This is a genomic window from Deltaproteobacteria bacterium (assembly GCA_016208165.1).
In the GTDB taxonomy this organism is placed as follows: Bacteria; Desulfobacterota; Desulfarculia; order JACQYL01; family JACQYL01; genus JACQYL01.
Window position 1 is genome coordinate 57,672 of the sequence record JACQYL010000053.1, and the last position, 43,826, is coordinate 101,497.

Sequence of the window (43,826 nt, forward strand, 5' to 3'; positions counted from 1 at the left end):
GGACGGCGTCTGGCTTATGGATCGTTGGCTGAAAAGGCCTCCGGTCTGGAAATACCCAAGTGGGTCGATCTGAAAAATCCGAAAGACTATCGACTCGTCGGTAAACCCCTACCCCGCCTCGACACACCGGAAAAGGTCAGGGGAGAGGCCATCTATTGTTGGGACCTAAAGGTTTCAGGCATGCTCGTCGCCACAGTAGCCCGGTGTCCCGTTCTGGGTGGTTGGGTCAAGGAGTTTGACGCTGAAGCAGTCGAAAAAATTGAGGGAGTGCGGTATGTAGTACCGCTTTTTAATTCTTCCAGTGCATCCCGCCGGCAGGCATGGGCCTACCTCCGTTCCGCCGATTTTAGCGATAGCAGTCCAGCCGAACCGAAGCACTCTTCCCAGGACGATAATGGACCATCGGACGCCGCGCATTCCCCGCGCCCCCAGGGGACCGACATCGTGGCCATAGCGGTGGTTGCCGAGAATTTCTGGTCTGCAAAACGCGGTCGGGACGCCTTACAGGTTGAATGGGAAAACGGACCGAACGCCACGAGAGACAGTGGGGAGATTGCCGGCATCTTCGACAGCTGGTCCAGGGAAGGCCCGGGCAAGACCATAGTAAACAGAGGCGACGTGCGCAAAGCCGAGGCCGGGTGTGCGAGCAAACTATCCGCCGTGTATCAAGCGCCCTACCTCGCTCACGCCACCCCGGAGCCCATGTGCTGCGTTGCCGACGTCAGAAGGGAAAGCGCCGAAGTTTGGGCGCCGACGCAGGATCCGTGGGAATCGCTGACGGCGGCGAGCCAGTGGGCGGGTCTGCCTTCGGATGCCGTTCAATTGCACAAGATACGGCTGGGTGGAGGGTTCGGACGCCGATTGGTAACGGACTTCGTTGCTGAAGCCGTCCAGATATCAAAATCCATCGGTACGCCCGTAAAGGTCTTGTGGTCTCGAGAGGACGATATACGCCACGACTATTATCGACCCGCTACAAGCCACAACATGAGCGCAGGAGTCGACGAATCCGGTCGGCCCACATTCTGGAGGCATCGAATCGCCGGACTGGGATCTCACGTGCAACTCCTGACGGGAGCGGATGAAATTCCCTACGCCATACCGGACAAAGTCGTCGAACTGGTTCAAGGGAAGATGCCGGAACCCGTAAAGACCGGTGCACATCGAGGTGTCGGACATGTGCAAAACGCGTTTGCCATCGAATGCTTCATGGACGAAATTGCCGCGTCGGGAAAGAACGATCCGTTTGAACTGAGACGCAAATTACTGGCCGGCTCGCCTCGACACAAGGCCGTGCTCGAATTGGCCGCATCGAAGGCGGATTGGGGCGGGCCTTTGCCGGAAGGCATACATCGGGGAATTGCCATGCAGGCACATGAAGTAGGCAGCATTGCGGCGCAGGTGGCCGAGGTATCCATTGAAAAAGAGAACCGGGTGCGCGTGCATCGCGTGGTATGCGCCGTTGACTGCGGCAGAGTGGTCAACCCCAGTATTGTGACATCGCAAATAACGGGAGGGATCCTGTTCGGATTGTCCGGCGCCCTCAAAGAGGAAATCACACTGCATAAGGGACGAGTGGTCCAGAGTAATTTCCACGATTATCCTTTGCTCGGGATGGATGAAATCCCGGAAATCATCGTCCACACGGTACCCAGCCGGGAACATCCCGTAGGAGTCGGGGAACTGGGCGTTCTGCCCGTGGCTGCAGCCGTAGCCAATGCCGTTTTTGCGGCCACGGGCAAGCCCGTGCGTCGGCTCCCAATACGCCTCGCGTGAATTCCTACGAGAAACGGTTGAACGGATATTCCCGATCCCTACCGGCTCGCTTCAAAGAAATCCGTTGAAGCCGCCAAAAAGCTGAGTTACGGTAGATAACGAATGGTGACGGAGTTCGCTGCCTTAAACTTCCCGACATCGACCTTTGGACTATGCATAATGAGGGAGCATGCAGCGGTTCTTTCTTAAATGGCTGGTGCTGAGGATTGTTTTATCCATCTGTAGTTTCAGCATATGCTGCATAGCGGCTGAAGAAGGAAACGTAGTTAATGACATTAGGATAGACGGCAAGCCTCATGATTCCTACTTTTTCCGCTACGAACCACCACCGGCCATTTCTTCCTCATCCGATATTACGATCAAAAACGCGGAAATCGTCTTTAATTCCCGTAGATGCGCTTCTGAAAATCTTGTCCTGCATGGACGCATTATAGCTAAACAGACTTGTACAGTCGACTCCGAACTTACCGGATTTCGAAATACGGTCAACGCCGGTGGATATCGGATCTATCCGGCGCTTATCAACGCCCACGATCACGGGTTTTCCAACTGGTCACCACCGATCAAAACACTCAAGTTCACCAATTATGTGGAATGGATCGATCACGTACATAAACACTCGGATCCAAGCATCGCAGAAAACAGGATCACCTCTTTCGCCGACCGGCTCGATTTGATGTTTTATAAACAGGTTTTCAACGGTGTGGGAACAGTGGAGCTTTTCACCGATAACACAAACAAATACTACGTGTACCAATATCCCATCCGCATTCTAGACATGTTCAGCCACAGCCATTCCATCCTCGTCGGAGAACGCAGAACGGCGCTGGATTACGCCAGGACCAAAGGCGTTCAGCCTTTCCTGATTCATTTGGGCGAAGGGAAAGATGAAGCCATGCGCAAGGAGCTCGGTTGTCTCGACCGACTGGGCGCGCTATCCTCGAATACGGTGCTGATCCATGGAATTGCCTTCAAAGAAGGTGACTGGAAAAGAATCGCCCGTACCGGTGCGGCTCTCGTATGGTGCCCTTCCTCCAACATGCATCTGTACGGAACCACGGCCGACATTCCCGGAGCATTGAAGGCCGGGGTCAGGGTCTGCATCGGCACGGACGGCGCGATTACGGGAGGCAAGGGTCTGCTGGAGGAACTGCGTGTGGCGCAGCGTATCTATCCCAACATATCTTCTCAAAAGCTGTTTGAAATGGTTACCGAAACCGCGGCCTCGATTCTCGCAATCGATGACCAGGTAGGCACGTTGGATCCCGGAAAGCGGGCGGACCTTCTAATCGTTCGTAAGAAATCGGACGATCCGTTCCGAGACCTGATCGAGCTACAGCCCGAGGATATTGGACTCTTGATGGTGGACGGTGTTCCGGTATTCGGAGACGTCTTCTTTCTGAACGAGTTTCGCCTGCCCGTGGAGCGCGTTAAACATATTCAGGTGGCCGGGAAGAAAAAATTCCTGGTTGGAGATCTGGAGGGGCTTCTGGCCTCCATCGCGCGTACCATCGGATATGCCAAGGGCTTCGATTTTCTTCCAACCATCGAATGGAGCCGCGACACGGCCGCTGAATAAACTTCCCATACTTCCATCCGGTGATACTCGAAGCGAAGCTCCGAACAGGACAGGTTCCACGCCGGACTCGCTGGAAGATATGAGGATATAGAACGGGTTTGCCGCCGTTAACGTACCTGAAGCGCGGTCGTCGACTTCCCTCTTCCGCTTCTTCCAAACCCGGTGCCCTGTTCATGCCGAACGGTCACATCTTCTTTAACACCATGGTGTATCCGTTTTTCACTGCCTTCTTTATGCCCAGTTTTAGTAGAAAGAATTTCCATGCCTGCATGGGGAAGTCTACGAACATCCGATCGGATCCCCAACCCTCGGTCAAATCAGGCATCGAATATCGGTACACAATCTCCGCCAAGGCATATCTGTCCGAGATCACTTGCCTGGATCGAGGGGCGACGCTCTTGCAGAGATAGTGGCTGAACACGTCCGGATTGTACGGCTTGACGTGGGATAGATCGTCATAAAATCGGGTCCAGAGCAAAGGAGTGCTGATGACGAGAGAACCGCCGGGGGACAAGACTCTGTCGATTTCCTTGACAAACGTGTAAAGTTCCAAGGGATCCAGGTGTTCCATCATATGACTGCAGTGTATGTAGTCCACGGCTTCGTCCTCGAACGGAAGCCTTTCGGGCGCCGTGTACGCCACCACGTTAGCATAGAGGCTGCTCAAATGCTTCACCGCTTCAGGATTGGAATCCAGAAGGAATACACGTTCGTATCTATCATCGAGCTTCAGATGACGAACAAAAAGCCCGTCGCCGGATCCGATATCAACAATCGTCGCAGTTCCATGGGACGGCAGAAATCTCCCAGCCACCTCGTAGAAAGGAACGCGTTCCATGGTGGAATACTGTTTTCTGCAGCGGTAAGATTCCATCCACCGGCGATAGCTCGCTTTGATGTTATCCGTGCGACCCATTGGATTGAACCTCTTGAAATGTCATTTCGGACCAGCTTGAGCCTGCCGAAGGGCCCGTGCCGCCTTGCCGGCAAGAAAATCAAGCTTCATGAATTTTCCGGGTTACCTGACCCCGCCCGCCACCGATCTTCGCTGCACAATTCGTTTGAACGGTTCCAGGATTCTTCCGAAGACCCTGTCAAGAACACTCGATCGCTTCGCAAGACCGCTTTATTTCCGCAACACGCGAGCGTTTTTCCTAAAGATGATCGGGCCGTCGGTTAGTAAACAAAAATCGACGCCCAGTCCGCGAATCGGGTCTGAAAAACGTCGCCTCGATTCACCACCGCCAACTCGAGCTTCTGAACGCCTCGCACATTCACCAGGATTTTGAGGGGCGGTTCTCCTGCCTTGATCCACGTTGTCTGGGCGAGTTGGCGCCTGTCTCCGAACACCGAAAAAACGACGATCTTGGTTTCCGACTCCGCAGCGTCGTCCAGCCCCACCACGGCCTCGAGGCCCTTGTAGCGACCGTCGAGCCGATACACCACGGAACTGCTGGAACGCATTCGAATGCCGTTGGCATATTGGACTCCTCTCAGGTTCAAATACCCGCCGCAAATCTCGGGAGCAAAGAAGTGCTCTATGATGCCTCTTACGGGTACAACGGGATGAAGGGCGGTAAGGTACCGCGGAGAACCGACACCCACCACACTGTTCGCCCACCGGATCGTAGAGGAGCCGGTCTCCTCATACGTGGGAGCACGAATGGACGAAGGGTTCCCGCAATAAAGGACCGCCGCGCAGGCGAGACCTTTTCGATACATCCGTACCATGTAGGCTCGCGACCATCCAGAGTCGGCGCCGGGATCGAAGGGCCTCCCCGGCTCCACGGCGTCCGTTACGACCACATACCCGGCGCCTGTCGGACCCCCAACTCCCGGCGAGAGGAGATAGAGGTTTTTCGTTGAACGATTTCCGAATAGGGACAGGTACGAGAAAGCGCCCGCGTCCGCCCATACGGGAATGTTCGGATTTTCGGAGATCAAAGAGGCCACTTCAGGAATGAATCGCGTTCGGGCGGTGTAGCGCTCTTGGTTTTCGGAAAGGGCCGGCCAGTCGTTCATAAACAGCAACACGCAACACACCAGGAAAACGGTTTTGAATGGGTATCTGACTTGGCCGATGGGTTTGTTCAACACATCGAAGGCTCCGGCAGCCGTCAAAGCGAGCGGCGCGGACAGGGCAGCCAAGTCCGCCGGATTACGCAAAAACGAGAACGCCCCCTGCCCCAAGGCTCCCATGGATAAGGACAGTCCCACGGGAAGCAGGAGCCAGTACATCACAAAACGATTTTTGGGCCTGCCCCAAGCCGCCAACATCAGACCTAAAACGATCGCCGCACACAGCGTCTTCGGCAAGCCATCGTAGGAATAGGCGTCGGGTATCGCATCCCATGCAGGTCCCGACCATTCCGCGCCAAATAAAGCCGCGGAGATCACGTAGACGACGAGTGAGGCCGCAAACCAGCTCGAGTAGAAATAGGCGGCTTCCTTCCAAGGCCGTTGACGGTTGGGACTCTCGTAGTACAGCAGCACGCATGAGAACGGAAACAACATCCATCCCCATGGCCCGCACCAGCAGGCCGCGCCGAAAAGGAGTCCCGAAAAAATCAGGCTTCCCTTTTTCTTGTTCCGATGTGTACGCTGTTTCAGCAGGATCCACGTAGCCAGGGAAACAAGCGTTCCTGCTGCAAGGGCTCCGCTCACCCGCGTGGCCGAAAAGATATCCGGAGCCCATATCGCGCAAAAGAACGCGGAAAGAACCCCTGCAAAACGATTCTCAAACAATCGACTACCCAGTAGGTACAGGAGTGCTATCTGGCCCAGGGATATCAGAACGGGCCATCTCCAGATTACGGATGACGATGGTCCTAAAACGGCAAGAAACGCTCGAACGGGTAACAGGACCGACCAGGGAGCGGTCAAGGAAGGTTCGATTTGATGTTGGAAAAACGTTTGATACAACAAGCGGGCGTCTTGTTCGCCGATGCCGGTAAAGAAGACGGCTCGGAGCAGCATGCCGAGGGCAAGAACCCCAAAAAATAAGGGGCAAGCGCGCCGCTCCGCCCACACGACCGCGCTCGGGAGGATGTTTCCCTGCTCCGGGGGCTCCTGGGATCTTAACTTTCCACCGGTATCCAATGTTTCCGCGGTAGACGTCTCAAGAAAAAAAAGGCGGCGCCCGAAAACAGTTCGGAGCACGCCGCCTGGATGACGAGTCACCGGTTAAAAACCACCATACCCCATATTCACGGTTGCGGAACCCGAGGTTACGGTTACATAGTTGACCCGTGTCTTGGTATTGGAACCGGCCGTGTTGGAGACCTGAAGCTTTACCGTATATATTCCCACCGCGGTGTAATTATGAACGGGATTCTGCAGTAGGCTCTGGACGAGATTCGGATCTCCGGCGTCTCCGAAATTCCACTGCCAGGAAGTGGGACTGCCCGTGGATTGGTCTTGAAAAGTCACGAATAAGGGCGAAGGTCCGGTCGTGACCGTCGTGGCAATAAAGTCGGCCGTCGGCATCACATCGGCGGCGCTGACGCTGATGTAGTTCACTCTGGTGGTCCCGTTGCTGCCAAACGCGTTGCTTGCTATGAGCGTTACCGTGTACACGCCCGGATTCGTAAAGTTATGGGATGGATTCTGGAGCGCACTCTGAACCACGCTCGGATCTCCCGCGTCTCCAAAGTTCCACATCCAGCTTGTGGGGCTGCCCAAGGACGTATCAATAAAACCGACGGCCAAAGGCGCCGGTCCGCTGGTGGGCATCCCTGAGAACTGAGCTAATGGGGGCGTACCCGTAGCTGCGACCGAGACATAGCCGTTCTGGGTCAGCAGGGTCGATCCGCTGATGTTGGACACAGACAGAGACACGTCATAGGTTCCGGGATTATTGTAGGTATGTTGCGGATTTTGAAGCGTACTGGCAGCCCCATCCCCAAAACTCCATCCGAAGGCATCTTTGAAGTTGTTGGCGAGGGGCGACAGCACCGTCGGCGCCATGGACGGCGTCACGCCGACGTTACCCGAGGATGCGTTGGAAAACACCGTCGTCATCTGCTCGGTACCGTCTCCCAAGTCCGTGGCGGTAAAGGTATTTCCTGACATAGTTGTCAAGAAGGCTTTGAAATCGACAGCGTCGAACGTATACACAATCACCGTGGAACCGACCGTATAATCCTGGACATACATGCTCAACACATTGCTGCCGTCTTTCCAGATGCCGGAACGATCCGTCAATTGCGCTTGAAACGTTTTCGTAATGTCGATGACGGTGTCCGTATTCGGCGTGACGGTCCTGTTCGTAATCGTTGCGGTACCGGCCGTGGGTGCTGCAAATGAGAGGTGTAGCCCGCGGTCTTGACTGGGATCCAGGGAAAGAGCCTCAAACGTATTTCCCGACATGGAGCCGAGAAATGCATAGAAGTTAATTGCATCCCGGGTATAGATGACCACCGTGGAATTACCCTGCAGATAGTGCTGGATATAGAAGTTATGAATCGGATTGCCGCTCGTATCCTTCCACAGCCCCTGATAGCCGGTAGGCTGTCCGAAAGACACACCTGGGACGAGCATCATCGCCACAAGACACGAAGAGACCAGCCACTGTTTAATTTTCATGCTTTCTTCCCTTCTTCTTGAAAGAACTCACGTCGTGTAACATTAGTTACAATTCTATTTAATTCTGCTTTGTGGAGTCAAGAGAATAGATGTCGAACTCTTCTTTCGACACGCTCAGAAAGTTCGCGGGCAGGGCATACAGACAAGACGATTACTAACTATATGTAAATGTTTTCAAAATTAGAAGAAGGCCTTAGAACCACCGTTCGTCCCGGCGCCGGTGACCATTACGGGAAGTCAAAGAGAAGCTTGCAATTTTGTCGCTTTTCCTGCAATGGTCACTTGGAATTGCCCGTTTATGTTTCACTGTACCTCTAACCGGTAGCCCGGTTCCTTTTTGAAATCATCATCTCACACGCAGCATACATGAAACGTATCCTGTTGATTTCTTATTGTGGGCCGCCCAACGCGGCGGTGCCCACAAAGAGAATTTCCTTTTTTGCCCGTCATCTCGATGCCCTTGGATGGACGCCCACCATTATTTCTGCCCATCCGCGCTACGCGGAAGTCCGCGACGATTTTTTTGTCCGCATACTTCCACCCGGATGCCGCATTTACCACACGCCGTCCTTCGAACCCTTTCGAAGCCGTTTCGTGCATTCCCATTCGCCGATTCCCCCCTCGGGACAGGAAGCGCCAACCCATAACCACACCCTTCAGCGGCGTCTGGATTGGGTTCTACTCACCCTACGCAGGCTATTGTCCTACGGATATCCCGTCCAGGAGCCCCAGTGGGGATGGAACCATTTCGTATTGCCCCGTGCTCGCGAACTGATTCGCACAGGCCGATTTTCCGTGGTTCTGGTTTCGCTTCCGCCGTTCTCGTCCATGCTCGCCGGGTATGCGCTCAAGAAGGAGTTCGGGATAAAGCTTGTGCTGGACTACCGGGATCCATTTCACCAGGTGCAAAATGGAGCCGTTGCTCCGTTCATGCGATCGAGAAAGTATTCTCTCCGGGCCCGCCGACACATCCTGCTCGAGAATCGAGTACTTTCGGCCGCAGACGGCATCCTGGCGGCCACTTCCAGGAGCACGCAGCAGTTCAGGGACCGCCTCGGGCCCGAATTCAACGCCAGAACAAAAACGATTACCAACGCCTTTGATGAAGATATTCTCGACACCATACCGGCCAAACACTTCGATCGCTTCACCATTATCCATGGTGGTTCCCTGCACGGTCCGCGCATCGAGGGACTGAAGCTGCTCGATGCCTTGGGCCGGCTGCTGAGGAGCGAGGCCGTGGCGCCGGATGCTTTCCAGGTGCTGCTCTTTCCCGGGACATTACCCGATTTTCATAAGGAACGAAGGCTTCGAACTCTATTGGATCGCTTCCCGGAACTGAACGCTGTGACGCGTTTCATGCCCTATTTGGGATACTACGACTACATAAGCTACGTAAAGGGCGCGGATCTGCTTTTCCTCGCATCCGGTCCCATGAAAGAGATGATTCTTGCCAAATTCTACGATTACCTGGGAACGGGCCGTCCCATACTTGCTCTGGCCGATCCGGACAGCGCAATGGCCGACATTATAAACCGGACCCGTTCGGGTGTCGTGATTCCCTACAACGAACTCTCCCTGCTGAAAATCACCATCCGGGACTTAATCAATCGGATCCGGCCTTCCGTCCGGACGAACTCTCGATACGCTTCCGGATTCACGGCATCGAGCACTGCAAGCGATCTTGCCGCATTCCTGGATCGCATCGTTGGTCTCAGCTGATGTCGCCTCCAAACGTTCAAGAGGGTAATTTTTCCGTCCGAGTCTTGGCCTATTTCGATAAGCTTTTCCCCCCCGGTTCGCTCCGTGGACCCACAATTAAAGGCGGCGTCTGGACCCTTGTCTCCCTATCCCTTACCGGCCTGTTGGGCGTGGGATCGGGAGTCGTTCTCGCCCGCCTGCTGACCCCGGAGATTTTCGGTCTGGTGGGTGTCGCCCTCGCTACGGTGGCCATATGGGACGGTCTGACAAACCCGGGCGTGTGGCAGGCCTTGATTCAGAGATCCGACAACGTCGAGCCTTATCTCGATACCGCCTGGACCCTGCAGGTCGGAAGGGGCGTTCTGCTCTGTTGTTTGACTTTTTTCGGCGCGCCCTGGTTGGCGGCTTTTTACAACAATAACGAGCTGATTCCTCTTCTCAGAGTCCTATCTGTAACCTTTCTGATGCGTGGGGCTTCGAACCTATCCATGGTCGAATTGAATCGCGACATGCGGTTTCGAAGACTGGCGCTGTATAATCAGATAACAGGGTTTGTCTCCATCTGTATTCAGGTCATTCTGGTCGTCCTGTTGAGAAACGCATGGGCTCTTGCGCTGGGGGCCGTTTCTTCAAGTTTGATACGATGTGTAGGATCATACGTTGTGATCCCAAGACTGAACCGTTTTGGGTGGGAATGGGCCAAGGCGCTCCCGCTGCTCCATTTCGGCAAGTACATCTGGGGTTCGAGCCTTGTGTTTTTCCTGCTCTCGTGGGGCGACCGTGTATTCATAGGCCGAATGGTGGGCGAAAAGGAGTTGGGATTCTACGTCTTCGCTCTTTCCCTGGCCTACATATTTTCTGGGCCTCGATGGCGATTCTACCCTATGCGGGACTGATGGCCGTTCTGGCGCCTGATGTGGTCGCGTACATATATGGGACCAAATGGATCCAAGCCGTGCCCATCCTCAGAATCATGCTCGTCATGGGAGTGGCTTCAGCCTTTTCCGCCATAACCTACCCCCTTTTCAGAGCTGTCTCCCATCCGCGTCTGGATTTCCGGATGAATGTCGTATTTCTGGTGGTGGCGGCCGTCCTGATAGTGCCTTTCACCATGAAATACGGAATAACGGGAGTGGCTTTGGTGATGAGCATAGGGGCCTTGATCCGAGCCTTGGTAGGCTTTTTTTATACGCGTTCCTTGATTGGGATCTCGTTTGCCGCCCTGTTCGGCCCACTGTCGGGTCTTCTCGCCGGGTCCATTCTCGCCGCGGCAGCGGCATGGCTGATCCGGTGGCGCCTGTTCGGAGATTCGGCGTGGTGGGCGCCGGCCGCCGCATTGGCCCTGGCCCTGGTGCTTTACTTGGCCGTGGCGTTCTGGTGGTTTCTCCACGTGAGATCGGCGGAAAAACATCGGGAGGCTGGAACGGTTTGAACATCACCGTCGGTCTGATAACCCGCAATCGGGCGCGCCCGCTCTAGAACTGCCTCGAAAGTCTATCGAGACAGCAGCTACTCCCGGAAGAAGTGATTGTCGTGGACAATGGGTCCGGCGACTCAACCGCCGATGTGGCGCGTTCCTTCGCCCGGAAGCTTCCGCTGCGTCTCTTCTCCGAAGCACGGCCCGGTATTCCCCGGTGTCGTAATCGTTGTCTGCGGGAAGCCCGAAACCGGGTATTGGCCTTCACGGACGATGATTGCAAGGTTCCTCCGGACTGGATCCAGAGGATCGCAACCTATCACGAGGCCTATCCGGGCGCTGCGGCCATCGGAGGCCCGGTAGTGAACGGCGCCCCGGGCCTTCTGGGTGAGACCAATCAACGGATGTGGGAAAGCTGGTTATGCGCCTATCGGGAGGCGCCAAAATCCGGAACGTCGGATATCCGTTTTCGGACACCGGCCAGGATTCCACATGTCTTGAAAAGGCCCGCTCAAGTGCGGAGTCTGTTCACAGCCAACTGCTCGTATAAAGTGGTTTCGATCAGGCGCATCGGCGGTTTCAATGAATCACTGCTGACCATGTCGGACGAAGAATTGAACTGGCGCCTCTGCAACTCCGGAGAACGGTTACTGTACATACCGGACATGCCCGTAGTTCATGCCCACCGTGGCGCTATTGCGTCCTTTATCGAGCAGCATTTCCGGTACGGCATCGGGTTTTACCAGACGCGCACGCTGCATCCCGGTATGCCGGGTATTCTGCCTCGATCCACACTCGTTTCGGTATGGATGTTTCCAATCCTCGCTCTGACACAAGCCTTGTTCAACGCAGGCGTCGCAAGGCTTTCGTGCAAAACGCTTCCCCTGGCGGTTTTGATGTGGATCGCAGAAACGGCGTTCCGTACCGGAGCCCTCTATGCCGGTACGGGGCATCGGAGGGCGGTCTTTTTACCGGCGCCCCAACCCGCTCCATCGAGGACGAGTGCGCCGTCCGCCCACTCCCACTCGATGGCGGCCTCTCCCAAAGGCGACACAGAGAAGACACTGTCCTGTATCGCGCCGGGTCCCACTTCGAGAGGCAAGCTGTAAAGCAGCCGGCACGGACCGAGGGCCGTCGCGCCCGGGACCGCCTTAGACCATCCCGGCCCGGGTTTATCGAAACGGATCCGAACGCCGCGCCCCGAACTTCCCCACACAATTTCATGGTCTCGATATTCCCAGTCCGGGAACAACCGCAGAATGACCGGGCGCCATGTCACGGGAATTCCCGAGCTGTTTGTCAGACGATCCCAGAACACAACGGTAAAGGGACTTGCCGAGACGATCATGGTCCGTTTCAGTATGGGTAGGGCAGGCCCCGAGATCCGCGCCGCACGGTAAAGAAAGGGACCTGATCCGAGCATTCGAACGAACTCTTCGACATGAGCTTTTCTGAAGCGCGGTCTCCTTAGATAACGGATAACGGTCCGTTGAAAGCGCCTCCAAGGGTTTTTGGTCTGGAATTCAGCCTCCCCCTGAAGGATCAAAGCACGATCATCCAATGCCCGGATTCGAATCCGCCTCCAGGTGTATGGATGATACTCCCGGCCCTCCGCGTTCAGGCTGGGAACGAAACCGGGACTCGCCAGGTTTTCGTCGTCCATTGGCTGGACCGGAGGTGGGGGGATGAGTTCTCGGCCGCGCGCCCGTAGAGAGATCAGATTCATTCCTGAAAAGCGGGGATCGAGTTCGAAATCGGGAAGGCTCTTTTGTCCCTGCAGGGACACGACGGCGCGACCGGCTCCGGAGTCTGAAAGCAATAGCCCGGCTCCTAAAGCGACGAAAGTTCGAGGGGGTGTCCCGGAAACGGATGGGGGTTCCGATCGAATGGATCCCGGCGCTCGAACCGACGGATCCAACAGCAACGCAGCGGCGAACGCATTGTATACCGTGTGATGCATGTAAAAGTCCCAGGAACTCTTGTCGCCACCGGTTGAACCCGGATTCAGAAGAACGCTCCCATCCGTAAGTTGAAGCTTCTTCAATTGATCCCCAACACGAAGCCCGGACCGCACCCATTCGCCGGTCCGTCCGGCAGCGCTCGGTTCACCGGATTCTTTCAGCTCTCGGGCCGCTCTCAGGAGTGTGTTCGCGGCAGTAGCAAGGCCAAACAGGCTGTGGTTGCTCCTTCCGTACGCAGCAATCTTTCCGTCTTCATCCACCAGGAACGCCAGGAGGTCAACGCCGCGCATCAAGGCTTGCCTGACCATAGGATCGTTCATGAACGGAAGGGCTTCCAGCAGAAAAAAGCAGCTAGCCGCATGATAGGTGAGGGGCGTCAGACGCTCCTGAAAACGGCGGCCGGGATTGCGGGGAAAATCGGCGAACAAGCCATCTGCATCCTGCCAACGCAATGTGTACCGTTGGATCAGTCGCCGTCCCCGGTGAGTGTATCTCTGGGATCCTCTGATGCGCCCCAGAAGAAGGTGGTCCACCGCTTTAAGGGTAACCCAGTTATTTCCGTGAACAGTGTAGCGTCCTGAATCAAATCGCGGCTGAATCAGCCGATTCAGACGCCTTTTGAACGAAGCGTCCGTTTCAGGTGATACTTCCGCTCCCCCGGGCCACTCCATCCATGACTTGAGAAATGCATATTGAACGAACTCCCGATGGCCTTTGCCGGCCTCGGGCAGCCGGACCAGATGATCCAGGACGCCGAGCAGGGAATGCAGTATTCGATCTGTACCGTTCAGTCGGAAGAACCGGACAAGCGCAAGGGCGAAAAAGGCGTTTGCGCAATTCCCATCCGGAGTTGGAGCACCGTCCCACTCGTCATACAGAGTTCCGGACGGTAGCCGGCGCCGAAGGAGATACCGAGTAATGTCTTCACCAATGGGAAATAATGGGCTGGTCGCGGCGGAAGAGTACATCACATCCTACCACACCCCGAGATTCCGGTTCAAAACAGGGATTCGGCAGATTCTTCTTCTCAACAAGGGCATGTGGTATCGGGTGAGGACCCTTGGAAGGTCAAGCCATGACCGCGCTGCCATCCATTGCCAATCCACGTTCGGACTCGAACGCCATGTGGTGGAACACTCCGAACATGGCGAAGGCAGTCCCTCCGGTCCGGCCATCAGCCGACCACGCAATTCCCTCATGGCGGATCCATTCCACACGTCCATCAGGCCGTGTCGGGTCACGTCTCCACCCGGATATTCGTTTCGATAATCCTGAAAACACGCCATGGCGCTGCCATCCCAGGTGATGGAAATGCCCGTGTAGGGTCTCAGACATGGAACGTACCGTTTCCCTCTTCGCGGGTCCGCCGCCGCTGAAGCTAGGCTTGGCAGTTTTTTCAGGCTCTCGGAATAGGACCCGGTCGAATGGATCGGGGCCGTGTAAATCCGGTCCACGGGCAGCCCCCTGAACAATTCAAGAAATCCCGGATCCGGATCTCGCCGGCTCGCGCGCGACTCGAACACCCGCACAATTTTGATGGAAACCATGGGTCCGGCCGAACCCCGTTTCTTCTTCATCCGAAGCAACCGAAGTATATTGGACAGCGTCTTTTCGTATTTGGCGCCACGGTGTATCCGCTCGTATTCGTCGGGAAATTCGCTGTCAAAACTGATCATCACGCTGTCCAGTCCGCTCTCCAGCAAGCCCCGAGATTTCCTTTCAGTCAACAACGTGGCGTTGGTATGCAAAAGCACCTGAGGAATCCCCGCCTCTTTGGCTTCCGTTATCATCCGGAACAGCTCCGGATGCAGCAAGGCTTCTCCCACGCCGTTTACCGTCAGGTGATGCACCTTTCCCCGGGCCTGACGGATCAAATGCGTGAATAACCGGCGCTCCATGTTTCCCGGCGGTCGACCCAATCCATAGTGGTGTGCGCATTTGATGCATCGGAGGTTGCACCGGTTGGTGGTCTCCAGCCACATGGCGATCGGCGGGGTCGAGAGCTTTGTCCTGCCTGAACAGTACTGACGATACGCCGTGTTGTTCCTGTGTATGTATCCAATCGTGTTTTTCAAGGATATCTTTTCGCTTTTTCGCCTTGCAGCCCGGACGCTTATGCCGGCATTCAGAGTCCCTACACATCCGCGGAAGCAGGAGGAAACCCCTAACCCAGTCGGGTGCGTGTCGCTCTAATCCGCGAGAACACCCTCCCGGCCTTTCCGAATGTCGGACTTGACCGTTTGATTCGAGCCACCGACCTCGACACGCCCATCTTCCTGCATCCAGTTCAACAGCCGGTCAATACCCAGTTCCGGGGTCATGTGGGGACTAAATCCCAGTTCCGACCTTGCCCGATGAATATCATACCAGCGATCCCTGGTCAAAAGCCGTACTTGCTGAAAGGTCGGCAGGTATCCTTCGCCCGGAATGGAACGGCACCAAGACCGGCTCATACGGAAGCGGGCTTCCCCCAGACACGCCAGTGTCAGCAACAAGTTCTTCGGAACGGGGACGCATCCGGAAGCCATGCCCAGGTTCTTTCGAACGTGATCCAGCAATTCCTGGAGAGTACAGGGCCTCGGGCCGGCCAGAGTATAAATCCGCCCCGAGGTTTTTCCGAGCAGACAGGCCTTCAGTAATCCATCCGCCAGGTCGCTCACCTCTATCAGATGCAGTCGATTCTTCCCATTGCCCGCGCAAAAGCAGACCGGCCTCGAGGCCATGCGGATAAGTTTGGGAATCAAACCATTCCTCTCCCGGGGGCCATACGTGAGCGCCGGACGGACAATGGTCACCGGCAGTCCTTGACGGGACGCCTCCAGGGCGCACCGTTCCGCAAGCAGTTTGGACACATGGTAATATCCTCCGGGAGCCGGTGGAACGGTCTCGCTTATTGGGCTTATTTTCGGCCATCCTTGCACGCCCACACTGCTCACCAGTATGAATTTCCGGGCGCGGAAACGCGCGGCCAGCTTAAGTAGTTCCCGGGTCAAACGCACATTGGCGTCCAGATACGTCTTAAAAGGCAACGGCCGTTCGCCCCTGAGAGCGCCCAAGTGCACCCAGACACCATCCGAGGGAAAACATCGATTCGGCCGTTCAACCCATTGGCCGCTTTCCGAGTCCCGTGTCCAAAAAAAAGCCGTTCCGGAATGGAACCTGGCTTTAACGGGCGCCACTCCGTAACCGTTTTGCACCAACAGATCCAGGAAGTGACGAGCCACGAACCCTGACGATCCCGTCACTATCACTCGATCTCCGTCACTTGGTTTCATACATCAGGTACCGGTGATGGGCCCACAGCGATTTCAGCCGGAGGGGCAAGTTTGAATTTTCTACGAATCCGAGGCGCTCGACCCACTTCTTCTGCGCGGGGTCTTTACCCAGCAGATAGTCGAGGCTGCTCCACCGCCATCGTCTCATTGCATTGGCATCCGACCTCGGGAACAGCCGGCTGACGGCCAGCCCTGTGTCGGGCCAGGGAGGACAATCCATCACCCCTTCCCGCACCAGCCGGACGCCGCTTCGGTAAAGGTTCTTCCTCACCAGATCCGCGCTCCCCCACAAGGCCTGATGCCTCTTAAAAAAGGAACGGTTCCACCCGAATCGCGCCCAAAGGTACCCCGCCTGAGTCAAATTGGGCAACACCAACAGCACCACTTTGCGCGAAACGCGTACAAGTTCCTTCAGCAGCCGGCCAGGATCGGGCCAATGCCACAGCCCGTTGAAATTAAACGCGAGATCGAAGCTTTTCGAGCGAAACGGCAGCGATTCCCCGGTTCGCACCAGAACCGGACGTCTACCGAGTGCGATCCAGGAACGGCGGGCCGCATCGAGGACTCCCCATTCCATGTCCGCCAGTACTACGGCTACGTCCTTTTGGGCGAGAGGAACCGTGTTGATTCCGGCAATTCCGGACATACCGCGCACCGGGGCCTCCAGTACCCTGGAAAGGCCGTAGCTCGCATGGATGGAATCCAACAGATCCCACAGACGATGGCGCTCATAAACAGTTCCAAGACCCTCGTCCTGATTCGCGTGAGTCGAATCCATTCACTCAAACCATCCCTAACCAGGCTTTGGACAATTTAAAAAAACCCGATGGGTGCATCAGGATATTCGTGAAGGCGGAGTTTGCCAGAGGGCAGGAACACGCACGGTCGGCAATGCGCTTGCGAACCGATTGAGCCTCGGAGCGGTTCCACATGGCTCTAAAATCAAAGTCCCAATCCTGTAGTCTCCCCATGACCGACCCCTCCACGCAACAAGCCCAAACGGTTCCGTCCGCGTCCACATGGGCGGAGGCTCGCCCGGAATAACAGGGCAGGAGGCGGTTGTTGGGCTCGGGCTCAACAGCCAGCATATCGTAATAGCGCGCTCGCAAGGAAGCGGAAATACGGGAAAATCCGTCTCCCGCATGTTGAATCAGGTCCGCCTTTAACAGAGGAAGCGCCCCGCGGAGCTTTTCCGTATCGGGCTTTACATCCAATGGGGCATTCTGAAGCTCCCACCTTTCCTCTGCGATTTCCGTTAGGTAGTGATCCGGCTTCAAGGCCCGCAGAGACGGTGCAATTCGATCGATTCGATCCGAGTTGAGCGTCGAAATGACCGTGTGGATGCCGACCTTCAGGTTTTTGGGGCGGGCTTTCTGGATCCTTTGAAGGGTCTGAACCGCCCGCTCGAACGTTCCCGGGACTCCACGGATGCGGTCGTGAAGGTTGCCGATATCATCCAAGGATATGTTTGCCACGACTATGGTCTCCGGGCATGAGGCGGCAATGCGGACTGCGCGCTCCGCGGTCTCGGGAATGGTGGCGTTCGTGGGCAGATTGATCACCCTGGGACGGCACTTCCAATAGAAAAGTTCGACGATGGTCTCCAGATCTTTCCTGAGGAAAGGTTCTCCTCCGCTGAACGTAATCCAGCGGGGCCATTTCCCAAGAGAAGAGGCCAGCCGGGAAATCTGTTCCAGCGACATCTCCGTACTGCAGCGGGTGGAGACCGAACACATCCGGCAGTGCAGGTTGCAGCGGTGCGTCAAGGATACCGTCAAGCTGAACGGAGGGGGAACGCGAAGCCCCATTCTATGGGCCATTCGGTGAAGCGCGATATAAGACAGGAGTCGGATCATGTTCTGGAAAGCTCGTCCAGACATTCTTTTGTGGTGGCTGAACGTTTCCATACCACATGAGAAGAGGGGAACCCCGTCATGTCCAAACGGCCCAGTGCTCTGCCCCACGCCTCGAGAAGCACGGCGAGAACCAGAAAAAGCCGGGAGCTCGCGGGAAAGGCACTGAACTCCTGAAGGAAGGCATGGAAGATGGTCCGGACATCAAACGTGGCCACACGATACCCCGTCTTCCGGTAAAAGTCCAAGTGTCCGCTATGGATGCGTCTTCTTTGCCTGAGAAAGTCCCTGATGGAAGTGGGGCCGTGATTCCAGATAATGGCTTCGGGCGCGTACACAAGGGTATATCCGTTCGACAGGAAGTGGTATTCGAGGGCCACTTCGTCCACCCAGGTCGTCTCCGGAATGGACGAGACTTTGGATACAAATGCAACCACCTCGCCGAGCTTGGGCCGGATGGAAGCCATTCTATGGTGAAGCCGCCATTGCAAATGCACGGCATGGTTGACGGCCCCCTGTAAGGCGTTCAAAGGAACGGGGCGCCCTCCCGTCATGCCGACGCGCGGATCTTGAAAAGGCAAGATCAGTTTCTCGAATGCATCCGCGGCCGGCAGCACATCCGCACTCACAAGAACTTGGATATCGCCCGTGGCTCGTTTCAGAAACTCGTTGACGGCGGACGCTTTCCCTGCACGACGTGGTTGGACGACAAGCTCGATCCGATGGTCTTCGCGGCTCAGAGCTTCCACGATTTCCACGGTACGATCCGTGCATCCGCTGGCCACAACCAGGATCTCGCTGATATAACCGGACTCGAGGCGCTGGTTAAGAACGGCCCGCAGCAGTCCGCCGATATTCTTGTCTTCGTTGTGAGCCATAACACCAACGCTTAATGTTGGCATGGTGAAACCTCCCCAAGCCTTTGAAGCGAAGCCTCAGAATGAGGAATATGGCTTCGAGAATCACTCCGACATGGAGTTTTGAACTGCCGCGAACCCGATCCGCAAAACGAATCGGAATCTCGGTCACACGGTATCCCTTCCTGCGCACCTGATGATTCACTTCTACCTGAAACACATATCCCAGTGATTCCAAGCCCTTCAGGTCCAGGCTCTCGAGCACTTGTCTTCGGAAACCTTTGAATCCCGAGGTGGCGTCCGTGCAGTAATCTCCGGTGATCAACCGGACGAACCAGGTAGCCATCCGGCTCAACACCAGCCGATGGAGGGCCCAGTTCTCCGTCTCGCCCCCTTTCAAGTACCGGGAACCCACCACCAAATCACTGTGTGAAAGCGCCTGTAGAAATGCCGGAATAGCTTCCGGCGCATGGGAGAAATCAGCGTCCATTTGAAGAATCTGCTCATAACCCCGATCCAATGCAAATCCGAATCCGGTGGCATAGGCGCGGCCCAATCCGTATTTCCATGGGCGGTGCAGCACCGCTACCTCGGCGTGGCGCGCGGCGAGTTCGTCCGCCACCCGCCCGGTTCCATCCGGCGAGTTGTCGTCCACGATCAGGATGTCAAGGCAGAGATTCAACCCAACGATGCGCTCAACGAGGGGAACAATGTTGCTTCGTTCGTTGAAGGTAGGGATGACTACAATGGTTTTGTGTGGCTGCAAATGCAATCCCCGGCGGTAACGCAGACTCCGGATTCAACGACAATAGACTGACCTTAACACGATACCGGAAAAGAGCGAAATCCGAAAGCCTATACTGGGTAGGTTCCGACAATCAGGCGTCCACGCCAAGATAGAAGAATCCTGGGTTACATCGAGATGCCGTGAGTGTTCACGCGTCTTTGACACAGGCGCCGGCCGGAAAATACAGATCCACAATTCGATCCACTCTGTTCAGCCAGTCGCGGCGCGCCTCGATCGAGCTGGTCACCACCACGGTGTACATCTCCCGATAAAAGGTACGAACGCCGCAGAGGTCGAAAATGCAGTTCTTCCAAAGCAGTTGCAGCGGATCGCCGAAGGTCTCCCGTTCCCTTGCCGTGGGCGTGTTGGCCGTATTGAATACCAGAGCCGTCTGCGCCTTCAAGAGGCCCACCGGTACGCCTTCGCCGCCGTCGCCGTCGATGAACCGGTAGGCCACCCCGGGTCTGATGACACGATCGACCCACCCTTTCAAAATGGCCGGCGGCTGGCCCCACCAGTTTGGGTGGACGATGACGATCCCGTCCGCCATAGAGGTCATGAACCATCGCACAATGACCGTTGCTCTCGATACGCGCGACCACGGTTTGTGCGATGGCGTGGTTGAAACTGCCTTTGGCCGGATGCGCCAATATGACCGAAATATTCACTTGCCAATTCCACTTGGGAGACTGCGCCGCAATTCAAGAAACGTCCTTCCGGACGAACACATCGAGATCCGGACTTTAAAAAATGTGAAGCATGGTCACAAGTTTCAAGAAGCCTGGGTTCGTACGTCCGCATCAGAATTCGGGTTTTACCCGATCCAAGCGTACGGGAGTGGTCTGGATCTCCATACCCTGCGCTCCCTTCCGCAACACGATGTTCTTCAGCCAATTTCGATTGTCTTCCTCCGGGTAATCCACACGGAAATGCGATCCACGGCTTTCCGTTCGTTCGAGGGCGGCCCGGCAGACCATCTCGGCCACAAGTCTCATGTTTTGAAATTCCATGAGCCTGATCAGATCGGCGGGGCTTGCAACGGCGATTCGGGACTCGAGATTCCCGAATCGTCTCAGGGCTTCTCTGAGATCGTCTTCCCGGCGAATGACGCCCGCCTTGTACCACATCAGTTCTTTTAATTCACGGGCCAGCCGTTTAGGACTCGATCCCTGTTCAGAACGTGCGTCTTCCAGCCGGGACTTTTCTTCTTTCACCGCCTGTCGAGGGACGGGTGACATCCCTATCTCCCTTGCCCGCTGGGCGGCTTTGCCTCCCACACGGGAGCCCATGGCAAATACCTCGGCCAAAGCGTTGCCGCCGAGGCGATTGGCGCCGTGCATTCCCGCCGCCGCTTCTCCGGCGACGAAAAGTCCGTTCAAACATGTTTCCCCGTGTTCATCCGTCGCCACACCCCCCATACAGAAATGAGCCGTCGGCGCCACCTTGAACGTTTTCCGCCCCTTCCACCACTGGGAGGGCAGAATTTGAGCGAGCTGACCGGCGATCTCCTCGGGAAGCGCTTCGAGATCCATGAAGACCCCGTTCCTCTCCCTTCCATCATCACCGATCTCTTTCATCACCAGCTGCGCCAGTTGATCCCTCGTCACCCGCAGAGGGTCCAACCCATTTCGCCTGAGGATATCCTCACCGGCCTCGTTCCGTAGAACCACGCCTGTCTGGGGCAAAATCTTCTCATACAGCACGAGCTGGTTCCCTCGTTCGCCCATGGCCGTTGGATAGAATTGGACGAATTCCATTTCCTTCAATGGAACCCCCAAATCGTAGGCCAAAGCGTGGCCGTCTCCCGCGATGCCGGGAGCGTTATTGGTGTTGAGGAAGATCTGTGCGTAACCGCCGGTGGCCAATACTATGGTCTTTGCCTGCATGGTAAGGAACCTGCCGTCCGCAGTGACACCGGTCGCGCCACTCACTCGTCCGCCGGATGCCAGAAACCGGGAGACAAACACATGTTCCGCAACGCGGACGCCCACCTTCCTTGCCCGGCGTTCGAGCGGCAAAACGAGGTCCCTGCCGATCCAGTTCTCTCCGTACACATGGCGGGGATAGCTATGCCCCGGGATTTGAAACACACGGGGTTTTTCTCCTTCCATTCCGAAACGCACGCCGCATTCTTTCAAAAAAGCAATCTCGGCGCCCACTTGCTCCACCATCCGGGCCACCATGGCCTGATCGTTCAGAAAGCGTCCGCCTATTACCGTATCGGTCATGTGAACGTCTCTTGTGTCGTCCGGTGTCCCCCATCCCGTGGCAGCTATAACGGACTTGGAAATGAAGGTATTCGCGGCGCGTCCCAATCCGGACTTGGAAACCAGAAGCACGTCGGCGTTCTCTGCTTTGGCGGCGATAGCGGACCTGAGGCCTGCACCCCCGCCTCCGATGACCAGTACGTCGCACGAAAGCGTCTCTTGTCTCTCCAGGAGCATGTCGGGATTCCTCTTCTTTTCGATCCTTCTGAAACCGGTTGGGTGAACAGCAAAGCGGCTTTCTATTTTCACAATTTAAGTTAGAGACTACAAGCGGATTTCTTCCGTCATTCCAAAAGAAGGCGTGCACCCCGGGGCCGGAGCGGCTTACGGGCGCCTGACGCCGAAAGAGGCTTTGACACGGTCAAGAAAAGCAAAGGCGAGTCATCAATGGAACAGGTCCGGAGGGGCCATACGGGCGACGCCCATATTCATTTCGGCTAAGGCATGGCGATCGAGATCTCGCGCAGAAGTCTCAACGATTCTTGCGCTTCCTGTTCATCTACTTTGTGGATGGCGAAACCCGCGTGTACGATGACGTAGTCCCCCACACACAATTGATCCATGAGCAGGGTGGAAATCTTCAACCGGTTCCCACCCATATCGACCTGCGCAAAATCCTGTTCAATTGAAATAATTCTGGCGGGTATTGCAAGGCACACTCTGCGACCTCCCCCTGCGGGCATGCGAATCAGCACGCTTCCTCGTCCCCAAAGGGAAAGCAAATCCGACCTTCCCCGCGGTTTTCTTCCGTTTTCGTTTCTGGAAATATGCCCCAGCGTCCCAGTTGATCCAGGGCCAGTCGTTCCAACCGTTCAATACTCTCTCGGACGGGCGGCGTCAAGCCGATGCCCCAGGGTTCGATATCCAGTGGTTCCACTCCCACAACCACGGTTTCAGGCCGCTCTCCGACGAGACCCGCCAAAGTGAGTGTTTCCATCAAATCCGTCTGATGAAGCGAGTTTTTGGCGCGTATGTGAAAAGGGAGGTCTTCGTACTCGAGCAAGTACGTATCCCCGGGCGTTCCCCGGTTTTTGACGGCATCGAACACCAGGAGGCGTTCGGTCTGCGTAACCACGGACAAGAGACTTAAACCCAGTGTACCGCCGTCCACGATTTCCACATAATCCGGAAAGACATATTTCCTTTCGAAGCGCTGGGCCATGAATACACCGACGCCCTCGTCCTTTAACAGGACGTTTCCGACTCCCAAGATGGTGATTTTGCGATGCAATGCGTTCATCGTGCTTTCAGCCGTGTAAGAAGAGGATCTCACAAACAGCCGCCCCCGGCCTCCCCATTGGGTGGGAAAACATCATAACCGGGGGCGACAAGATGAAATAATTTCACCAACGATCGAACTATAGCACCTTGACTTTGTACACCTCATTGGTATGGGGATCGATCACATGAACCGCACAAGCGATGCATGGGTCGAAAGAATGCACGGTGCGCAGAATTTCCAGCGGTTTTTTCGGGTCCGCAATGGGCGTTCCGATCAACGCCTCTTCCACCGGTCCTAAAATGTCCTTGGCGCAACGGGGGCCCAGATTCCAGGTGGAAGGCACGACCATCTGGTAGTTTTTAATTTTCTTGTCCTTGATATCCACCCAATGTCCCAATGCGCCTCGAGGCACATCGTTCAGACCCATTCCCATGCCGTCCTTCCACGCATAGGACTGATATGTTTTCGTATCGCCTTTTTTGATCAGGTCGATCAGCTCGTTGGTCCAGTCCACCATGGCGTCGGCAATGAGTTTCGTATTGATGGCCCGCGCGGCGGTACGGCCCAGGGTGGAGAACAATGCGGTGGCCGGGATGTCCAACGTCTGGAGTACGCTGTCCACCGTGGCTTTGGCTTGAGGATGTCCGCTCCCGTAGGCCACCAGGAGGCGTGCCAGGGGACCGACTTCGCAGGCTTTGCCGTCGTAACGGGGGGCCTTCAGCCAGCTATACCGGTCATCGACATCCATTTTCGTGTATTTGGGCTTTGTTTCGCCTTTGGACGGATGCAGGGTGCCGTTCCCTTCGTACCAGGAGTGGCGAACGTGTTCCATGATCTTACCGGGGTCGACCGCCCCTACGGAGGCGATATCCCGATTGAAGATGACGCCGCGCGGCAGGAAGAGACTGTCGGGCTCCACGTCCGTTTGAGGGAATTCGCCATACGCCAGGAAGTTGGTCGTGCCTCCGATGGCGCCCCAGTCTTTGTAGAAGCCGGCTACGGCCAATATATCAGGGATGTATACATTGTCGATAAAGCTCTTTATCTCTTTGAGCAGGAACATGAAGTGGGCCACCCGGTCCGCGTTCAGATCGGCTCCGCAGGTTACGCCACCCACGGTCAGGCTCTGAATGTGGGGGTTCTTGGCGCCGAATATGGCGTGCAATTGCGCCGCCTTCACTTGCATCTTGAGCAGATCCAAATAGTGCTTTGCGGCCATCAAGTTCGCTTCCGGTGGAAGTTTGTAGGCCGGGTGTCCCCAATACGCATTGGCGAAAGGCCCAAGTTGCCCGCTGGCTACGAAGGCCTTCAGCCTGTCTTTGACCGCCTCGAATTCCTTCACACCGGAGCCGGGGGCCGTGCTGACAGCGGCGGCCAGGTCCGCTGTTTTCTTGGGATCGGCTTCCAGCGCATTGACCACATCCACCCAATCAAGGGCGCTCAGGGCATAAAAGTGTACCGGGTGATCGTGCAGATACTGGGCTCCCATCATGATGTTGCGCAGCAATCGGGCCATATTGGGGATCTTGATATCCAAAGCATCGTCCACGCATCGGACGCTCGCCAGACCGTGCACATAGGTACAAACACCGCAGGCGCGCTGCGTAAAGAGCCAGGCGTCGCGGGGGTCCCGGCCCTGAAGAATCATTTCTATTCCTCTGAATAACGTACCGGAACTCCAGGCATTCTTGACCTTTCCGTTCTCTACTTCAACCTCGATTCTGAGGTGTCCTTCTATTCTGGTAATCGGATCAACGACGATTCTGTTCGCCATGGGGTATCCTCCTCCTTTTCGGCATGATCGGCCTCGGCTACTTGGCTACATAAAAGGGAGTCATCTTATCCCAGAACTCGGGCTCGCTGCATCCGATGCAAGGATGCCCGGCTTCAATGGGCCAACTGATTCCCTGATTGAATTTGACCGTAGGACAGTTGTTATAGGTTTCCGGACCCTTGCAGCCGAGTTCGTACAGGCAGTAGCCGTTCAAGTGACCTGCGTCACCGAATTCCTTGGCGAAGTAACCTCCTTCGTAGCTGGCCCTTCGTTGGCAACGATCATGGATGGTTTGTCCATAGGCGAAAAGAGGACGACTCAAATTGTCCAGTGCCGGAAGACTTCCGAGAACTATGGCATGGACAATGGTGGCCACCATGTTGATGGTGTTGGGTGGGCAACCCGGAATGTTGATGGTCTTGATTCCCAGAGCATCCTGTATGGATTTTGCTCCGCTTGGATTGGGTTTGGCGGCCGGAAGTCCGCCGAAAGAGGCGCACGCGCCGACGCAGATCGTTGCAGCGGCCTTGCTGGTGATATCCTTCGCAATATCGATCATCGGCCTGCCCGCGATCATGCCGTAACCCTCTTTGGTGGGAAGGGCTCCGTCGATGATACAGAAAAACTTACCTTTGTTCTTCTCGGCGGTATCCATGAGCACCTCTTCAGCCTGGTGTCCGGCGGCCGCCATGATCGTCTCGCTGTAATCCAGGGAAATTACGTCCAAAATAAGATCCCCGATGCTCGGGTAAGTAGTGCGGATGAACGATTCCGCGCAGCCGGTGCATTCGGAAAACGCCAGCCAAATCACCGACGGTCTTGCGGCAGTCATTGCGTCAGCAACCTTTTCCGCCATGGTTACGGGAAGGCCGAGAGTTGCGGTAATCAATCCGCAATATTTCACAAAATCTCGCCGGCTAATGCCCCGCTTTTCTGCATTCTGGCCCAGGATTTCATCCCTTGACATTGCCCACCTCCTTGGTGAAGTTAGCTTTAGGAACAGATGCAACCGCAGTTTCGGTGCCGCAAGAAACCGCATCGCGATGTGACTTCGTGTTATCCGTCGGTTTTCCATCACCACCTTTACTGAATAGAATACGAAGCTGCGCAATATTGTATACAGGAAAGATCCGTTTATGGTCAATTAATTTGTGTTTAGACGAAAGGAGGGAAAATTGCAGGGGTGAGGTGGCCTATCAAGCCGGCTTTCTCTGAACCCGCTTCAAACTCCTTAGACGGGATAGTAACGGCAAATATTCAGGAATCGGCACTTCGGAATCATTCGTCCGCGGGAAGTCTCACGACCATGGATTCCGCGTGTCTGCGTTCGGCCGCACGGACACCGGCCCGATTACACTTTTTAGTATTTCAAAGGAGAGCCCATGCCCAACGAGGCACAAACGCACACTGACTACAGGAACGATCCTTCGATGGGTGCGAGTTTCTTCGCAGGAAACACTTGCGACGTGGCTCGATCGCTGATCGGCGCCATACTGAGGGTGGGTTCCTGCGCCGGCGCGATTGTGGAAGTGGAAGCGTATAGAGCGGACGCCGCCTCCCACGCCGTCACCCGCCCACGCCAAGGGGCCATGCTGAAGGACACGTATGGGCGGATCTACGTTTACCTGATCTATGGCATGCATCATTGTTTGAACATCACCACCGAGCGAGAAGGCGTTGGCGCCGTTCTGATCCGGGCTGTCGAGCCTCTCGAAGGCCTGACTCAGATGCGTCTGCGGCGCGGATGCGACAAGCTCTTGAACCTCACCAACGGTCCCGGAAAGCTCTGCCAGGCTTTCGGCATCGACCGCTCTTATCACGGAGAAATGGTGGGACAACGGCTCAGCATCCATCCCCCGCAACGGCCCTTTCCCGTAAGTCAGGGACCCCGGATCGGGATACGAAAAGCGACCGAGCTTCCTTGGAGATATTTCGTACCCGGCAATCGTTTTGTCAGCCGTTAGAAAGCAATCTTCTTTACAAGGGATGAGCCGGAAGACTATAGTTCATGCGATTTTTTTGACCAGACGGGGCCGGGGCGACACGGATCCGGGAGCATGGATCGATCCCTGGACAGGGCCTCCAATCTATGAAATAGACGGATCTTATGTCCGAACACTCAAATCCAACGGATTCCGCCTCAGAGCCGGTGCTTGCCGGCGACGTGGGAGGCACGAAGGTGAATCTGGGGCTGTTCTCTCGGGTGAACGGCCGGCCGGTTCCGATTCGGAAAGGCACTTTCTCGAGCCGCGAATACGATGGTCTGGAGGGGATCCTCGAGCAGTTTTTGAAAACCACCGACGTTTCCTGCCGCAAATGCTGCATCGGGGTGGCCGGCCCGGTGGTCAACGGCAGGTGCTTCACGACCAACATGCCCTGGGTGGTCAGTGAACAGGAGATCAGGTCCCGGTTCGGATTTGATTCGGTGGAACTCGTCAACGATCTGGTAGCCACAGCCGAAGCCGTGCCGATACTGGAGAAGAAGGACCTGCACGATCTAAACGCGGGTCTGGAACACAAGAAACAGAATATCGGATTGATTGCCGCGGGTACGGGGCTCGGGGAAGCGTTCCTTCTGTGGAGCGGCGACCGGCACGTGGCCCAGGCATCCGAAGGGGGACACGCGGATTTTGCTCCGACCAATCCATTGCAGGTCGAGCTTTGGCACGAGCTTCGGAAGAAATTCACCCATGTGAGTATCGAACGTGTGCTTTCGGGGCCGGGACTGTACAATGTATATAAGTTCTTCCGGGACACGGGCAAGGCCACGGAACGAAAGTCCGTACTCATGCGGCTCCAGGAGCAGGACCCCGCCCAGGTCATCTCGGAACTGGCTATGGGGAAAGAATGCGCCTTGTGCGAGATGGCGCTGGATCTGTTTGCCAGTGTCTACGGATCCGAAGCGGGGAACCTGGCGCTCCGCTGCTTCACCTTGGGGGGCATTTACCTTGGTGGGGGCATTGCTCCCAAGATACTCAAGAAACTTAAAGAACCGGCTTTTATGAAAGCCTTTGTCGCAAAGGGCCGCCTGAGCAGTCTCCTATCCCAAATTCCCGTCAAAGTGATCCTGAACGACGAGGCCGCCCTGCTGGGGGCGGCCCGTCGCGGTCTTTCTTTATAGGAGACCCGCAAACCGTTCTTCCCGTACATCAGAAACACCGGAGCCTGCCTCGGACAGCGGCGTCCCGCGTCCGGGGAAACGGTCGCGGACGAGCCGTCAAGCGTCAATGATCGCTAATGCTTCGTCCTTGTACGAGTCCATGACATAGGGGATTCCGGTCACTTTAGCACATTCCTCGGTCAGGGAACATAAGTCGTTTCGATCAATGTATTTTGTCTCCCACTTCCTGGCTCCGGCCATCAGTTGCTGCAATCCCACCTTGATTTTGTCCACGGCGCTATAGATGCCGATGGCGCCGGTGGGCAGCACATCGACTTCATTCCCGTATTTGGCCTTTAGCGTCTCGTAATTGATAAAAATCTCTTCCTTCGTGTTTCCATACCTGGACACGGTCTTGGGTAGACCGCCATCCTCGCCCGAGAGCCATAGCTGGATGTTCTTTCCAACCATACCGGGAATCATCAAGGCCCGACCCATACACACGGCTTTAGTGTAAGGAGCTCCCAACGCCAGACATTTGAATACGTGATCCTCACCGGAAAATCCTCCGGCAAAAGCCAGGTCCGGCGCCCATTTTCCTCTCGCCGAAAGCCGCCGGCAAAGGTCGTAAGCCATGGAATGGAGATATATGGAAGGAATACCCCACTCATTCATCATCCGCCAGGGGCTCATTCCTGTTCCGCCCGGCGCGCCGTCGATAGTCAGAAGGTCAATCTTGGCATCCGAAGACCACCGGATCGCCATGGCCAACTCGCGCATCGGGTACGCCCCGGTCTTCAATGTCACGCGTTTTGCGCCCAGGGCGCGAAGGCGTTCGACTTCCTTCATGAAGTTTTCCTGTTCGATGAACCCCAGTCGTGAATGTCGCTCGAACTGTCTGACGGCCCCATCCTTAAAAGACTTCTGAATGGCGGGATCCTCAGGGTCCGGCGTCACAATGTAGCCTCGCTTTTTGAGTTCTATGGCCCGTTCCAGTGAATCCACCTTGATTTCACCGCCGATACATTTGGCTCCCTGGCCCCATTTGAGCTCTATGGTTTCCACGCCCAGTTTCTCAACCACGTATTCGGCGACACCAAAATTGGTGTCTTCCACATTCATCTGAACCAGGATATCGCCATATCCTTCACGGTACCGCCGATACGATTCCACTCGGCGTTTCATTTCGGGCGAATGTACGACCTTGCCGTTGCCGTTTCTTTCCAATTGAGGATCGATGCCGCACACGTTCTCGCCGCACACCAAGGATATGCCGCTGATCGCGGCGCCAACGGAGAAGTGCTCCCAATTCTTTTGAGCAATCATCGTGCTTCCCAGCGCACCTGTGAAAATGGGAACTCTCATTTTGACTTTTTCGCCCGCGCCGAAAGCGGTTTCCGTGTTCACCGCCGGAAAAGTCGCATGATCGGGATCGGCCTGAACCCCATTCGCCCCGAAGGCGTATCCCATGATATTGAGGTGGGAATAATCCACCGGGTAGTCTTTGTCACCGCCCGCGGTAACACTTCCAAAGGGCCCCGGATACAACAATTCTCTTCCTCTGAACGACGACTGGAACAGATCGCAGTTGCCCCTGCAACCGTCCACACACCGGCTGCAGATGCCCGACTGCGGCGCCACGCTCCGGGAACGGTTTCCGCTCTGAAGCGCCTCGTTGGCATTGGGTTGAAGCAGATTCATTTGTTTTCCTCCCTTTTTGCTTTTCGGCTATCCATTGCCATGTTTATATATTGATATTCGCTGATTCGAAACGTGTCCCGATCTTGGTTCATGAGCAGCAAAGCGTGGACGCGAACGGTATCGGCTTTTGACTCGTTTTTTTGTTGGCAACTAGTTGCCTAAACTCTGACGAAAAACGCGGTTTTAGTCAAGAAAAAAACCATAATTGATGTTATCATGGCAAAAATACCAAAATAGGCTCCGGGCGTCCTCCGCTCCTGCCGAACATTCCGGCGCGGACTCCGGTTTATACGCGATTCATAGCAGGTAAGGGAACCGGCTGCGGCGACAATCCTATTTACGGCAATATTACCGATAAGGACTCTTGACACTCCCCGCATAAGCCGATTATGATCCAGGGTATTATGGAGAAGATCGAAAAGAAACGACTCGCCATCCTGCGAGTGCTCAAAAATGCGGATGACCCCCTCACCGGCGCCAAGGTGGCCGAAAAGCTAGCCGCCAACGGCATCGAGATCAGCGAACGCACGGTGCGGTTGTATCTTAAAGATTTAGAAGAAGAGGGGCTCACCAGGAACTTCGGAAAGCGAGGCCGACGTGTTACGGAAAGCGGATTGAGGGAGCTCGCCGCTGCCGGCGGCATCGAAAAGGTGGGGTTTCTGTCCGCCAAAATCGATCAGATGACCTACAGGATGGACTTCGACCTGAACCGCAAGTCCGGAACCGTCGTAGTAAACATCACTCTTGTGGATCTTCATGACCTGATCTCCGTGCTCCCTCTGATCTGCCGCGTATTCGAGGAACGCTACACGATGGGCCGTCTCGTGGCCCTTTTTCAACCGGGGGAACGCGTTGACGATATTTTGGTGCCCGAGGGAAAGCTGGGCCTGGCCACCGTGTGTTCCATCACTCTCAACGGAGTTCTCCTTCAATCCGGCATCCCTACCAACTCTCGCTTCGGCGGATTGCTCGAGATCCGAAGGAAGGACCCCACGCGTTTCGTCGAGATCATCACCTATGACGGCACCAGCCTGGACCCCCTCGAAGTGTTTATTCGCAGCGGAATGACCGATTACCTCGGAGCCATAACAACCGGAAACGGCCGCATAGGCGCGAGCTTCAGGGAATTTCCTTCGGCCAGCCAGCGCAGAGTCGAGGAAATCGCACGAGAACTCGAGGAAGTCGGGCTGGGAGGATTGCTACGCATAGGGAACCCCGGCCAGTCGTTGTTCGACATACCCGTCAGCGAAGGGCGTATAGGTGCGGTAGTGATCGGAGGTCTCAACCCGGTAGCCGTACTCGAGGAAACCGGACGACGGGTCTATTCCCGGGCCCTGGCGGGTCTTATAGAATTCGACCGTTTGTTCCCCTACACGGAACTGAACAGGGAAGTCGGCAAGTTGAGTCGCTGATCGATCACAAGACGTTGCCGAATGATTTCTCCTCCGCTCTGGCCGACACTCTGCTTTTCCACAATATCGCCTTCCAAACCATCGCCCGACCCCCTAGTTGCGAAATGAGACTCGATTATTACTTCGATGTGATTGACGTCGAGCAAAATGGGATGATCGTGACCGAAAAGCAAGGAAGGCTCGGTAGGAACAGAGGAAATGACCTTTCGGTTACCCTATTCCGTAAAGATATCGGCGGCGCGGCGGTGATCCGGAAAGGTCCATCACGGATCCGGGAGAATCCTATTTATGCGCGAATTCATCCAGGCTCGGAACGATCCTCCAGTTTCCATCCTCGTAGACCCACTTCTCGTCCAGGGTTGCGCGCAACAATTTGCCGTCGCCTTCCCAATAGTACTCGAGTTTCACGGTGCTAGTCGCCGAGTCTTTCTCCTGATCGATGGTCGACCTCACGATTTCATAATCCACAATTTTCAACCGGTCCTTTTCAAAATCTGCGGTCGCTTTCCGAAACTGATCTTTGTACGAGCCCGCAACGAAATCCCCCGCTTTTTCATATTCTTGCCATTTCATGGCCTTGTTATAAGCCTTCACCGAAGCCTGAAGTACATCATCCCGATGCGCGGCGCACCCTACAGCCACCACCGCCGCCAGCACCGTCCACAACAACCCCGCCACGAGCCCTGACAGTACACACTTGTCTTTCATTTCATTCACCGTCCCGCCCCTGTTATTCTTCGTGGATCAGAAACTCTGTCCCTTCCGGGTCTTGAGGAACAGCATAAACGCTCCGGACTTCACAAGCAACATCGATCTGTGTCGGAGCCGGTATACGGTGAGTCAGAGCCGGGCGGCTCAAGCCCGGAGGATATCCTCACCAGAGGCGTCCCCGAATTCCGATTTCGACGGGCGATTGCCGGATGCCGAATCGGCCCCCCGATATCATGCTGTCCGAGCCCGAACGAGGTAGACAGACGGCGCGCATTTTCGTATCCTAAAAAACCGGTATGGAGACTATTCCGAGTTTGGTGGAAAAGGTATGAGTGTAGCGAATAGAGCCCGAAACACCGGTCCTGCCGGCCGGCTCGGGCTAGGTATATGGACGGTTCTGATGGCGGCGCTGGTTTCCGTCCTCTGTGAAATCTCCCTTCCCGCGGCTTTCGCCGAGTCGGCCGACGATGCCATTACGTTGGGCGTATTGTACCCCATTACGGGACCTGACGCGGAACGGGGGACGGAAGCCTGGAAAGGCGCTCAGCTTGCGGCCATGGATGTAAATCTGTCCGGCGGCATACTCGGCGCACCCGTTCGTCTCGCATTGGGAGACACACAGAGCGATCCTCAGATCGCCCTGCAAGAAGCCAGGCGCCTTCAAAGCTTCGAGAATATCGAGTGCCTGATCGGAGTATTGGACGGAGAATGCGCCGCGAGCGTTTCCCGTTTCGCGGAACTGCAGGGACTGGTATTTCTCGGATCCGGCCACGAGGAGGGCCGACTCCTCCTCGAGGAGTTTCGCCCCGTCTATTTTCACCTTACGCCTTCGACTCATCAGACGGCCACTCTGGCCGGACTTTATGCGGCTACTCTTCCCTGGGAGCAGTACGCCGTCTGCGGTCCGGATACGGAGTCGAGTCGAACGGCTGCGACCGCTTTCATCGAAGCGCTGGCCTCCGAAAAGAAAGGCGCTGTGTTGCGAGCCCAGTGGTGGACCCGGCCCAACGATCCGGACTTCACCGAGATCATTGAAACACTGCGAAAAGATCATTTCCCCATTGCTCTCTGCCTGTACCGAGACCGGAACCTTGCAGAGTTTTTTCGCCAGAGCCGGCTGCTGGGCCTGTTCCCAAACACCCGGCTCATCTGTCCCTTCGGCGGCGGGGACTACCTTTTTCTAAAAGAGATGGGAGACCGCATTCCGGATGGTTTTCTGATGGGGGCTCACCATCATCTGAACTGGCCCGACACCCAGGCAAATGTTCGCTACGTGTATCGGTTCAAGGGTCGCTTCGGCCACTTTCCTTCTGAATCCGCCATAGACGGATATGTGGCCGTGCGATTTGCCGCCCAGGGATTCAACGAAGCCGGTTCTCTCCAGAATCTGGACAAACTGATCAAGACCATGGAATCGTTGAAACTTTCCCTTCCCTGGGACACGCCGGGATTTCAGTCACACATGCACTCCGAGAGCCACCAACTGGTCCTTCCGCTGGCCATGGGAAAGACAACTAGCGGATCCGAATTCCCCCCGGCCGTCAAAATGATTAAAGAGTGGTTTTCCGTTTCGCCGTCCCGGCTTATGATAGCTCCGTGGGATATCTTCGAAGGACGATATCCGAAAAAAGAGTGAAGAAACGCCGGCGAATACCTGGAAGGTGGTCGTTTCGGCCATGCGACTCCGAACTAGAAAACAGTAGGCTCCGGCATACTCGCCGGACACGGGAATTGGGAGTAACAATGAGAAACGTCGTAGCCGTAATCATGGCTGGGGGAAAGGGAGAGCGCCTGTACCCTTTGACCCTGGACCGATCGAAACCGGCCGTGCCCTTCGGCGGTATCTATCGGATCATCGATGTCACCTTGAGCAACTGCATCAATTCGGAAGTGTATCGCATCCTGGTTCTCCCTCAATACAAGAGCCAGTCCCTGACAGATCACATAGAGGCCGGTTGGAACATCTTCAGCGCTCCTCTGGGACACTATCTGCGCATCGTGCACCCTCAGAAGCGGGTGGGAGAAGACTGGTACCTGGGCACTGCCGACTCCGTCCGGCAGAATCTCTACTTACTTAAAAGGGCCCAGGCGTCCAACATCCTGATCCTTTCGGGCGACCACGTGTATAAAATGGACTACTCCCTGTTCAAAGCGTTTCATGAGGAAAAGGGGGCCGACCTCACCATCGCGACGTTTGAAATCGAGCCCCGGCAGGCCAAGGCCTTCGGCATAATCGAGGTAAACGAGTCCGGCCGCATCGTCGGTTTTGAAGAAAAGCCCGAGCAGCCCCGCGTGAACCCCCAGAATCCGGACGTAGTGTACGCTTCCATGGGAGTATATATCTTCAAAGCCGACGTGCTGATTCGTATTCTGGAAGAAAGCACGGAGAAGGATTTCGGTAAGGACATTCTTCCCCGCATGATCCATTCCCACAGTGTGTTCGCGTACCCTTACAAGACAAACAACCGCATTCGGGACTACATCTATACCACCGAGGAAAGCGGCACACGCACTCGCGTGTTGACGGAAAAGACCCGGGATTCCACATACTGGCGGGATGTGGGCGACTTGGACGCCTATTGGAATGCAAACATGGATTTGACCGGCATAGAGCCTTTTTTCAACCTGTACGGTACTCAGTGGCCGATTCTCACCTACCAGGGTACTTCACCGCCGGCTAAAATGGTATATGCGAGCGAAACCTCCGAGAACTATCGTGTAGGCAAGGCGTTGGACAGTCTCGTGTCGCCCGGCTGTATCATCAGCGGCGGACTGATTCGAAGTTCGGTGCTTTCCCGGGACGTGTACGTTCACAGTTGGAGCCAGGTGGAAGAATCGGTTATCATGAGCCGTGTCGAAGTGGGACGACACGTGAAAATCAAGAAAGCGATTGTTGACAAGGAGAATCGAATCCCTCCCGGAACAGTGATCGGATACGATCCCGCGGAAGACCGAAAGCGATTCACCGTAACTCCGAGAGGTATTGTGGTCGTGCGCAAGGGCTACTATTCCTAACAAGAAAGGACGCTGCGGGGATGGATTGGATTCGTCGAACCGGAAGTCCGACGACACGCCGTTTGCCATCCGCGGCCATTGGAACCGTACCATGACTCGAACTGCAACAATTCCCCGGGTGATTGCCGTCTGTGTCAGCAAACACAAGGGAACCATCAAGACCCCGGTAGAGGCTGCGGAGCTTACCGTGGAACATGGAATCAGCGGAGACGCCCATGCCGGCCCATGGCACAGGCAGCTGAGCCTCCTGGCCATGGAAAGTATTCAAAAAATGAAAGATCTGGGGCTGGAGGTCGAACCCGGCAGTTTTGCTGAAAACGTGACCACCGAGGGTCTGGACCTCGTTTCACTGCCCATTGGAACCCGCCTTCGAATAGGGAATGGCGCCGTTGTGGAAATCACTCAGATCGGTAAGGAATGTCATACAAGGTGCGCCATCTACTACCGGGCGGGAGATTGCGTCATGCCCAAGGAAGGCGTATTCGCCCGAATCATCGAGGGCGGACGTATTCAGCCCGGAGATCGGATTCTGGTGTTGAACGACGGGGAACACTGAAGGCGCCTGGTGTTGTGGAGGAGTTGGAATGCAAGTCTTTACGCAGGGCGATTTTGGATGCCATAACGGAAGTGGTGGACTCCGGCCGCTACATATTGGGGCCCGAAGTCGAAGCATTCGAACGGTGCGTGGCGGAATACGTCGGATCGGGCTTCGCAGTGGGCGTATCTTCGGGTACGGACGCTCTGCTGGTCTCGTTCATGGCATTGGACCTGCAGCCCGGAGACCGGGTCATTACTACTCCGTTTTCCTTTTTCGCAACGGCCGGGGCCATTGCCCGATTGGGGGCGGTTCCCGTGTTCGCGGACATCGATCCCCTCTCCTTCAACATGTCCCCTGCGGCCCTCGAAGAATTCGCAGGCGATCCGAAAGTCAAGGCCGTGGTCCCTGTTCACCTGTACGGCCAATGCGCCGACATGGACGCCATACTCGAACTGGCGAATCAGCAACGATGGGCGGTGGTTGAAGACGCCGCCCAGGCATTGGGCGCGGAGTACCCGTCCGTGAACGGAATCAGGAAAGCCGGAAGCATGGGAACCTTCGGCGCGTTCAGTTTTTTCCCCAGCAAGAATCTGGGAGGAATGGGCGATGCGGGTATGGTGGTCACCGATGACGAGCGTTTGAACAGAAGGCTTCGTCTGCTTCGAAATCACGGCGCCGAACCCAAGTACTACCACGAATTCATAGGCGGAAATTTTCGATTGGATCCCATCCAGGCGGCCGTGCTTTCCGTAAAGCTCCCACATCTGGACCGATGGCACCGGGCGCGCCGGACCAACGCGGAACGCTACCATACGCTTTTCTCGGATTCGAAGTTGCCCGCGGAAGGCCGGCTCGTCCCCCCTCCCCCTGTATCGGTCCGGGCGGGGGAGGAAGGCTTGCTGGATCACATCTACAATCAATATGTCGTTCGGGCGCCCGGAGACTTCCGCGATCCGTTGCGAAGCTTCCTTTCGGAGGCCGGTATCGGAACGGAAGTCTACTACCCGGTACCCTTTCACCTTCAGAAATGCTTCAGGCATCTCGGATACGAAGCAGGTCGGTTTCCGGAAACCGAGAAGGCGGCCCGCGAAGTCCTGGCGCTGCCCATCTATCCCGAACTGACTATGGAAATGCAAGAATACGTGGTAGATTGCATTGTCTCGTTTTTCGGGAAAACCTGACGGATGGGGCGAGGCGCAGGATAGGTTCGGATCGAGTCCCCAAAAAGTCCCGCCCGATTCGGAAACGGGGACTTCTTGGGGTCCCTCTTAATGGGCTTTGCGCTTCGAGGCTTTGAGCGGATTGACTTTCGCGACCGGTTTGACTTCGGCTTTGGCCAGGTGTGTGGCCATGTTGCATTTGCCGAATCGCCATTTCGCCTGAGGATCGGGAAAAATGGAACAGAATTTTCGTTCGCTCACTTCCAGAATACGAGCACAGCTTTCGCACGCTTCCACGATGGTGTGGCACGCGCCCCCATTAAAAGTGCACCCTTTCTTGCTCATAAACGAGCAATTGGTTCCGGCTTTTACTGTTTGGCAGTCCATTGGAATCACCCCCAATTCTTTTTCTATTAGGTATTTTAAAAGTCAGTGCTAAAATCCGAAGGAATTTAGTCACGAGGTTCTTCTTTGTCAAGCAAAATCCCATCGGGTTTTTCCACTGAAATGCGGGGCAACCCGTGCTTGCGCATCGCAGGCATGTGCGTCTGCCACCGGTTGCGAGGCGCTGATCATGTTCATTTAAGTTCTTCCCGCCGGCTCCATCAAAGGGCGGGTATGCGCGTTCCTCCTTGACACGACAAAACCGAAATCTCTAAAATGCATATGTTTGTTATACAATCCAATGTCCTGTTATGCGCTGCGACGTCGGCCGGACTCGGGCTCTTCGAGGGCGCACTCCATTTTGTGCCGTCATTAGCGTCGGTCCGCGGGCGTTGAAACATTTCCCGGTTTCGATAAGGAGGTTCCCGATGGCAAGTTATGCGTGGACAGCTCGCGGCCGAGACGGAAAGATACAAAAGGGTCGGCTGGACGCGCTGAATGAGGCGGAAGCCCGAAACCAACTCCGAAGAATGAATCTAGCCCCCCTTTCTCTCAAGGCCAAGAAGAAACGCGCCGCCCGAAAAAGCATGTTCGAGCCGAAGGTCAAAGAGAAAGACGTCGTCATTCTGACGCGCCAATTCTCCACCATGATCGATGCGGGACTTCCCGTGGTCCAATGTCTGGAAATTCTGGGCGAGCAGCAGGAAAAGAAGAATCTGCGCGAAAACCTTCTTACGGTGAAGGAGACGGTCGAGGGCGGGAAAACCCTGTCGGAGTCGATGGCTCAGTTTCCCAAATTGTTCAGCGAACTGTACATCAGCCTCGTGGAAGCCGGAGAAACCGGCGGCGTCCTGGACGTGGTGTTCAACCGTCTGGCCACGTACATCGAAAAGGTGGCCAAACTCAAAGCCAAAGTAAAGAGCGCGATGGTCTATCCCACCATTGTAACGGCCGTGGCCGTACTGGTGATATCGGTGATTCTGATCTTTGTTATTCCGGTCTTTTCAGACCTGTTTGCTGAAATGGGCCACGCGTTGCCGCTCCCCACCCAGATCGTGGTGGCCATCAGCTATTTCCTTCGCGACAACGTCCCCTNNNCTATTTCCCTCGCGACAACGTCCCCTACGTGTTTGTGGGAGCGGTGGCGCTGTTCTTCGCCATTCGACACGCTCGAAAGACGGAAAAAGGCAGGCTGCTGTCGGATCGGCTGTCGCTGAAACTCCCGGTGTTCGGCATTCTGTTCAGAAAGGTCGCCATTGCCAAGTTTTCGCGCACCCTGAGCACCATGGTGGCCAGCGGTGTTCCCATACTCGAAAGTATGCAGATCGTGGCCCGAACAGCCGGCAATAAGGTCGTGGAAAACGCGATCCTCAAAGCCCGTGAATCCATCAGTCAGGGAAAGACGATTGTGGAGCCACTCAAGGAAAGCGGCGTCTTTCCGGGTATGGTTACCCAGATGATCTACGTGGGTGAGGCCACCGGGGAGCTGGACAAGATGCTCGAAAAGATCGCGGACTTCTATGACGAGGAAGTGGACCGCGCCGTGGACGCTCTTACCTCGATGCTCGAGCCCGTTATGATGGTCATTCTGGGGAGCATCATCGGGGCCATCGTCATTTCCATGTACCTGCCGATTTTCCAGATGGCGGGCGTGATGATGGGTAGCTGATTTCTTTCTGTAACCTTTTGCCGGACAGGATTCATGTCCTCGCCGCCGGAAACCGGACTCCGGCGGCAGGCGTCCTGCGATCGATCCGATGGCCCTTACCTCCTTCCATACATCCGATTTGAAATCCAAGCTTCAATGGATGATGCTGTCCAGGCTGGTCCTGCTCGGTTTTCTGCTGGGCGGCAGCATCGTGCTGCGCTATCAAACCCATCCCGCTTCGCAAGCCTTCGATTACCTCTATTCCATGATCGGACTCCTGTTCGCCTCCTCGGTCGTTTACTTGATCCTGCTGAGGTCTCTGACCCGGTTCGAGGGGCTTGCCTGGACCCAGGTGCACTTGGATGTCCTGTTCGTGACCGCCATTATTTTTTTTACCGGCGGGGCCGGCAGCATTTTTCAGTTCCTGTATCTGCTCATCATCGTCGGGGCGGCCGTTCTGTTGGGCGGAAGATGCGCTTTTTTTTGCGCCAGTCTGAGCAGCATCCTGTACGGACTTCTGGTGAACCTGCAGTTCTACGGGGTGGTTACGCCGATTTATCTGGAACCGCAGCCCCAACCCATTGCCAACGCTCTGGAGTTGCTGATCCACCTGGCCACACACATTTCGGCTTTTTTCGCCGTGGCTTTCCTCACCTCGTACCTGACCGCCCAACTATCGAGAACCCAAAAGGCGTTGCAGGAACGCACCGAAGACGTGGACAAGCTGTCGGCCCTAAACGAGTGGATCCTGGGCAGCATTGACAGCGGTCTGCTGACGGTGGGGAAAAATGGACGGGTATTGTCATGGAACTCGGCCGCGGAACGTATTTCAGGATATCCGTTCGAGGCGGTGGTCGGCGAGTCCTTCGAGCGCCTGTTCCCTCAATTCGCCGCGGTTTCCGTCGAGGAAACGAAGGATTCCATCGGGAATCTTCCATCACGGCACGAGACTTCCGTAATAAAGAAGAACGGCGAGCCCGTGCAACTGGGCTTCTCCGTATCCCCGCTGGAAAGCCCCGACGGAACGCGATACGGAACCACCGTCATTTTTCAGGACATCACTCAAATAAAAGAATACCAGTCCAAGGTAAAGCGCCTCGAACGCCTTGCCATGATGGGAAGACTGGCCGCGGGCATGGCTCACGAAATCCGGAATCCATTAGGCTCCATGAGCGGGGCGTTGCAGATACTCCGTCAGGAGAAGACCGAGCCGACGTTGTCCCGGCGCCTCATGTCCATCATCGACCGGGAAATGTCCCGGCTGAACAAGCTCCTGGACGAATTCCTCTGGCTCTCGAAACCGCAGAAGATCCCCGATGTGCTGAAGCCCATCGATCCACTCCCGGTTGTCGACGAAACCATCACCCTGTTGAAGTCGAGGCTCGACCAGGAAACCGGCATTCGGTTTGTAAAAGACGTTCAGCCCGATATCCGCCTGAGCATGTTCGAGGACCACTTTCGGCAGTTGGTGTGGAATTTGATGCTGAACGCGGTGGAAGCCTCCCGCAACGGCGGTGACGTTCGGGTGGCCATCGGCGCGAATTCCAACGTCCCGGGCGGGAGTCACGTCCAGCCGTCGGTTCGAATCGAAGTGGAAGACCATGGAGAAGGCATGAGCCGGGAGGTGGTGCAGCAGATTTTCGATCCCTTCTTCACGACCCGGCCCAAAGGGACCGGACTGGGCCTGGCCGTGGTGCAATCCACGGTCGAGCATTACGGCGGGAATATCGAAGTCCAGGCCCGGGAAGGGGAAGGCACCCTCTTTCGCATCACCCTCCCGAACCGCGCCAAACCCGACGAAACAAACACTTGATTCCCGGCTTTGAATTTTCTATAAGGAACGCACGCGCCCATAGCTCAGTGGATAGAGCGCCGGACTACGAATCCGTAGGCCGCAGGTTCAAATCCTGCTGGGCGCACCATCGATTGCTTTTCAGGGGTTAGGCAAGTCTGTCTAACCTTTATTTTTTGTGCCTCGACCTTGTCCCACACCCCGTCTACGTTTTTTATGCCTCGGGGCGGGGCCTTCTTTTCCATTTCTTGCCAAAACAGCCAAAATTCACTATACCGGTTTTATCCTCCTGCTCCTGAAACGATTTCACTGAATTCCAAACCATGCGCATGGTTGCGAATGCGATTTGAACCCGGTTGCTCATTTTCCCAAGACCACTCAAAGGACCGCTCATGAATGCTGAAACTCACTCCCAACTGGCCGGCTTTATCTGGAGAATCTGTAACCTGCTTCGCGGACCCTACAAGCGCAACGAATATCGCAAAGTCATCCTGCCTCTTACGGTTCTCCGTCGTTTTGACTGTCTGCTGAATCCTACCAAAGAGGCTGTGCTGGAAAGGCATAGTGAGATTAAAACCAAGCCCGATACCGTGATCCGACGCCTGCTGGAGGACGTGACCGGCTACAAATTTTACAACCTATCCAAGATGCAGTTCGACAAAAACGCCCCCCATTCCCTGCTGAACGATCCCGACAACCTGGCGCCCAACCTCAACAGCTATATCAACGTATTTTCTCCCAACGTGCGCACCATTATGGAGCGTTTCGGCTTTGACCAGCAGATTGCGAGGATGGCGGAGAAAAACATTCTGTTTGAGGTGATCAAGGCCTTTTCCGCCATCGATCTTTCGCCCCAACGGGTGGACAATCTGCAGATGGGTTATGTGTTCGAAGAACTCATCCGTATCGGGGCGGAGCAATCCAATGAAGAGGCGGGGGAGCATTTCACTCCGCGCGAGGTGATCCGGCTGATGGTCAATCTACTGCTGGCCCCTGAAAAGGATTTGGCGCGCAGTCACGTGGTGAAAACCATCTACGATCCGGCCTGCGGAACGGGCGGCATGCTCTCCGTGTCCGAACAGTACATCCGCCAGCTCAACAGCGAGGCCCAACCCAAGCTGTTCGGTCAGGACTGGAACGACGAGGCCTGGGCCGTGTGCAAGTCCGACATGCTGATCAAGGGCGAGGAAGCCGACAACATCGTGCTGGGCGACTCCTTCACCCGAGACGGCTTTAAGCAAGACGGCCAGGGAAATAAGTGGACCTTTGACTATATGCTGGCCAACCCGCCTTTTGGCGTGGAGTGGAAGCAGCAGGAACGCGATATCAAGCAGGAAGCCGATACCCTGGGCTTTGCCGGACGCTTCGGTGCGGGAACCCCGCGCATCAACGACGGAGCGTTGCTCTTTCTGCAGCACATGATCAGCAAGATGCGCATACCGGACAGGGGAGGCAGCCGCATCGGCATCGTGTTCAACGGATCGCCGCTCTTTACCGGGGATGCGGGCAGCGGTGAAAGCAATATTCGTCAATGGATCATAGAAAACGACTGGCTGGAGGCCATTGTCGCGTTGCCGGAGCAGCTTTTCTACAACACCGGCATTTCCACCTACCTCTGGATCATCACCAACCGTAAGGAAGACGCTCGCAAGGGCAAAGTGCAGCTCATCGACGCGCGCTACTTCTGGGTGCAAATGGAAAAAAGCCTGGGCAACAAGCGACGCCGGATTGGCGATCCTTCCGATAAACCCAAAGATCCGGACCACATCGCGGAGATCACACGGATTTACAGCGATTTCAAAGACGGCGAGACACATACCTTTGCAAGGAATGGCGACGAACAGACATTGATCGTCAGCAAGATTTTTGACAACGAGGACTTCGGGTTTCACAAAATCACCGTCGAGCGACCCTTGCGGTTGAATTTTCAGGCCACGCCGGAGCGCATTTCGCGGCTGGACGAGCAAGCCGGCCTTAAGAACCTGGCCTCCAGCAAGAAAAAGAACGAGACGGTCCGCCAAAAGGAGATCGAAGCGGGCAAGGCCCGCCAGCAAACCATCCGGGATCTGCTCGACGCTTTTGCCGGGAAGCATGGCGGCACGGTGTTCCAAGATCGAAAAGAGTTCCTGCTCGCCCTGCGCGAAATCGAACGAGCCCGGGCCGTCAAACTCTCCGCCCCCGAACTGAAAGCCGTGCTTGCCGCCATCGGGGAACGGGACGAATCCGCTGAAATCTGCCGGGACAAGAACGGTAAACCGGAGCCGGACCCGGACCTGCGCGACACCGAGAACGTGCCGCTCAAGCAAGGCATCGAGGAATACTTTCAGCGCGAGGTGCTGCCCCACGTGCCCGACGCCTGGATCGATCCCGGCAAGACCAAAGTAGGTTATGAGATTCCTCTGAACCGCCATTTCTACCGCTACGAACCGCCGCGCGAGCTGGCCGAGATCGAGGCCGAGATCAAGGGGCTGGAAGGAGAAATCCTCGATCTCCTCCGGGAGGTAACGACGTGAGTATCGACCCGCCGGATAGCGAGCTTCTCGGCATTTTGATCGAGCTGCGAAAACTGCCCCGCGAAACCGAATGGGTGGAGTTCAAGCACAACAATGCCGAGCCGGATGAAATCGGGGAATACGGGAGCGGTTCGGGATCGACGAGAAGAACAGCTCCATGGTCTCCCAGATCATCAAGGATGCCATCGAGGCCGGACTGATTCGTTGCCACGACGAAACGGTCGGTAGCCGGGCCAGAAAATATCTGCCGAGGTGGGCATGATGAAGAGCCGACTTTTGTTTGACCGTTGCTTGACCGGAGGACCGGTTTGCGGATCGCCTTTTCGTGATCTCTTTGTATTACCGGGACTTGCAGGCCGCACTTTGCTTGACCGTTGTTTGACTGGAGTCGTCTTCCAGGGCAAGTTTCGGGCGATGGCAACCGCTGAGGAATGCTCGGTAGTTGCGTGTCTTGCTCTGGGAGGTGCAGCATGAGGTATCCGGCCTATCCCAAGTACAAAGAGAGCGGCGTGCAGTGGTTGGGTCAATTGCCGGAGCATTGGCCGATAACAAAAATGAAGTACTTGTTTACTTGTTTAGGGGGTGGAACACCATCAAAGGATAACCCCGAATATTGGAATGGAACAATACCATGGGTATCTCCCAAGGACATGACGGTTAAAACTGTGTACGACACTCAAGACCACATTACTCCAATGGGCCTGATAGACAGGACTTTCAGAGTTAGTGAAGAAAACAGTTCTCAATTAGCTGGAATTACGTAATAAATCAGCTTTGTAGTTGTAGAACCGAACCGTCT

General features: G+C 55.8%; 34 protein-coding genes, 1 tRNA gene and 2 pseudogenes (1 of these 37 only partly in view). 19 read left to right on the top strand and 18 right to left on the bottom strand.

All coding sequences use genetic code 11. The features are described 5' to 3' along the window. Together HY788_11670 and HY788_11675 are read left to right on the top strand one after the other, a co-directional pair. Positions 1 to 1,776, top strand: partial view of a xanthine dehydrogenase family protein molybdopterin-binding subunit gene (locus HY788_11670; GenBank protein MBI4774818.1) — the 3' portion only. It extends 465 nt beyond the left edge of the window; the window shows 1,776 of its 2,241 coding nt (coding positions 466–2,241); the start codon falls outside the window, past its left edge; it ends in the stop codon at positions 1,774 to 1,776. Positions 1,777 to 1,945: 169 nt separating this feature from the next. Next, positions 1,946 to 3,355 (top strand): amidohydrolase family protein, encoded by a 1,410-nt coding sequence (locus HY788_11675; GenBank protein ID MBI4774819.1) that lies wholly within the window; start codon positions 1,946 to 1,948, stop codon positions 3,353 to 3,355. Positions 3,356 to 3,539: 184 nt separating this feature from the next. Here the strand turns inward: HY788_11675 and HY788_11680 are convergent, their stop codons facing one another. From HY788_11680 to HY788_11690, 3 genes are all read right to left on the bottom strand, one after another. After that, the gene (locus HY788_11680) at positions 3,540 to 4,271 is read right to left on the bottom strand and encodes a class I SAM-dependent methyltransferase (GenBank protein ID MBI4774820.1); all 732 of its coding nucleotides are present in this window, start codon (positions 4,269 to 4,271) and stop codon (positions 3,540 to 3,542) included. Between the two features lie 260 nt (positions 4,272 to 4,531). Then, positions 4,532 to 6,331, bottom strand: a complete 1,800-nt coding sequence (locus HY788_11685) for an NPCBM/NEW2 domain-containing protein (GenBank protein MBI4774821.1) — start codon at positions 6,329 to 6,331, stop codon at positions 4,532 to 4,534. 207 nt (positions 6,332 to 6,538) lie between these two features. Beyond that, positions 6,539 to 7,939 (bottom strand): PKD domain-containing protein, encoded by a 1,401-nt coding sequence (locus HY788_11690; protein ID MBI4774822.1) that lies wholly within the window; start codon positions 7,937 to 7,939, stop codon positions 6,539 to 6,541. Between the two features lie 366 nt (positions 7,940 to 8,305). Between HY788_11690 and HY788_11695 the strand changes: the two genes are divergently transcribed. The 4 genes from HY788_11695 (at position 8,306) to HY788_11710 (ending at position 12,166) form a co-directional block, all read left to right on the top strand. Beyond that, on the top strand, positions 8,306 to 9,661 hold the full coding sequence (locus tag HY788_11695; GenBank protein ID MBI4774823.1) for a glycosyltransferase: 1,356 nt from the start codon (positions 8,306 to 8,308) through the stop codon (positions 9,659 to 9,661). Further along, positions 9,661 to 10,536 (top strand): oligosaccharide flippase family protein, encoded by an 876-nt coding sequence (locus HY788_11700; protein MBI4774824.1) that lies wholly within the window; start codon positions 9,661 to 9,663, stop codon positions 10,534 to 10,536. Before HY788_11695 ends, HY788_11700 begins: the two co-directional genes overlap by 1 nt. Beyond that, on the top strand, positions 10,509 to 11,072 hold the full coding sequence (locus tag HY788_11705; protein ID MBI4774825.1) for a polysaccharide biosynthesis C-terminal domain-containing protein: 564 nt from the start codon (positions 10,509 to 10,511) through the stop codon (positions 11,070 to 11,072). The genes HY788_11700 and HY788_11705 overlap by 28 nt, the downstream gene beginning before the upstream one ends. 92 nt (positions 11,073 to 11,164) lie before the next feature. Further along, positions 11,165 to 12,166, top strand: coding sequence for a glycosyltransferase (locus HY788_11710; protein ID MBI4774826.1), 1,002 nt, complete (start codon positions 11,165 to 11,167; stop codon positions 12,164 to 12,166). Between the two features lie 1,826 nt (positions 12,167 to 13,992). Here HY788_11710 and HY788_11715 read toward each other — a convergent pair. The 12 genes and pseudogenes from HY788_11715 to HY788_11770 all read right to left on the bottom strand — a co-directional run bounded on the left by HY788_11715 (position 13,993) and on the right by HY788_11770 (position 26,020). Then, positions 13,993 to 15,093 carry an SPASM domain-containing protein gene (locus HY788_11715; protein MBI4774827.1) on the bottom strand — a complete coding sequence of 367 codons (1,101 nt, stop codon included), beginning with the start codon at positions 15,091 to 15,093 and terminating at the stop codon, positions 13,993 to 13,995. Positions 15,094 to 15,207: 114 nt separating this feature from the next. Next, positions 15,208 to 16,269, bottom strand: coding sequence for an NAD(P)-dependent oxidoreductase (locus tag HY788_11720; GenBank protein MBI4774828.1), 1,062 nt, complete (start codon positions 16,267 to 16,269; stop codon positions 15,208 to 15,210). A 10-nt stretch (positions 16,270 to 16,279) separates the two neighbouring features. Beyond that, entirely contained in the window at positions 16,280 to 17,071 is a 792-nt protein-coding gene (locus tag HY788_11725; protein MBI4774829.1) for a class I SAM-dependent methyltransferase, read from the bottom strand. Between the two features lie 4 nt (positions 17,072 to 17,075). Continuing rightward, on the bottom strand, positions 17,076 to 18,149 hold the full coding sequence (locus tag HY788_11730) for a radical SAM protein (protein ID MBI4774830.1): 1,074 nt from the start codon (positions 18,147 to 18,149) through the stop codon (positions 17,076 to 17,078). Further along, complete coding sequence (locus HY788_11735) at positions 18,146 to 19,048, bottom strand: glycosyltransferase (GenBank protein ID MBI4774831.1); 903 nt, start codon at positions 19,046 to 19,048, stop codon at positions 18,146 to 18,148. The genes HY788_11730 and HY788_11735 overlap by 4 nt, the downstream gene beginning before the upstream one ends. Further along, positions 18,972 to 19,769, bottom strand: coding sequence for a polyprenol monophosphomannose synthase (locus HY788_11740; GenBank protein ID MBI4774832.1), 798 nt, complete (start codon positions 19,767 to 19,769; stop codon positions 18,972 to 18,974). The genes HY788_11735 and HY788_11740 overlap by 77 nt, the downstream gene beginning before the upstream one ends. Positions 19,770 to 19,938: 169 nt before the next feature. Further along, positions 19,939 to 20,458: pseudogene (locus HY788_11745) on the bottom strand (NAD(P)H-dependent oxidoreductase). 132 nt (positions 20,459 to 20,590) lie between these two features. Further along, positions 20,591 to 22,234 (bottom strand): FAD-binding protein, encoded by a 1,644-nt coding sequence (locus HY788_11750; GenBank protein MBI4774833.1) that lies wholly within the window; start codon positions 22,232 to 22,234, stop codon positions 20,591 to 20,593. A 260-nt stretch (positions 22,235 to 22,494) separates the two neighbouring features. Further along, the gene (locus HY788_11755) at positions 22,495 to 22,716 is read right to left on the bottom strand and encodes a HypC/HybG/HupF family hydrogenase formation chaperone (protein MBI4774834.1); all 222 of its coding nucleotides are present in this window, start codon (positions 22,714 to 22,716) and stop codon (positions 22,495 to 22,497) included. A gap of 29 nt (positions 22,717 to 22,745) precedes the next feature. Continuing rightward, entirely contained in the window at positions 22,746 to 23,330 is a 585-nt protein-coding gene (locus tag HY788_11760; GenBank protein ID MBI4774835.1) for a HyaD/HybD family hydrogenase maturation endopeptidase, read from the bottom strand. An 85-nt stretch (positions 23,331 to 23,415) separates the two neighbouring features. After that, positions 23,416 to 25,053 (bottom strand): nickel-dependent hydrogenase large subunit, encoded by a 1,638-nt coding sequence (locus tag HY788_11765; protein ID MBI4774836.1) that lies wholly within the window; start codon positions 25,051 to 25,053, stop codon positions 23,416 to 23,418. Between the two features lie 37 nt (positions 25,054 to 25,090). Continuing rightward, positions 25,091 to 26,020 carry a hydrogenase small subunit gene (locus HY788_11770; GenBank protein MBI4774837.1) on the bottom strand — a complete coding sequence of 310 codons (930 nt, stop codon included), beginning with the start codon at positions 26,018 to 26,020 and terminating at the stop codon, positions 25,091 to 25,093. A 463-nt stretch (positions 26,021 to 26,483) separates the two neighbouring features. On the opposite strand from HY788_11770, the gene HY788_11775 reads away from it, so the two are divergent. Together HY788_11775 and glk are read left to right on the top strand one after the other, a co-directional pair. Next, entirely contained in the window at positions 26,484 to 27,017 is a 534-nt protein-coding gene (locus HY788_11775) for a DNA-3-methyladenine glycosylase (GenBank protein ID MBI4774838.1), read from the top strand. A gap of 143 nt (positions 27,018 to 27,160) precedes the next feature. Further along, a complete protein-coding gene (gene glk / locus HY788_11780; GenBank protein ID MBI4774839.1) occupies positions 27,161 to 28,174 on the top strand; it encodes a glucokinase in 1,014 nt (337 codons plus the stop codon). Positions 28,175 to 28,270: 96 nt separating this feature from the next. Here the strand turns inward: glk and HY788_11785 are convergent, their stop codons facing one another. Then, positions 28,271 to 29,854, bottom strand: coding sequence for an FMN-binding glutamate synthase family protein (locus HY788_11785; protein ID MBI4774840.1), 1,584 nt, complete (start codon positions 29,852 to 29,854; stop codon positions 28,271 to 28,273). A gap of 401 nt (positions 29,855 to 30,255) precedes the next feature. Here HY788_11785 and HY788_11790 point away from each other — a divergent pair, with 401 nt between their 5' ends. Further along, positions 30,256 to 31,266 carry a DUF128 domain-containing protein gene (locus HY788_11790; protein MBI4774841.1) on the top strand — a complete coding sequence of 337 codons (1,011 nt, stop codon included), beginning with the start codon at positions 30,256 to 30,258 and terminating at the stop codon, positions 31,264 to 31,266. A 282-nt stretch (positions 31,267 to 31,548) separates the two neighbouring features. On the opposite strand, the gene HY788_11795 is transcribed toward HY788_11790, so the two are convergent. After that, positions 31,549 to 31,974 (bottom strand): hypothetical protein, encoded by a 426-nt coding sequence (locus HY788_11795; protein MBI4774842.1) that lies wholly within the window; start codon positions 31,972 to 31,974, stop codon positions 31,549 to 31,551. A 331-nt stretch (positions 31,975 to 32,305) separates the two neighbouring features. Here HY788_11795 and HY788_11800 point away from each other — a divergent pair, with 331 nt between their 5' ends. The 4 genes from HY788_11800 to HY788_11815 all read left to right on the top strand — a co-directional run bounded on the left by HY788_11800 (position 32,306) and on the right by HY788_11815 (position 36,711). Further along, complete coding sequence (locus HY788_11800; protein MBI4774843.1) at positions 32,306 to 33,613, top strand: ABC transporter substrate-binding protein; 1,308 nt, start codon at positions 32,306 to 32,308, stop codon at positions 33,611 to 33,613. 107 nt (positions 33,614 to 33,720) lie between these two features. Beyond that, positions 33,721 to 34,992, top strand: coding sequence for a glucose-1-phosphate adenylyltransferase (gene glgC, locus HY788_11805; protein MBI4774844.1), 1,272 nt, complete (start codon positions 33,721 to 33,723; stop codon positions 34,990 to 34,992). 91 nt (positions 34,993 to 35,083) lie between these two features. After that, positions 35,084 to 35,548 (top strand): MOSC domain-containing protein, encoded by a 465-nt coding sequence (locus tag HY788_11810; GenBank protein MBI4774845.1) that lies wholly within the window; start codon positions 35,084 to 35,086, stop codon positions 35,546 to 35,548. After that, entirely contained in the window at positions 35,545 to 36,711 is a 1,167-nt protein-coding gene (locus HY788_11815; GenBank protein ID MBI4774846.1) for a DegT/DnrJ/EryC1/StrS family aminotransferase, read from the top strand. The genes HY788_11810 and HY788_11815 overlap by 4 nt, the downstream gene beginning before the upstream one ends. An 87-nt stretch (positions 36,712 to 36,798) precedes the next feature. On the opposite strand, the gene HY788_11820 is transcribed toward HY788_11815, so the two are convergent. Further along, the gene (locus HY788_11820) at positions 36,799 to 37,077 is read right to left on the bottom strand and encodes a hypothetical protein (protein ID MBI4774847.1); all 279 of its coding nucleotides are present in this window, start codon (positions 37,075 to 37,077) and stop codon (positions 36,799 to 36,801) included. A 425-nt stretch (positions 37,078 to 37,502) separates the two neighbouring features. Between HY788_11820 and HY788_11825 the strand changes: the two are divergent. The 6 genes and pseudogenes from HY788_11825 (at position 37,503) to HY788_11850 (ending at position 43,791) form a co-directional block, all read left to right on the top strand. Then, positions 37,503 to 38,743, top strand: a pseudogene (locus HY788_11825) (type II secretion system F family protein). 88 nt (positions 38,744 to 38,831) lie between these two features. Next, positions 38,832 to 40,535: a PAS domain S-box protein gene (locus HY788_11830; protein ID MBI4774848.1), complete on the top strand. Its 1,704-nt coding sequence runs from the start codon at positions 38,832 to 38,834 to the stop codon at positions 40,533 to 40,535. A 33-nt stretch (positions 40,536 to 40,568) separates the two neighbouring features. Continuing rightward, positions 40,569 to 40,644 (top strand) — tRNA-Arg (locus tag HY788_11835). A 262-nt stretch (positions 40,645 to 40,906) separates the two neighbouring features. Then, complete coding sequence (locus HY788_11840) at positions 40,907 to 43,027, top strand: SAM-dependent DNA methyltransferase (protein ID MBI4774849.1); 2,121 nt, start codon at positions 40,907 to 40,909, stop codon at positions 43,025 to 43,027. Further along, positions 43,024 to 43,227, top strand: a complete 204-nt coding sequence (locus HY788_11845) for a hypothetical protein (GenBank protein MBI4774850.1) — start codon at positions 43,024 to 43,026, stop codon at positions 43,225 to 43,227. The genes HY788_11840 and HY788_11845 overlap by 4 nt, the downstream gene beginning before the upstream one ends. A 270-nt stretch (positions 43,228 to 43,497) precedes the next feature. Next, positions 43,498 to 43,791, top strand: coding sequence for a hypothetical protein (locus HY788_11850; protein MBI4774851.1), 294 nt, complete (start codon positions 43,498 to 43,500; stop codon positions 43,789 to 43,791). The last annotated feature ends 35 nt before the right edge of the window (positions 43,792 to 43,826 follow it).

Excerpts from the sequence above, each read along its gene's own strand:
- HY788_11675 (MBI4774819.1), top strand. The coding sequence starts at position 1,946 with ATGCAGCGGTTCTTTCTTAAATGGCTGGTGCTGAGGATTGTTTTATCC.
- HY788_11680 (MBI4774820.1), bottom strand. The coding sequence starts at position 4,271 with ATGGGTCGCACGGATAACATCAAAGCGAGCTATCGCCGGTGGATGGAA.
- HY788_11685 (MBI4774821.1), bottom strand. The coding sequence starts at position 6,331 with ATGCTGCTCCGAGCCGTCTTCTTTACCGGCATCGGCGAACAAGACGCC.
- HY788_11690 (MBI4774822.1), bottom strand. The coding sequence starts at position 7,939 with ATGAAAATTAAACAGTGGCTGGTCTCTTCGTGTCTTGTGGCGATGATG.
- HY788_11695 (MBI4774823.1), top strand. The coding sequence starts at position 8,306 with ATGAAACGTATCCTGTTGATTTCTTATTGTGGGCCGCCCAACGCGGCG.
- HY788_11700 (MBI4774824.1), top strand. The coding sequence starts at position 9,661 with ATGTCGCCTCCAAACGTTCAAGAGGGTAATTTTTCCGTCCGAGTCTTG.
- HY788_11705 (MBI4774825.1), top strand. The coding sequence starts at position 10,509 with ATGGCGATTCTACCCTATGCGGGACTGATGGCCGTTCTGGCGCCTGAT.
- HY788_11725 (MBI4774829.1), bottom strand. The coding sequence starts at position 17,071 with ATGGATTCGACTCACGCGAATCAGGACGAGGGTCTTGGAACTGTTTAT.
- HY788_11730 (MBI4774830.1), bottom strand. The coding sequence starts at position 18,149 with ATGATCCGACTCCTGTCTTATATCGCGCTTCACCGAATGGCCCATAGA.
- HY788_11735 (MBI4774831.1), bottom strand. The coding sequence starts at position 19,048 with ATGCCAACATTAAGCGTTGGTGTTATGGCTCACAACGAAGACAAGAAT.
- HY788_11750 (MBI4774833.1), bottom strand. The coding sequence starts at position 22,234 with ATGCTCCTGGAGAGACAAGAGACGCTTTCGTGCGACGTACTGGTCATC.
- HY788_11765 (MBI4774836.1), bottom strand. The coding sequence starts at position 25,053 with ATGGCGAACAGAATCGTCGTTGATCCGATTACCAGAATAGAAGGACAC.
- HY788_11770 (MBI4774837.1), bottom strand. The coding sequence starts at position 26,020 with ATGTCAAGGGATGAAATCCTGGGCCAGAATGCAGAAAAGCGGGGCATT.
- HY788_11775 (MBI4774838.1), top strand. The coding sequence starts at position 26,484 with ATGGGTGCGAGTTTCTTCGCAGGAAACACTTGCGACGTGGCTCGATCG.
- glk (MBI4774839.1), top strand. The coding sequence starts at position 27,161 with ATGTCCGAACACTCAAATCCAACGGATTCCGCCTCAGAGCCGGTGCTT.
- HY788_11785 (MBI4774840.1), bottom strand. The coding sequence starts at position 29,854 with ATGAATCTGCTTCAACCCAATGCCAACGAGGCGCTTCAGAGCGGAAAC.
- HY788_11795 (MBI4774842.1), bottom strand. The coding sequence starts at position 31,974 with ATGAAAGACAAGTGTGTACTGTCAGGGCTCGTGGCGGGGTTGTTGTGG.
- HY788_11800 (MBI4774843.1), top strand. The coding sequence starts at position 32,306 with ATGAGTGTAGCGAATAGAGCCCGAAACACCGGTCCTGCCGGCCGGCTC.
- glgC (MBI4774844.1), top strand. The coding sequence starts at position 33,721 with ATGAGAAACGTCGTAGCCGTAATCATGGCTGGGGGAAAGGGAGAGCGC.
- HY788_11810 (MBI4774845.1), top strand. The coding sequence starts at position 35,084 with ATGACTCGAACTGCAACAATTCCCCGGGTGATTGCCGTCTGTGTCAGC.
- HY788_11820 (MBI4774847.1), bottom strand. The coding sequence starts at position 37,077 with ATGGACTGCCAAACAGTAAAAGCCGGAACCAATTGCTCGTTTATGAGC.
- HY788_11830 (MBI4774848.1), top strand. The coding sequence starts at position 38,832 with ATGGCCCTTACCTCCTTCCATACATCCGATTTGAAATCCAAGCTTCAA.
- HY788_11840 (MBI4774849.1), top strand. The coding sequence starts at position 40,907 with ATGAATGCTGAAACTCACTCCCAACTGGCCGGCTTTATCTGGAGAATC.
- HY788_11850 (MBI4774851.1), top strand. The coding sequence starts at position 43,498 with ATGAGGTATCCGGCCTATCCCAAGTACAAAGAGAGCGGCGTGCAGTGG.